Raw genomic sequence first — 57,460 nt, forward strand, 5'->3', positions numbered from 1 at the left:
CCCCAGCCGCTACACCGGCGAATACCGCCTGGCCGGCACCTTCAACCTCGTGAGCCCGCTCAGGATTGGCGACCAGCTCACGGCCAGCGTGCTGACCGCCGGCTCAGGCCTGAGTTTTGCGCGCCTGGCCTACCAACTGCCCGTGGGCAGCGACGGCCTCAAGGTGGGCGCGGCCTATTCCGACATCCACTACAAACTCGGCAAGGAGTTTGAAGCCCTGCAGGCCCACGGCACGGCCACCAGCAGCAGCGTGTTCGCGAGCTATCCCTTTATCCGCAGCCAGTTCAAGAACCTCAGCGGCACGGCCTCGTACGAAGACAAGAGCCTCAAGGACTACGTGGACGGCACCGTCACCTTCACGCCCAAAAAAGTCAGCGTCACCAGCCTGGGCCTGTCGGGCAGCCTGCAGGACGCGCTGGGCGGCGGCGGCATCACCAGCCTGGACCTCGGCATCGCCTTCGGCAATCTGAGCATCAACTCGCCCACGGCCCTGGCCATAGACGCGGCCTCGGCCCAGTCCAACGGAAGCTACACGCGCTTCAGCTACGGCGCGAATCGCCTGCAGCGTTTTACCGACAGCACTTTCCTGGCGCTCTCGGTGGCCGGCCAGACCGCCAGCAAGAACCTGGATTCGTCCGAAAAATTCTCGCTGGGCGGCATCAACGGCGTGCGCGCCTATCCGCAGGGCGAGGCCAGCGGCGACGAAGGCTACCGCGCCACCGTGGAGCTGCGCCACAACGTGATGCCCAATGTGCAGGCCACGCTCTTCTACGACGTGGGCAAGGTCACCATCAACCGCAATCCCTTCGGCGCGCCGGCCTCGAACAGCCGCAACCTGGCCGGTGTGGGTGTGGGCGTGAACGCCGCCTTGGGCCCGGTGCAACTGCGCTCATCGCTGGCCTGGCGCACCGACGGCGGGCTGCCGACGTCCATCCCTGCATCGGCGGCCAAGCGGCCTACCTTGTGGATGCAGGCGTCCGTCGCTTTCTGAAATAACTCCCTCTCCCGATTCAATTCCCTCCCCCGCTGGTGGAGGCGCGGCCTGTGCATGAAGCGGCGGAAGATGGATTCGCCGCTGGACCCTCACGCGTCATCGGCGCAAAAAAAATAACGCGCCGAAGTCTCCAGCACACGCCGCGCATTCACCGTCACATCGCCGCAAGGCCGAGGCGCCTGCACATAAAAAGGCCAGGGCGCCGCGGGCGCGCGGCCTGTTGTTGGCGGGCGGGCCGGCGGTGTGGCGGCCCGGGGCTGATAAGGGGGAGGGGAGAGCTGCATGTCTGTCCTTGGGGCCCTGGTGCGGGGCGGTTTTGTTGTTCTGCAAGAGCCGCCATCGTACTGTATGTACATACAGTTATCCACCCTGATTTACCCCTGGAAACAATGAGCCCCGGCCCCCTGCGGGCTGCGCCCTAGCGCGCCTTTTTTTAGCGCCATCCAGGCGCAATCCCAACAAGTCAGTTTTGTGAAAAATTCACAAAAAATCGTTACCTCTTTGTCCAGCAAAAGACAAAGCGGCTCCCTGATTTTTCCTCGCCTGCCTATCCTCGGCCGCATGTATGTAGCACTTAACAGCTACTGACAAATAAAACCTATCGGGTTTTATTAATGGAAAAGGTATCTCAATCTCGAATGTGTAGCACTTAAGGTTGAGATGCTCATCCGCAAGACCAAGAGGGGACGGGCATGAGTACTTTGATACCAGTCTTTCGGTGGGGCCGCAGCTTCCCCCCCCTCTCACCGGTGAAGGCCCGCAGGCCCTTCACCCTGAAGCCTGGCCGCCACGGCCGCCATAGCGCCTTTGCTTCCATCTCCGCCCCCACCCGCACACCTTCGTGAAGGAGACCTGCCATGACGACGCCCTCCAGCCCCAACTCCCCCGCTCTGGCCGACAAATTCACCATCCTGGGCAAGCTGGCCTGGCTGTGGATGAACTCACCGCTGCACCACTATTGGGAGGTCGATTTGCTGAGCCGCTTCGCGCTGCCGCCGATTGAGCTGGGCCAGTACCTGCTGCTCGAGCGCGAGGGCATGCCCGTCGCCTACTGCAGCTGGGCCCACCTGGACAGCCGGGCCGAGGCGGCCTACATGCTGGATGCCTCCCACATCGCGCTGCCCGACTGGAATTGCGGCGACCACCTGTGGTTTGTCGACTGGGTCGCGCCCTTCGGCAAGGCCGATTCGCTGGAACTGAAAAACCGCCTGGCCGACAAATTCCCGACCTCGGTCGCGCGTGCGATACGCGTCAAGCGCGGCAGCCGCACGGGGCGGGTCATGGAGTTCCGGGGCCGTGATACCGACAGGCAGGCCGCGCGCGAACTGCTGTCCGGCTACTACCGCGATTTTCTGGCAAGCATTGACGCGCAGAAAACCCATCAGGTGCGCATGAAGAAAAAAAACGGACATGCCGATGCAGAGGTCAAGACGGCGCTGTAGCACAGGCCGCAGTCCGTTTCATTTGATTAAAGGAGACAAATAGCCATGGCCACACTCAACGACGCACTCGCCCTAGTCAAGCAAACCTCCCAAATGGCTTTGTACAAAAGGCTGCTGGAGCCAGTCAACCCCTATTCGGCCTACAACAACACCGACAGGATGCTGAATCTGGTGTACCGGTATTACACCGCGGCTTACGCCACGCCCGGACTGGAGAAACTCTACACGTCCAAGTCCGTGGATATGGCCGCGCACAAAGATCAGCTGGAGTATCTGTATGAGGCACAGACGAACCAGATGTCTCAATATTACTGGGCGTCGGCGGCGATAAAAGGCGTGGGCTATAGCATCAACCGGACCCAATTCGGTTTGGAAGATGCCGGTGACCGGGCGCTCGCGGGCCTTATGTTGGTTCGTTCCATCATCAATGCCGTGGACGAGACGATGCTTGCGATTGCCAATGACGTGCGGTGGTCGCCGCGGCGGTTTGGGCGGGTGCCTTACGTCCCTGCAGGTGGTTTGGCTCATTTCGATCCAGGCCCTGTTCTAGCTCCCTCTTCACCTGCTTCATCTGGGCCTTCTGATTCCGTATTTGGGCGGGTTCAAGTTTTCCGGCAATTTGTACCGAATGTTCCACTTTACGCTGGCGGGCTCCTACCTCCTGCCCAGTTCAATAATGATGGAGAAATTATTGGGCCTGATGCGCGTGGCGCGATGGTCAACTACGGCCGTCCGGGTCAAACCTACCGGGATCCGGTTACTGGGCGGTATTGCGCGTTATTAAGTAACCAAATGACGGTGGACTACGGGTTCTCTCAACCCGATGTCAACGGGACCGTGGTCGGAGGCGCGCCGCGGCCCGTACAAATAATCAGTGGGAGCGCTGCAAGCACTGTGTCTAGCCCGCCGCCCGGCACGGCCCCGCCCATAGCCCCACCCGGGGGCGGGAGCGCGCCCGAGGCTCCGCCCGTAGGGTCAAGGGCCGCGCCCTCAGTCGCAGGTTCATACACTAAACTGGATCCCGTTGAGGCGCCAAAGCGTAACGCCGTCAAAAATTACCGCAATTGGGGCGGTACCGTCGGCAGCGCTACTTTTACGTTCAATGCGGTTCTTGCGGTGGGGGTGTCGATCTGGCAGATCAGGAACGCTGCCGCGAAAAAAGACGGCCAAAGGAGTGGCGCGGAGGTGGCGTCGGCGGTTATTGGGTTGACAGGTGCGCTGGCCAATATCGGCGCCAACGGCTTCAAGGCGCTGGACAGTTTTGGCAAGGTATTGGTCAACAAATATCCTCACGATTTCATAGGCCCCCATGCGGTGGGTGGCCCTAAAGCCACCGGTGAGGCCCGTGGTACCAGATTCAGGCCAAAAACAAGCAAAATCTTTGGCCTGCTGGGCACCTATGGAGGCGGGCTTGCCAACGGGGCGGCGGGCTTGTTTGTGCTGGCGCCCTACTGGGGCAGTGACAAGCTCACCAGCGAACAAAAAGGGGTTGTTGCGGCCGAGTCTGTTATCCAGTTTGCGTCGGCCGGTCTCCAGATAGGAGGGAATGCCTGGCTGGCGCAAGTGGTGGGCAGGGGGATCGCGTATCCCTTGGTGCCGGATGCTGCTTCTTTCAGCGGCGCTACACGTCTCGTGCGCCACAGGTCTTTGATGGGGCCCATGGGGCTGACTTTTACGGCCGGCGCGATGTTGGCGTTAAGCCCGCTGGAGATTTACGCCCTGGCCAAACAAAGCGAGTACGCCACTGATCTCGACAAATTGGCATCCGGCGGCTACGCCGGCCACGGTCTGCTCGCGGATTTTTACCGTGAAAAAAATGGCGTGCAAGCCGGCATCTTCGCGACAAGCGCGATCCTTGACATCGTTAGTTCACTGGCCGTGGCTGCCTGCGTGGTCAGCGGTGTCGGCGCTCCGATTGCCATTCCCCTGGGACTCGTGGTGACGGGGATCTCCGCGGTATTCAGGGCCGCGGAGTATGCTTTCATCGAAAAAATGGCGGAAAAGGCTGTCCAGAAAATCTACGCGTACGTTGACCCCAAGGACTCTTCGCGAAAAGGTCCCCAAGCTTATTTCGAGAACAGCCTGAACGCGCAGAACAAGTCGCTTTCCGACTCAGCGATGCTGACCGACTATCTGGCGAAATTACAGGGCAACTACGGGAGTGTGGTGTGGGTGGACACACAGACGATGTCGCCGCAAGCCATGGAATTGGCGGCATTGATCCGCAACACCACGGACCTGGTGACCGCAAAGGCCTATATCGAGCGGTTTAGCAACGGTATTTCGAGGCCCACCGCGTCTTTAAGAATCGATGCGGAAACGGGCGAGCTGAACCTGGATAACGATGGCACGGCCAAGCTTGGCAGCACGCAACTGCTGACCTTCCTCAACCCTTTGCTGGCGCCGGGCAAAGAAACGCGTAAAAAGGGGCATGTGGGCGGAAAGACCTCCTCGACCTCCCTGACGCTTACCGACGCGAACGGCACGGCCTATACCATCGGCAAGGGTTGGACCATCAATGACGGCAATGCGTCAAGCACCATGGATTTGACGAACGTGGTGACCAAGGTCATAAACAAGAACATGACGGATAAGCTGGAATTGCCGATAACCGTCAATGGCGGGGGCGGCGATGACAAAGTGATCGCCAATGCTTCGGCGATGCGATTTGACGGAGGGGACGGCTTCGATGTCGTTGACTACCAGCATTTGGCAAACGATGGAGGTATTGCCGCTATCACGAGTAAGCGGCAAGACGGAAACCGTGTCGTGACAAAGGTGATGGCTAACGTCGATACCTACCATGAAGTGACCGGCCAATATAGCTATGCGCCGACTGGCAAGAGAGTCGAGAACGTAGAGAGCCGGGAATTCGAGCTGACCAAGATCGACACGGACACCAAGACGGATACCCTGGTCAATGTGGAACGAATCATTGGCTCGGACGGCAATGACGTTATCGATGAGAGCGATGCCACCCCCACCCCCACCCCCACCCCCACCTTGGGCACTATCCATAAGAGGCAAATGAATCCCGGCGCCTTGATCGACGGAAGTGGCGGTAATGACATCATCACAGGCGGCAACAGCGACGAGAGCTTGGTGGGCGGAACGGGCTGTGACCTTGTCTGCGGCAACGCGGGCAACGACTTGGTTTACCAAGATATCGAATTGGTCAATGACACGATCGACGGCGGGGACGACACCGACACGGCGAGCTACAACCTCACGAAGCTGAGCGGAAAGGCCGCGGCCCAGACGGTCGTCAGCGTCGGGAAGCTTGATGTCGGGGCTGCAAGATACATCCGCATTTACCACATCGAGACCGAGCCCCGGGACTCCACAAAACCGAGGAACCAGGACATCCTGTCGCTGGCGGACCTGAAAGTTTATTCCGGCGGGCGTGACGTGGCTCAGGGTAAGGCCGTCGTCACGGCCGGCGCCGATCTGACGGGTGATCTGGGCTTCTATAACCTGACTATAAGGAGTCTCAGTGCCCTGACCGACGGCGTGCAGGGCGACGGCGCACCGGTGGCCACCGTGGGCCCGGCTGTTGATGCCGGTAATGCGCCGCGGGGCCGCATGATGTATTTCGACGTGGACCTTGGGGCCGGGTACGTCATTGACTCGATCGCGCTGTGGGGGAACGCGGGCAAGACCGAGGAGAGCAACAACCTGCGGGTCTATGTATCGAACACGCCGTTTTCCCAAATGACGGTGCCAAGCAGTTTGTCTCCTTCTACGTCTCTGCCTGCCAAGTATTTCGACTTTGCCGACTTGGCCGCCAAGGGGCAGATGAAACAGATTGACGTGGCAAAAGTGCAAACGGCCGGAAACACGCTGTCGCTGGACAACCTGGGCTCCACAGGAATTGCGGCTGACCTTGGCAAGGGCACGGTGATCAAGACCTTGCCCGGCACAAACGTTGTCCTCAATACCGTGGGCCGGTATATCCGCATTTACCACATTCAAGACAGCGCAACGACAAAGGCCGCCAAATCGGCCACCGTGTCGCTAGCCGAATTGAAGGTCTATTCCGACGGAATGGAGGTGGCCCATGAAAAAACAAGCGGGGTCGATGCCGACATTTACAGGAGCGGCATGTTCGGAGATCCCCTGGACCGCGGGGAGAATTCCGACAAAGCCCTGACCGATGGGCGTGTGGGTAGCGGCGTTCCACTGGCCTCGGCAAAGTCAGATACGTCGCTTGTGGATATTTTGACGCAAGGCCGCGAATTTGATGCCGAGCGCCTCTATATCGATATAGATCTTAAAGACCAGTACTCCATTGATTCCATCTCGCTGTGGGGTAACGCGGGCAAGCCCGAGGAGAGCAACAACCTGCGGATCTATGTGTCGGACAAGCCGTTTCCTTCGTCAAGCGGTGAGGCTTACTTCGGCTACTTCGGTTCTAGGTCCAACCCCTCCGTGAAGTCGTTTGATGTGGCGACGGTGACAAGCTCCCAGTCGACCGCCACCGACACCTTGACAGGGATCGAAAACCTGATCGGCACGGAGCTGGCCGACAGCCTGACGGGCACCGAGAAGAACGACGCCATCACGGGCGATGCCAATGCCAACAGTTTGAGCGGCCGGGGCGGGAATGACGCCATCTCTGGCGGCGCGGGCAATGACATGCTGTGGGGCGATCAGGGTAACGATGTGCTGAGGGGTGGAGACGACAATGACAAGCTGTATGGCGGCCTGGACAATGACACGCTGTCGGCTGGCGCGGGCGATGACTTCCTGTATGGCGATGAGGGATCCGACGTCCTGTTTGCCGGGGCCGGCAACGACTGGCTGGAAGGCGGGGATGCCGGCGGAACGGACACGGCGGACTACAGCGACATCTACCTGGGCGGCGGCATCAAGGCCTCCTTGGTCACGGGCATGGTGTCCAAGTATGAGACGGCCGGCAAGCCCGCGAAAACTGACACCTTGAGGGGCATCGAGAACCTGGTGGGGACGGCGGCGGGCGATTGGCTGGAGGGCAATGAACTCGACAACAGGTTGTTCGGTCGCGCGGGCAACGACACGCTGTCAGCCGGCGCGGGCAATGACTTCCTGTATGGCGATGAGGGAGCCGACTGGCTGTATGCCGGAGCCGGCAACGACTGGCTGGAAGGCGGGGCCGCCGGAGGTGCGGACACGGCGGACTACAGCACCAGCGGCGTGGCCGAGGGTATAGACCTGCGCGGGCACCGTGCAGAACGCGCGGCCATCGTAGGCGCTGGCCGTCACCGTGCTGTCGGTGCTCATGGCAAGGGAGCCGGCCCCCAGGCTGGCCGCGGGAACGGTGACGCTGACATTGTTGATGGTGGCGTTGTTGCCGGGCGTGCCGCCGGAACTGAAATTGCCCCCGGTCATGGTTCCTGCGCCCACTTGCAGAAACAGTGAGCGGGTACCGGGCGTGATGCTGACGGAAAAGGCCTGGGCGCCGGTGCACAGCAGCGTGCTGCATAGATATATGAGTCCAATCCAGAGGGACTGGCTGGCGCTGCCAGGGGAATGTGCAAAGGCAAGTAAGGCTCGCATGCGCATCGCTTTACGCCGGTCAGCAAGCCGGCAAAAGAATGGCCTCGTGAATGGAGGCCATTGGAAGAAGTGGCGAAAACTCAGAGCTGGGTCGCGGTGTAGGTCACGCGGCCGTTTTTGGCGACCGTGCCGCCATAGGTGCCGGCGGCGGGAATGCCTGTGTTGAGGTAGCTGTAAGTCCACTTGCCCTCGACACGGACCAGGCGGTTGGTGGCGGTCAGGGTGGAGGCCGTGCCGTTGCCGCCGGAGGCGCCGGTATTGAAGGCCGGATGGGTGATGGCTGCATTGGTAAAACCCGAGGTGGTGGCGGCCAGCGCCGCACCCGTGACGCTGATCTGGCTCCAGGGAATGGTCTCGCCGGCGGTGCCGGTGGTCAGCGGGCCGGTGGTCGCTGAATTGAGGCTGATGTTGCCGCCGTTGCCGTATACCCGCACTGTCACCGCGCCGGCGGTCAGGTCGCCGCCGACTCCGGCAATGGCGCTGGCGTCGCCCAGATTGGCTGCCGGCACCGTGAAGGTGGGGGTGTCTATGGTGGCTGTGGTGGAGGTGTTGCCGGCGCTGGTGCCGACGCGCAGAAACAGGACTTGCGGGATGACGATGCTGAAATCCAGGCGTGCCGTCGCGGTCGAGCCGGTGGTTGCGGGGCTGGTAAAGGTGGATTCAGCCTGGGCCGGAAGGGACGCGAGGCCGGCGAGGCCCAGGCTGCTGAGGGCAATGATTTTTTTCATGAAAATTCCTCGGGCGGGATGGAAGGAAAACGGGGATGCGTAACTGAAAAAAAACGCTGAATTGAGATTAGCGACATTTGTTGTGAAGTTGTAAGCAATGGTCCGTGGAAAGACAATCCTTGCTTTTTTGGTACGCAGGTTTTGCGGCTCGGAGAACCCGGCCGCATGGATGGCGGGCGCCTAGAATCGACTGGAAACTTCCGGCAAATGCCACAAGACCTTCCAGATGCACCGCTTCAAACGCCTCGTCGCCGTGCTGGCCTTTCTGGGCCTGCTGCTGGCGGTGTTCCAGCTCTCGGGCCTGCGGGACAACTTCAGCCTGGCGTTTTTGCACCAGAAGTTTCTGGACAACGAGGCCAGCGGGCTGCTGATTTTTATCGTGCTGTTCGCGTTGGGGAACCTGGTCCAGATCCCGGGCTGGATATTCCTGGCGGCCGCGGTGCTGGCGCTGGGCGAGGCCTGGGGTGGCGTGGCGACCTATCTCGCGGCGGTGGTGTCATGCGCTTTCACCTTCTGGCTGATACGCCTGCTGGGCGGCGATGCCTTGCGGCAGATCAGGGGGAAATGGGCGCAGCGGATGCTCGCGCAACTCGACGCGCGGCCCGTGGCCGGGGTTGTGTTGCTGCGCACCTTGCTGCAGACCGCACCGGCACTGAACTATGCGCTGGCAATGTCGGGCGTGAAGTTTCGCGACTATTTATTGGGGACCTTGCTGGGCCTGCCGCTGCCTATCGCGCTGTACTGCGTGTTTTTTGATTACCTGGCGCGGGTGCTCAAGGTGCCGGGGTATTGAGAGGCTTGCGAGGTGCACGCCGGCGGAAGAAACGAAGCAGAACTGCCAGCGCAAGGGCCAGCAAAATCCCGGCCAGGATGAACTTCCCCACGGCTGCGGCGACAGCCGCCGTGGTGACAAACCCGAAGCCCACCGCCATCTCGAGCAACAGCAAGCTGCTTTCCAGGAGTTTGCCTCGCCAGGTTTTGGACCAGAACATGGTATTTGCGCGTTGCGGCAAGCTCAAGCCGCCGCATCCGCAAGCAGTCGTTCATAGACCGCAAGGTCTTGCGCCGAGAAGCAGCAGAACACCACCTCGCTGATGGAGGAGGGCTGTTGCAAGGCCTGGCGCACGCTGGCGATTGCAACCTCGGCGGCCAGTTCAAGGGGATAGCTGTAAATGCCGGTGCTGATGCTGGGGAAGGCCAGCGAGGCTATGTCCTTGGCGGCCGCGATTTCCATCGAACGCCTGTAGCAGGAGGCCAGCAATTCCGGCTCGCCATTGCCGCCGCCGCGCCATACCGGGCCTACCGTGTGGATGATGAATTTGGCGGGGAGGCGATAGCCTTTCGTGAGCTTGGCCTCGCCGGTTTTGCAGCCGCCCAGCAGCCGGCATTCATGGACCAGTTCGGGGCCGGCGGCGCGGTGTATCGCGCCGTCGACACCGCCGCCGCCCAGCAGCGAGGAATTGGCGGCGTTGACGATGGCGTCAAGCTGCAGCCTGGTGATGTCGACCTGGACGGCCCTGAGGGTGGCGGGCATCGCGCGTCTTCCGGCTGTTTTGTCTGAAGAGGCGCGCGAGCCGCCCGGTTTACAAGACCTTGCTCAAAAAGCGCCGGGTGCGCTCTTCCCTGGGGTTGTCGAAGATTTCGGCCGGCGAGCCTTCCTCGATCACCAGGCCTTCGTCGATGAACATCACGCGGTCGGCCACCTGGCGGGCAAAGCCCATTTCGTGGGTGACGACCACCATGGTCATGCCTTCTTCGGCCAGGGCTTGCATGACGGCCAGCACCTCGCCGACCATTTCGGGGTCCAGCGCGGAAGTGGGCTCGTCGAACAGCATGATGCGCGGCTGCATGGCCAGCGCGCGGGCGATCGCCACGCGCTGCTGCTGCCCTCCGGAGAGCTGGTTGGGGTAGGCGTCGATCTTGTCGAGCAGCCCGACCTTGACCAGCAGCTCGCTGGCGCGGTTGCGCGCTTCCAGGGCCGTGAGTTTGCGCACCTTGGTGGGGGCCAGCGTGATATTTTCCAGCACGGTCTTGTGCGGGAACAGGTTAAAGCGCTGGAACACCATGCCGATTTCGGAGCGCAGGGCGTCGACGTCGGTCTTGGGCTCGTGCACCGAGACGCCGTGCACCAGCACTTCGCCGCCGCTGGCCTCTTCGAGGCCGTTGAGGCAGCGCAAGAAAGTGCTTTTGCCCGAGCCGGACGGTCCTATGACGCAGACGACTTCGGTGGCTTTGATGGCGCAGTCGATGCCGCGCAGCACCGGGGTGTGACCAAACTGCTTGGTCAGCCGGTTAACGCGAATCACCTCGTCCATAACGAGCCTCCAGTTTCTTGACAAGGTAAGCCAGGCCCAGCGTCAGCACCCAGTACATGACGGAGATGGTGAGGTAGGGTTCCCAGTAGCGTGAGTAGGCGCCGGCGACGGTGCGCGCGGCGTAGGCGAGTTCAGCGAGACCAATCGCCGAGATCAGCGACGAGTCTTTCAGCAGCGAGATCGCGTTGTTGCCCAGGGGCGGCAGCATGCGGCGAAAGGCCTGCGGCAGCACCACGTGGTACATGGTGCGCGGGAAGGACATGCCCAGCGAACGCGAGGCTTCGACCTGTCCCTTGTCGATGGACTGTATGCCGGCGCGGAAAATCTCGGAGATGTAGGCGCCGGCATTGAGCGTGAGGGCCACGATGCCGGAGAGGAAGGCACCGTAGTTCTGCTTGATGTTGCGCGCGGCTTCACCCGAGATGACCAGGCCGTCGGCCGGGTTGATGAACAGCGGCAGCACGGCGAAGTGGATCAGCAGGATCTGCACGAACAGCGGGGTGCCGCGGAAAAAACTGACGTAGACGGTGGCCGGCCAGCGCAGCGCGTATTTGCAGATCGCGCGCGCGGGCGAATGGCGGGATTCCGCAACGCGCGCCATGCCGATGGCCAGGCCCAGCAGCGTGCCCTGCACGATGCAGATCAGCGTGACCATGATGGTCATCTGCAGGCCGCGCCAGAACAGCACGCCGTATTCCGCGATGATGTCGGCCCGGAACCAGCCGAACCAGAGGACTTGCTCCATAGCGGGGAAGTCTCAGCGGTTTATTGCGCGGGCAACGCGGGTGCGTCGGCCTGGAACCATTTTTTGTAGATGGCGGCGTAGCTGCCGTCGGCCTTGACGGCGGCCAGGCCCGCGTTAAGCTTGGCCAGCAAGTCCTTGTTGCCCTGCTTCACGACGATGCCGAAGTATTCCTTGGGAAAGCTCGCGTCGCTGACGGTCTTGAGCTGCTTGTGTTCCTGGGTGCGGAAGGCGATCACGCCGTTGTCGCCGATGGCGGCGTCCAGGCCGTTGTTGGCCAGCTCGGAGATCACCACGGGGGTGCTTTCAAAGCGGCGGATGTCGGGGTTGGTCTTGCCGAATTCGCGGGAAGCCATGTCGTCGCCGGTGCTGCCGGTGACCACGCCGATTTTTTTGCCGGCCAGGTCCTTCAGGCCCTTGGCGGTGCTGTTGCTGTGCACGGCGATCAGCTGGCGCGCTTCGAAGTAGGGGGTGGTGAAGTCGTAGGACTGCTTGCGCTTGTCGTTGATGGTGACGCCGGAGATGACCAGGTCCACGTCGCCGTTGTTCAGAGCCGCGAAGATGCCGGTCCAGGGGGTGTTGACGATCTTGATCTGCAGGCCGGCCTTCTGGGCGATGGCCTTGATCATGTCCACGTCGTAACCGACGATTTCTTTGGTCGGGCTCTCATAGGCAAAGGGTCGGTAGGTGGCGCTGGAGCCGACGACCAGCTCCTTGTTCTGTGCCTGGGCGGTGCCGCAGGCGAGGATGAGCAGGCCGGCGGTGGCGGCGATCTTATGCAGGAAATTCATAGTCAGTGTCCAGAAAAGGAAGGGGAAAGTGCTTGTCGGCCCGTGTGGGGAGGCGAAAAGCGAAAGTAGCCAATGGTAACGCCTGCAAAAGCCGTGCCCGGCGGCCGGTGGGCAGGGTTTTCGCGAAGAGGGGATAGGCGGCGGGGAAAAAGCGCCCAAAGGAGGGCCCGAAGCCGGGCACCTGCGGTCAGGCCCTGAGTTGCCGGTTGAAAAACGCTATGGTGCGCTCCCAGGCCAGCTTGGCGGCGGCCGCGTCGTAGCGCGGCGTGGTGTCGTTGTTGAAGCCGTGCTGGGTGCCGGGGTACTGGTAGGCGGTGTAGCTGGCGCCGGCCGCCTTCAGGGCCGCTTCGTAGGTCGGCCAGGAGGCGTTGATGCGCTCGTCGACCGCCGCGAAATGGATCAGCAGCGGGGTTTTGACCTTGGCGGCGTCTTCCGCCGGGGGCTGGTTGCCGTAAAAAGGCACGGCGGCGCTGAGTTCGGGCAGGCGGGTGGTCAGGGTATGCGTCATGCCGCCGCCGTAGCAGAAGCCGACCACGCCCAGCCTGCTGCTGCAATCGTCACGGCCTTTCAGGTAGGTGACGGCGGCCACGAAGTCCTCCACGCACTTGCGTTGGTCGAGCTTGGCGAACAGCTCGCGTGCCTTGTCCTCGTCGCCGGGATAGCCGCCCAGCGGCGTGAGGGCGTCGGGCGCGAAGGCGATGAAGTTGTCCAGCGCCAGGCGGCGCGTGATGTCTTCTATATGAGGGTTGAGGCCGCGGTTCTCGTGGATGACCAGCACGGCGGGCAGCTTGCCGCCGGCATTGGCTGGTTTCGCGAGGTAGCCCTTGACGGTGCCGGTTCCGGCGGAAGAGGGGTAGCTGAGGGTTTCGGTCTTGATGCGCCGGTCGTCCTTGGCGACCTGCTGTCCCGCGGCAAAGTTCGGGCTCAGGGCGGCCAGCAGGGCCGTCGCCGTCATGCCGGCGGTGGCGAATTTCTGGGCGCGCTCCAGGAAGCCGCGCCGGTCCAGGTTGCCGTGCACATAGGCGTCAAACAGAATCAGCAGTTCCTGGTCAAAGTCCTGGGCGGTTTTCATCGGCATGGCAGCTCCCGCAAAAAGTCCAGCATAGCCATTCAGGCGCCGCCTGGCAAAGGGTGCTGCGCGCGCGACACGGCGGCGGTGCCGGCCACGGGCCGGCTTGCTATGAAACAGATAGCTGCCGGTGCCCGTGCCGGCTGGGCCGGAGAGCGCTGTTATGCGTCCAGACGGTGGAAAGCCGGGAAAAACCTGCTTTAATAGCGGCTTGGGCCGCCGCGGCTTCAATTGACACGGCGGGCTTTATATGACTCACTGGGCCCAGCGGGGCCATCCAGCCGCGGCTGCCTTCAGGCTGCTGCGCCCCCCAATCATGAGGAGAACCGCATCTTGAACCTGATTTCATGGCTGATGGCATTGTTGGGCTTGGCCGTGGGCGCGCTGGCCGGCATCCTCCTGTACGCCCGCTGGTTGCGGCAACAGGCGAGTGAACGGTTGCGTATTCCCAAAAAATGGCCGCTGGCCGCGCGCGGGGTCGTGACCGACGACGAATACGAGGTCTGGAAATGGCTGCGCAGCGCTTTCCCCGAGCATGCGGTCATGCTGAAGTTGCCGGTGCTGCGCTTCACCATTCCGACTGAAAAAGACAAGGACAAGGAAAAAAACAAGGAGAAGAAGGAGCGCCTGCTTGAATTGCTCAACGGCGTCTACACCAGCTTCACCATCTGCACGCTGGACGGCACGGTGGTGGGCTGTGTCGACCTGCGCGGCAAGCGCGATGTAAGCCGCGCCAGCCGGGAGCTCAAGGAGACCCTGCTGTCCGATTGCGGCATCGCCTACACCACGGTGAAGGCCGGCCGCCCGCCCACCGTGAGCGCCATGCGCGCGGCTTTCCTGGGCGAAATCCCCGAGGAATTGATGGAGGAGCACCAGGAAACGCGCGGCGGCGACAGCAGCTTCCATGCCGACCTGGAGTCTTTCACCCGCGAGCGCAAGAGGGCCGCCAAGGACGCTGCGCTCAAGGAGCTCAACAAGGAAACCAAGCAGGAGGCCGCCCAGGCGGCCGCCAATCGCGACATCGGTTTCAACCCGGACGGCACGGGCGGCCTTCGCATCGACAAGAAGAACCGTTTTTCGGCCCAATGGGAAGACTCTTTCATCGAGCCTGCGGACGCGCGGCCGGCCAAGCTCGAATAGGCAGGGAGTCTATGAGCGCGAGCCCCCGCAGGCGTTTGCCCCGGCACGCCTTGAGCCTCCCGATCTTGGCACTGTCGCGATGAAAAAACCGTCGTGAGCAGGCTGGGCCATACCCGGGACAAGATCTACAAGACCGTGGCGCGGCAGTTGCACGGCGTGGTGCCCTGCTGGGTCTGTGGCGAACATGTGACGCCCCAGGCCGCGACGCTGGAGCATATCCAGCCTTTGAGCGAGGGCGGCAACAGCCATATGGAAAACCTCGCCATCAGCCATGAAGTCTGCAACGGCCAGCGGCACGCCACCGGTGTGGTGCCGGCTTCGGCGGCCGCGCCGGGGCGGGTGCTCAGGCGCGCTGACCCTGGCGTTTGCGCATGAGGCGGGCCTGGTTGCGGGCTGCGTGGCTGCTGCTGGCCGTGCTGCTGGCCAGCCTGGTATTTCCGGCCGCCGCGCAGAAGCCGAAAACGCCGGTAACGGCAACAGCGAAGGCGCAAGCGCCCGCCGCCGCCGCGGCGCAGGCCGACACCCCTGCCGATACCAGCCTTGAAGTCGCCATAGGCCGTGAAGGCCGCTATGTGCTGTCGCGTTCTTTCTCCTACCTGGAAGATGCCGGCGGCGAACTGGTGCTGGCTGACCTGCTCAAACCCGAGGCCCAGGCGCGCTTCCAGCCGGTGCCGCAAACCGGCCCGGCCACCAATTTCGGCCTGACCCGCTCGGCCATCTGGCTGCGCGTGACGCTGCGTCCCGAGCGCGACGCCCCGGCCGACTGGATGCTGGAACTGGCCTACCCGCCGCTGGACCGGCTGGAGCTGTATGCGCCTGACGGCAAGGGCGGCTTCAGCCGGCAGGTGGGAGGCGACCTGTCGCCCTTCGCCGAGCGCGCCGTGGTGCACCGTAACCACGTGATGCCGCTGCGCCTGAAACCCGGCGCCGCCAGCACGCTATACCTGCGCGTGAGTTCGGGTGGCACGGTGTCGGCGCCGGTGAACCTGTGGCAACCGGCGGCGCTGTGGCGGCACGACCAGGCGGAGTACGCCACCATCAGCTTGTACTTCGGCCTGCTGATAGGCCTGCTGCTGTACAACCTGCTGCTGTTCTTCTCGGTGCGCGACCAGGCCTATCTGATCTACGTCGCCTTTGTGGCCTGCATGGCCGTCGCGCAGGCGGCGCTGACCGGTTTCGGCGCGCAGTTCCTGTGGCCGGGCCAGCTCTGGTGGAACAGTGTGTCACCGCCGACGGGCATGGCGGCAACGGCGATCTTCGGCGTGCTGTTCGCGCGCAGCTTTCTGTCCAGTGCGCTCAGGATGCCGCGCCTGGACAGATTGATGCAGGCATTGGTGGCGGGCTGGCTGCTGACTTTGCTGGCGGCGCTGACGCTGCCCTATGTGGTGTCGTCCTTGATGGTGACGGTGCTGGCGGTCTTCAGCGTCATTACCCTGGTGGTGGTGGGTGTGCTGAGCGTGCGTTCCGGCCACCCGGGCGCCAAATACTTCCTGGCGGCCTGGGCCCTGCTGCTGGTGGGTGTAGTGACCCTGGCGCTGCACAACACCGGCGCGCTGCCGTCCCACGCGCTGACGGCCAACTCCCTGCTGATAGGTTCGGCGCTGGAGATGGTGGTGCTGTCTTTCGCGCTGGCCGACCGCATCAACGTCACGCGCCGCGAGAAGGAGCAGGCGCAGGCGCGCATCATGGCCGAGCACGCCATGGTCGAAGCCCTGAGCGCCTCGCAGGAAAATTTCCGCACGCAGCTCAAGGAGCGCGAGATGATCCTGGAAAACTCCATCGTCGGGATCGCCTTCCTGACGCCGGACGGGCGTTTTCGCTGGGCCAACCAGGCCATGCTGGAGGTCTTCGGTGTGGGCAGCGATCAGCTGACCTCGATGGAACCCTTTTACCTGTCGCGCGAGGAATACCTGCGGGTGGGCGGCGAGGTGGCCGCCTGCGTCGCCCGCGGCGAGAACTACGAGGCCGAGATCCAGGTCAAACAGTACGACGGCACGCTGATCTGGGTGTCGCTGTCGGGCAAGGCGGTGAGCGAGCGCGACCTGGGCCAGGGCACGGTCTGGGTCATCATCAACATCACGCGGCGCAAGGAGCTGGAGGCGCAGCTGGTGCGCACCTCGTCGGAGCGCGAAGCCATCCTCAACAGCGCGCTGGTGGGCATCGTGCTGTCGGTGAATCGCCGCCACGAATGGGTCAACGAGAAATTCGCGCAGATGATGGGCAGCCCGCGCGAAGCGCTCATGGGCCAGCCCTCGAGCTACATCCATCCCGACCTGGCCACCTGGGAGCAGTTCGGCAAGGAAGCGCGCGAGGCGCTGATCGCCACCGGCAGCTACATCAGCGAGCGCCAGTTGAAGCGCCGCGACGGCCAGCTCTTCTGGGTGCAGATGGCCGGCAGCTGCGTGCAGGCCAGGGAGCCCGAATCGGGCGTGATCTGGGCCTTCCTGGACATCACCGAACGCAAGCAGTCGGAAGAGGACACGCGCGAGGCGCTGGAGCAGCAGCGCGCGCTCAACGAGCTGCGCACCCGCTTCGTGGCCATGACCAGCCATGAGTTCCGCACGCCGCTGTCGGGCATCCTGTCGGCCGAGGAGTTGCTGCGGCATTACGGCAGCCGGCTGCCCGAATCCGAGAAGCTGGAAATCCTCGACAGCATCGCCGCGGGCGTCAAGCGCATGACGCGCATGCTGGACCGCGTGCTGATGCTGGGCAAGGCCGATGCGCAGATGCTGGAGTTCGAGCCGCATCCGCTGGACCTGCAGGCGCTGTGCCAGCAACTGGTCGAGGAGGCGCGCATGCAGCAGCCCGGCAGCCTGTGCGAGCTGCGCCTGGACTACACGGCCGGAACGGGCCAAGGGCTTTACGACGAGAAGCTGCTGCGCCACATCTTCAGCAACCTGCTGTCCAACGCGGTCAAGTATTCGCCGCTGGGCGGCCTGGTGCTGTTCCGCGTGCGGACCGAGGAGGACATGGTGGTACTGGAAGTCGAGGACGAGGGCATAGGCATTCCCGAAGACGAACTGCCGCACCTGTTCGAGTCTTTCCACCGCGCCAGCAACGTGGGCACCATCCAGGGCACGGGCCTGGGCCTGGCGATCGTGCGCAACGCGGTCGACATCCACGGCGGCACCATAGACGTGCGCAGCAGCGCCGGTTCCGGAACCACCTTCACGGTGCGCCTGCCGGCCAGGCACTGAAGGCCGCGCGCATGAACACGCCGCTCGTGATCCAGAGGCGCCGGCTGCTGCAGTCGCTGGCGGCGGCGGGCGCCGGCTTGTACCTGCCGGGCAGGGCGGCCGCGCAGACGCGGCTGGCCGGCGACCCCTTCACGCTGGGCGTGGCCAGCGGCTCGCCCACCCACGACTCGGTCGTTCTCTGGACGCGGCTGGTGCTGGACGGCGATGAGGCCTTGCGCCTGCAATCCGGCCCGGTGGCTGTGCGCTGGGAAGTCGCGCATGACGAGGGCTTTACCCGCATTGCGCAGACGGGCCAGGCGCAGGCCGTGGCCGGGCTGGCGCATTCGGTGCACGTGGAGGTGCAGGGCCTGGAGCCCGACCGCTGGTATTTCTACCGCTTCGCCGTGGGCGATGCCCTGAGCGCCATCGGCCGCACGCGCACCTTTCCCGCGCCCGGCGCCGCGGTGGCGCGATTGCGGCTGGCCTACGCCTCCTGCCAGCGCTGGGAGCACGGCTATTACAGCGCCTACCGGCACATGCGGGCCGAGGACCTGGACCTGGTGATGTTCCTGGGCGACTACATCTATGAATACCCCAATGCCGGCCAGGCCGTGCGCAAACCCACCGGCGGCTGGGTGCAGACGCTGGACGACTACCGTGCGCGCTATGCCCTGCACAAAAGCGATGCCGACCTGCGGGCCATGCACGCGGCCTGCCCCTGGCTGGTGACCTGGGACGACCATGAAGTGCAGAACGACTATGCGGGTGTGTCGCCCGGCTACAGCGGGCCGCCGGTGGCTGATTTTTCCGCCCGGCGCGCCGCAGCCTACCAGGCGTTTTACGAGCACATGCCGCTGCGTGCCTCGGTGCTGACTCGCGCCATGGCGGGCCTCGCTGCCGGCGCCGAGATGCGCATCTACCAGCGCCTGCCCTACGGCCGGTTGGCCTCACTCTACATGCTGGACGCGCGGCAGTACAAGGACGCGCAGGCCTGCACGCGCGAAGGACGGGCCGGCTCCAGCACGCTGAACCCGGCCCATTGCCCCGCCTGGAAGGACCCGGCGCGCAGCATGCTGGGCGCGCAGCAGGAAAGCTGGCTGGATGCCGAATGGGGCGGCGCCGCGGCCAAGGCGGGCGACTGGAACCTGGTGGGCCAGCAGTCGCTTTTCGGCCAGCGCGATTTTCGCCCCGGGCCGGGCCAGGTGCTGTGGAACGACGGCTGGGACGGCTATGCGGCGGCACGCACGCGTTTCACCGATTCGCTGCGCAGGCATGCCGTGGCGAACCCGGTGCTGCTGGGCGGCGATGTGCACGAAAACTGGGTCGGCCACATCAAGGCCGACTATGCAGACCCGGCCAGCGCGGCGCTGGGCACCGAGTTCTGCGGCACCAGCATCAGCTCGCGTTCGACGGACAAGGCCAGAACCCCCGAGGTCCTGGCCGAGAACCCGCACTTCGTGTTTGCCGACTCGGAGCGCAGGGGCTACGGCGTGGTGGAACTGACGCCGGGGATGCTGACGGCCACGCTGCGTGTCGTCGACGACGTCACGCGCGCCGACAGCGGGGTGCAGACCCTGGCGAAGTTCGCGGTGCAGGCCGGGCGGCCGGTGGTTGAAAAGGCCTAGGCCTTGTAAGTCGCCGAAAGGCCTTTGTCCAGGAAAGCATTGTTGGCCTCGCGCACCTTCGCGGCCTCGTCGTCGTAGAGAAAAGGCAGGAAGGCATAACGCCGTCCGCGTGTCACCGTGGATACGGCATGCAGCAGGGAGCAGGAAAACACCACGGCGCCGCCCGGCGGGGGCTTGAAGGACCTGGGGCCGTATTCCGGGAAGCTGACCTCGCCGCCCTCGAAATCATCGTTGAGGTTGATGGACACGGCAAAGCGCCTGTGGGCCGTCCCGCGGGTGGTGTTGTCGCGGTGGGGGCTGAAATGCGCCTGCTGGTCGGCGCGGTAGCAGCCGATGATGTAGCGCTCCATGCGCGTGGCCTTGAATTGGTGCACCTTGGCGATCTCGGGAACGATGCGGCGCTGTATCCAGGCGCGCGCCGCCTTCACGACGGCAAGGTCGGTGATGTCGTAGTCCTCGCGGCGCTTGTGGCCGTGGTCGTGGGCCAGGACGGTTTTGCCGTTTTCCTCGCGCATAAAACCGGACTCCTTGCCCCCATGGGTTTCGTAAAGGCTGATGAGTTCCCGGCAGAAGCCCGGCGGGAAAACGTTCGGCAGCATGAGGATGGGGGCCTGCAATTCCATGCCCGCGAAGCGCGAGGGCGGCGGCAGGCCGGCGAGGCAGGACAGCAGCGCCTGCATATCGCCGGCATCAGCCAAGGGCAGCACTTTCAGTATCCTCAGGGTCGGGTCCAGGACAAAACACAGGCGGCGGATACCGGCCCGCTTTTGCGCCATGTCGGCGTCGTGCGGCACCACGCCATAAAGCTCGCTCACCTGTGCATCAAAATCCCAGAGGAAGCGGTAGCCGGGATAGCGGTCGGCGACGCGTTTTTCGCTTTCATCGCCCGGATCCAGGCTGACGCCGAAAAAAGAGCAATGCGCGTCGTTGAAGATGTCCTGCCGTTGCAGGGCCATTTCTATGGCCGCCCTGCCCAGGGGCTCGGCGGCGCTGGCGAAAAAACACAGCGCGATATACCGCCCGGCTGCGGCATGTATCGCATAGCGCGGATTCGCGAAGGATCTTTGCCGGAACCAGGGCGCCGGATCGCCCGCGAGGAGATTGAAGTATTTGCCCATATGTTGATGGGGGAAAGGCTGCTAGGGGCTTCCAGCTTCCAGCAGCGCGTTGATGGCGTTCAGGTCCGCTTCGCTCAGCGTGGCGTTCGCGGCCTTCAGGCGCAGGCCCTGAAGCAGGGTCTCGGCGCGCGCCTTGTGCCAGTCGCGCTGGGCCGCGAACAGCTGCTGCTCGGCGTTGAGCACGTCCATGTTGATGCGGGTGCCGACGAGGTAGCCCACCTTGTTGGCGTCCAGCGAACTTTTGCTGGAGGTGATGGCTGAGGCCAGTGCCTGGGTTTGCGCCGCCCCGTTGACGACGCCCGCAAAAGCCTGGCGCGCCTGGGCCACCGCCTGCCGGCGCGCCGCTTCCAGGTCTTCCGCGGCCTTGCCTTTCAATGCCACGGCTTCGCGCACGCGCGCCTGCACGCCGCCACCAGCATAGAGCGGGATGGTCAGGCTCATGCCGACCTGCGTGGAGCGCGAGCGCACTGAAATATCGCTCGGGGAGGTGATGCTGCCCGAGGTGAAGTTGTTGCCGTAGGCCGCCGTCAGGTCCAGCGTGGGCGAATGCGCCGCCTGGCTTTTGGCGATCTCGCGATCGGCCACCTCCAGCGTCGCCTGGGCGATGCGCACCTGGATGGATTGCTCGCGGGCGCTGTCCAGCCAGGGCTGCAGGCCCGCCGGCTCCATTCGCGGCGGGGAGCCGTCCGTGCGCAAACCCGCCAGGCGGGCATGGGAAATCCCCAGGATGCGCGTCAGCTCGGCCAGCTTGTTCTGCAGCTCGTTGCCGGCCACCACCGCCTGGGCGCGCGAGAGGTCCAGCCGCGACTGGGCCTCATGCACATCGGTCACGGTGCCGGTGCCGCCCTCGAAGGTGCGGCGGGCCAGGGCGCGTTGCTGCTCCATGGCGCCCGTCTGCAGGTGGGCCACACGCTCGGCCTCCTGGGCAACCAGTATGTCGAGGTAGGCCTGCGCGGTGCGCAGGATCAGTTCCTGTTCGGCCTGCCGGAACTGCGCCTCGGCCAGCAATTCCTGCTGCCCGGCCTGGTCCAGAGCCGCCGATGCGGTGGCGCGCCACAGGGCTTGGCTTAATTGCAGGTTCCAGCTGCGGGTATGCACGTCGCGCGCCACGGCAGGCAATTCATTGAAGGAGGCTTGCCCGGATTGCCGGCTGGCGGCGCCGACCAGGTTGACCGCGGGCAGCAGCGCGGCGCGCGCCTGCGGAACCCGTTCGCGCGCCGCCTGCAGGGTGTAGACGGCGCCGCGGTAAACGGGGTCGCGTGCCTGTGCCTGACGGTAGACCTCGAGCAGGTCGGCGGCCGGCGCGCTGAAGGAGGCCAGCAGCAGCAGGCTGGCCAGCCAGCGCCGGCTGCCCGCGGCATTCGGCGTGCGCCGTGGTTTTGATGTTTGAAGCGTGACGCGCGGCGTATGCACCGGCTTTGGTTCGGGGTCCTGCACCTCGACCTCCCTGCTGTAGTGTTCAAATTTGAACCATACGGGAGGCGATGGGTGCTTCTGCGGTCAATTGTCCGTAGACGGACTTTTATTGCGGTAAATACCCGGGCCGAACATGCCGGTGTGCCGCGGTTCAGGCGGCGAGTTCGGCTTCTTCTTCGAGGTTGTCGCTCAGGAAGCCGCCGCTCTGGTGGGCCCAGAGGCGCGCGTAGAGGCCGCCGTTAGCCAGCAAGGTGCGGTGGTCGCCCTCCTCGACGATGCGGCCCTGGTCCAGCACGATGAGGCGGTCCATGGCGGCGATGGTGGACAGGCGGTGCGCGATGGCAATCACCGTCTTGCCCTGCATCAGGGTGTTGAGGCTGCCCTGGATGGCGACTTCAACCTCGGAGTCCAGCGCGCTGGTGGCTTCGTCCAGCAGCAGGATGGGCGCGTCCTTGAGCATCACACGCGCGATCGCGATGCGCTGGCGCTGCCCGCCGGACAGCTTCACGCCGCGCTCGCCGACGTGCGCGTCATAACCCTTGCGGCCGTGCGGGTCGCTGAGGTATTCGATAAAACCGTCGGCCTCGGCGCGGCGGGCCGCGACGCGCATCTGCTCCTCGGTGGCCGAGGGCCGGCTGTAGGTGATGTTGTCGCGCACCGAGCGGTGCAGCAGCGAGGTGTCCTGCGTCACCATGCCGATGTGGCTGCGCAGGCTGTCCTGCGTGACCGTGGAAATGTCCTGGCCGTCGATCAGGATGCGGCCGGCGTCCAGGTCGTGAAAGCGCAGCAGCAGGTTGACCAGCGTGGACTTGCCAGCGCCGGAGCGGCCTATCAGGCCTATCTTCTCGCCGGGCTTCACGGTCAGCGTGAGGCCGTCTATCACCCTGAGGCCCTTGCCGTAGCTGAAGCCGATGTTGTCGAAGCGCACTTCGCCGCGCGGCACTTCGAGCGTGGCGGCATCGGGTTTGTCTTCGATCACGCGCGGGCGCGACAGGGTGTTGATGCCGTCCTGCACGGTGCCCACGCTTTCAAACAGGCTGGTCATCTCCCACATGATCCAGTGCGACATGCCCTGCAGCCGCAGCGCCATGGCGGTGGCGGCGGCCACCGCGCCGGCGCCGACCTGGCCCAGGCTCCACAGCCACAGCGAGGTGCCGGCCATGCCCAGGATCAGGCCCATGCTGAGCGCATGGTTGACGATCTCGAACGCGCTGACCAGCCGCATCTGGCTGTAGCCGGTCTTCATGAACTCCTGCATGGCCGAGCGGGCGAAGGCGGCCTCGCGCTGGGTGTGCGAGAACAGCTTGACGGTGGTAATGTTGGTGTAGGCGTCGGTGATGCGGCCTGTCATCAGCGAGCGGGCGTCGGCCTGCTGCTTGCCGATGCGGCCCAGCCGCGGCACAAAGAAAAACAGCGCGGCGATGTAAAGCCCCAGCCAGATCAGGAAGGGCGCGATCAGCTTCATGTCGAAGGCGGCGGCCAGCACCGTCATGGTGGCCACATAGACCGCCATGGCGACCAGCACGTCGGCCAGCACGAACAGGGTGTCGCGCACGGCCAGCGCGGTCTGCATGACCTTGGTGGTCAGGCGGCCGGCGAACTCGTCCTGGTAGAAGGCCATGCTCTGGCCCAGCATCAGGCGGTGAAAATTCCAGCGCAGGCGCATGGGGAAATTGATGGCGATGGTCTGGTGCTTGACGATGGTCTGCAACGCCACCACCAGGATGCTGGCGACGACAATCCAGGCCAGCACGGTGAGCGTGCCGCCGTGGACCGTCCACAGCTGCGCAGGTTCGGCCTTGCCCAGCCAGTCGACGATGCGGCCCAGCATGGCGAACATCAGGGCTTCGAAGGCCGACATCGCGGCGGACAGCAAGGCCAGCGCCAGGATGTAGCCGCGCGCGCCGCGGCTGCAAGCCCAGATGAAGGCGATAAAACCCTTGGGAGGCAGGCTGGGCTCACCCTCGGGGTAGGGGTGCAGCAGTTTCTCGAATTTGCTGAACAACATCGGTGCGGTGGGTGCTTTCTTTTGGTGTGCGCTGCCTGTTTACTTCACCAGTTCCAGCAGGCGGTCCAGGCCGCCTTCGTTGATGGCCACCATGGCCTGCTCGCGCACGCGCGGCTTGGCGTGGTAGGCCACGGACAGGCCGGCCACGCCCATCATGGGCAGGTCGTTGGCGCCGTCGCCCATGGCGATGGCCTGTAGCGGGTTGATGCCCAGCTTGCCGCAGGTCTCGAGCAGCATTTTTTTCTTTTCCGCGCCGTCGCAGATGTCGCCCCAGGGCTGGTCCACCATGCGGCCGGTGAGAAAGCCGTCTTCCACCTCCAGTACGTTGGAGCGTGTGTAGTCGATGCCGAGCTCGTCGCGCACGCGGTCGGTGAAGAAGGTGAAGCCGCCGCTGACCAGCAGCACCTTCATGCCGGCCTGCTTGCAGGCCTTCACCAGTTCCGCCGCGCCGGGGTTGAGCTGGAGGCGCTCGCGATAGACCTGCTCCATGCTGGCAACACTGACGCCCTTGAGCAGGGCCACGCGCTGGCGCAGGCTTTCCTTGTAGTCGCTGATCTCGCCGCGCATGGCCGCTTCGGTGATGGCCGCCACCTCGGCCTTGCGGCCGGCCGCGTCGGCGATTTCATCGACACATTCGATGTTGATGAGCGTGGAGTCCATGTCGAAGGCGATCAGCTTGAAGTCGCCGAGCTTGAGGTCGGGCGTGGCGACGTTGACGACGAGGCCGTGGGAGATTTCTGCGGGGGTCATGCGGGAGTGGCTTCCTTGGTGGGTTGTCCGAGTGAACGCAGGACGTCGCGCACCAGCTGGGCGCGGTCCTTGGGATTTTCGAGCTCGCGCTCTATGCGCAGCTTGTCGTTGCCGGCCAGCCGGATGTGCCGGTTTTTCTGGATCAGCTGCATGATGGCCATCGAATCGATGGGCGGGTCCTTCTTGAAGGTGATGCTGATGGCGCCGGGCGCGGCATCGACCTTGACCACGCCGTAAGGCCTGGCGATCACGCGCAGGCGGTGCACGTCGATCAGCGTTTGCGCCTGCGCCGGCAGCTTGCCGAAGCGGTCGACGATTTCCTCGAGCAGTGCGTCGATCTGGTCGGTATTCTTGGCCGTGGCCAGCTTCTTGTAGAAAGACAGGCGCAGGTGCACGTCGCCGCAGTAGTCATTGGGCAGCAGGGCAGGCGCGTGCAGGTTGATTTCGGTGGTGACGCTCAGCGGCGACAGCAAATCGGGTTCGCGCCCGGCCTTGAGCGATGCCACGGCCTCGCTGAGCATCTCGTTGTAGAGCTGGAAACCGACTTCCAGCATGTTGCCGCTCTGGTTTTCTCCCAGCACTTCGCCGGTGCCGCGGATTTCCAGGTCGTGCATGGCCAGGTAAAAGCCCGAGCCGAGTTCCTCCATCTGCTGGATGGCTTCCAGCCGCTGGCTGGCCTGCTTGGTCAGGCCCTCGATGTCGGGCACCATCAAATAGGCATAGGCTTGGTGGTGGCTGCGGCCCACGCGGCCGCGCAGCTGGTGCAGCTGCGCCAAGCCGAAGCGGTCGGCGCGGCTCATGACGATGGTGTTGGCGCTCGGCACGTCGATGCCGGTTTCGATGATGGTGGAGCACAGCAGCAGGTTGTGGCGCTGGGCGATGAAGTCCTTCATCACGCGCTCCAGCTCGCGCTCGGGCATCTGGCCGTGGGCCACGGCGATGCGGGCCTCGGGCAGGATTTCTTCGAGTTTTTCGCGCCGGTTCTGTATGGTTTCGACCTCGTTGTGCAGGAAGTAGACCTGGCCGCCGCGCTTCAGTTCGCGCAGCACGGCCTCCCGGATCACGCCGTTGTTTTCGCTGCGCACAAAGGTCTTGATGGCCAGGCGGCGCTGCGGCGCGGTGGCGATCACGCTGAGGTCGCGCAGGCCCTCGAGCGCCATGCCCAGCGTGCGCGGGATCGGCGTGGCGGTCAGCGTCAGCACGTCGACCTCGGCGCGCATGGCCTTCATGGCCTCCTTGTGGCGCACGCCGAAACGATGCTCTTCGTCGATGATGAGCAGGCCCAGGCGTTCGAACTTCACGTCCTGGCTCAGCAGCTTGTGTGTGCCGACCACGATGTCGACCGTGCCGTCGCCCAGGCCCTTGATGGCGGCGCTGATTTCCTTGCCCGAGCGGAAGCGGCTCATCTCGGCGATCTTGACCGGCCATTTGGCGAAACGGTCCACCAGCGTCTGGTAGTGCTGCTCTGCCAGCAAGGTGGTGGGCGCCAGCAGGGCCACCTGCTTGCCGCCGGTGACGGCGATGAAGGCGGCGCGCAGCGCGACCTCGGTCTTGCCGAAGCCCACGTCGCCGCAGACCAGGCGGTCCATGGGGCGCGGGCTGATCATGTCCTGGATCACCGCGTGGATGGCGGCACGCTGGTCGGCGGTTTCCTCGAAGCCGAAGTCGTTGGCAAAGGTCTCGTAGTCGCCCGGTGAGTAGCGGAAGGCATGGCCTTCGCGCGCGGCGCGGCGCGCGTAGATGTTGAGCAGCTCGGCAGCCGAGTCGCGTATCTGTTCGGCGGCCTTGCGCTTGGCTTTTTCCCACTGGCCGCTGCCCAGCTTGTGCAGCGGGGCTTCCTCGGCACTGACGCCGGTGTAGCGGCTGATCAGGTGCAGCTGGCTGACCGGTACGTAGAGCGTGGCCTTGTCGGCGTATTCGAGGTGCAAAAACTCCTGCAGCAGCGGCGTGCCGTCGGCATTCGTGCCCTGGCCCAGGTCCATATTGATGAGGCCGCGATAGCGGCCTATGCCGTGGGCGCTGTGCACCACCGGGTCGCCGACGTTGAGTTCCGAGAGGTCCTTGATCAGCGCCTCGACGTCGCTGACCTGTTCCTGCTTCTTGTTGCGGCGGCGCACGGTGGCGCCGGCGGCAAACAGCTCGGTCTCGGTGATGAGATCTATGCGTTCTTCCAGCCAGCTGAAGCCGGTGTGGAGGGCCGCGGTGGCGATGCCGAGCTTTTCGTCGCTGGCCTGGAAGTCGGCCAGCGAGTCAAAGGCCGGCGGGCTGACGCTGCTGGCACGCAGGAAGTCCAGCAGGCTTTCGCGCCGGCCCTCGCTCTCGGCCAGCACCAGCACGCGGTGGGCGGTGTTGCGCACATGGCCCTTGAACTTGGCCAACGGGTCTTCAGCGCCGCGCACCACGGCCATTTCACCGAGTTTCTGGAACTGGGCGTTGTCGGCCACGTCTTCCACCGTGGCGCGTATCGCCAGTTGGGCGTAGTCGTTGGCGCGCGCGTAGAACTGCTCGGTGCCCAGGAACAGCGACTCGGGCGGCAGCGCCGGTCGGTCGGGTGCATCGCGCACCAGCCGGTAGCGGTCCTTGGTGTCCTGCCAGAAGCGCTGGAAGGCCGGCTCCAGGTCACCGTGCAGCACCACGGTGGCGTCATGACCCAGGTAGTCGAACACCGTGGCGGTTTCTTCAAAGAACAGCGGCAGGTAGTACTCGATGCCGGCGGTGGCCACACCGTTGCCCATGTCCTTGTAGATGCGGCTCTTGGTCGGGTCGCCGTCCAGCAGCTCGCGCCAGCGGCTGCGGAATTTGGCGCGCGCATCGTCGTCCATGGGAAATTCGCGCCCGGGCAGCAAGCGCACTTCAGGCACGGGGTAGAGGCTGCGCTGGCTGTCGGGGTCGAAGGTGCGGATGCTGTCGATCTCGTCGTCGAACAGGTCGACGCGGTAAGGCACGGGGCTGCCCATGGGGAACAAATCGATCAGCCCGCCGCGCACCGCGTACTCGCCGGGGCTGACCACCTGCGTGACGTGGCTGTAGCCGGCCAGCGTGAGCTGGGCTTTCAGGCGCGTTTCGTCGAGCTTTTGCTTGACCTTGAAGTGGAAGGTGTAGCCGGCCAGGAAGCTGGGCGGCGCCAGGCGGTACAGCGCCGTGGTGGCCGGCACGATGACCACGTCGGCGCCGGTTTCCTTGTCGCGCTGCTGGATGCGCCACAGCGTGGCCAGGCGCTCGCTGATCAGGTCCTGGTGTGGCGAGAAGGTGTCATAGGGCAGGGTTTCCCAGTCGGGGAATAGCGCGCAGCGCAGGTCGGGCGCGAAGAAGGCGAGCTCGTCCATCAGGCGCTGGGCCGTGGTGGCGTCGGAGGTGACGATGGCGGTGAGCTTGCCGGCGGCCTTTTCGCGCGTGCCCAGGCGTGCCAGCAGCAGGGCATCGGCGGAACCGGCGGGCTGGGGCAGGGTGTAGCGTTTGCCGGAGGCGAGTGGGGGTAGCTGCATGAATCGGTGCGATGGTGAGGCTGGCCAGGTGGGTTCGGTCAATCAGGAATGAGAGAAATGATTCGGCAAAAGCCAGGCACCCCAAACCATCCGGAGTGGGGTGCCTGCGTATTCGATATGTGATTTTAGAATCTATGATGAAGTTATGACGACAAGCCCTGCCAATACCCGTCCTGAACCCCGTTTTTTTGTGCTGATCCCTTGTGCAGGGCAGGGAAGCCGGGCCGGAACGGCCAAAGCCAAGCAATACCAGCTGATTGACGGGCTGCCCATGGTGAGGCACACCGTGCAAGCTTTCCGGGCGTTACCGGACACTTTTGCAGCCGTCTGGGTGGTGATTTCGCCGTCTGACGACGATTTTCTCGAGGTGTTTCCGGACTTCAACCAGGGCAATGAAGTCCTGCTGGTGGGCGGGGGCGCCACACGCGCGGCGACAGTGCTCAACGGCCTCAAAGCCATGGTGGAGCAGCCCGGCGGCGCGGCCCTGAGCGACTGGGTGCTGGTGCATGATGCCGCGCGTTGCCTGGTGACGCCTGAGCAGATCAAGGCCCTGATCAGGGAATGCCGCAACGATGCGGTGGGCGGCCTGCTGGCGCAAAAGCTGCCCGATACGCTGAAAACCGAGCGCGATGGCCGCGTGGCCTCCACCCTGGACCGCAGCGACAAATGGCTGGCGCAAACACCGCAGATGTTTCGCATCGGGGCTTTGATCGACGCCTTGCAGAAGGCCGGGGATGCCGTCACCGACGAATCCAGCGCCATGGAGGCGGCAGGCCTTTCACCCCGGCTGGTGAGCGGCAGCGCCCAGAACTTCAAGGTCACCTATCCGGAAGACTTCGCGCTGGCTGAAGCCATTTTTGAGCGGCGCAGGAAATAGCAGGTGAAATAGCCATGGCCGACCGCTCAACCCAACTCAACCCAAGCAAGGCTCCACGATGACCGCCATGAATTTTCGAATCGGTGAAGGCTGGGACACGCACGCCCTGGTGCCCGGGCGCAAGCTCATCATCGGCGGGGTTGATATTCCCCACGCGGTGGGCCTGCTCGGCCATTCGGATGCCGATGTGCTGCTGCACGCGATCACCGATGCGTTGCTGGGCGCTGCGGCGCTGGGCGATATCGGCTCGCATTTTCCGGATACCGATGCGCGCTTCAAGGGCGCGGATTCGTCGGTGCTGCTCGCCGAAGTGGGCCGTTTGCTGAAAGAGCGCGGCCACAGCATCGCCAACATCGACAGCACGGTGATTGCCCAGGCGCCCAAGCTGGCCCCCTACATCGCGGCCATGCGGGCCAACATCTCCAAGACCCTGGGGCTGGACGTGGGGCAAGTGAACGTGAAGGCCAAGACGGCGGAAAAGCTGGGCCCGGTCGGCCAGGGCCTCAGCATGGAAGCCCACGCCGTGGTGCTGCTTTACTGAGAGCCTAGCTCCGGCGCAGCTTGATGTGCGCGGCCAGGCCGCCCGAACCGGTGTTGGCCAGGCCGAACACGCCGCCCATGCGGTGAATGGTTTTTTCCACGATCGCCAGGCCCAGGCCGGCGCCGGTGGCGGCCGTGCGGGCGGCATCGCCGCGGAAGAACGGCCGCGTGAGTTTTGAGAGGGTCTCGGGCGCCACGCCCATGCCGTGGTCGCGCACCTTGATCAGCACCCACTGGTCGCGGGCCTTGGCGGCGATGTCGACCAGTGCAATGCCGGTTTCCGGTGTCTTGCCGTAGCGCCTGGCGTTTTCCAGCAGGTTGGCGATCACGCGGGACAGCTCGACCTCGTCGGCCAGCACCGCCATGTCGTCCGGAATGGCGACGGTCACGCGCATGTCCTCGTAGTCGGCCACGGCATAGACCGCGGCATCGACCACTGCATTGAGCGACACGCGCTCCAACCGCGGCGGCTCGGGCCGGGCGTAATCGAGGAATTTGTCGATGATGGCGTCCAGCTGGGTGATATCGGCCGCCATGTGTTCGCGTGCGTCGGCATCGGTGACGCTCATCTCGGTTTCCAGGCGCAGGCGCGCCAGCGGCGTGCGCAGGTCGTGCGAAATGCCGGCCAGCATGATGACCCGGTCCTGCTCGATCTTGGAGAGCTGCTCGGCCATGCGGTTAAAGCCGATGTTGACTTCGCGGATTTCGCTGGTGGCGACTTTCTCGTCGAGCAGGCTGGCGTCGAAATCGCCGTCGCGCATGCGGCTGGCCGCGAAGGACAGCTGCTTGAGCGGCCGGTTGATCAGCCGGGCGATAAAGGCCGCTCCCGCCAGCGACAGCACGGCCGCCGTGATCAGCCAGATGACCCAGGTGCTGTTGCGCGACGGGCCTATCTTGGACGGGTCGGTGAGCAGCCAGTAGGAATCGCCGTCGATGGCAAAGCCCACCCACAGGCCCTTCTGGCCGTTCACGCTGCTGGCCACGACGGTGCCGTTGCCCAGCCGGGCCCTGAGCTCTTCGGCGGTGCGCTCGCCGAGCTCGTCGCTCTCGAACAGCTCGAACTTGTCCTTGGGTTCGCGCGGCGTGATGCGCACACGCTCCTCGTCGGCCAGGGTCTTGATCAGCGAGACGCGGGCGATGGCGTCGGAATAGCGCAGCGCGGCCCGGCTCAGGTTGACGAGGGAGGCCAGCTGCTGCGCGCTCTGGATGGCGCGCGGCTCGGATTCAAGCGCACGGAAGGTCTGCAGCCAGGCCACGATGGAGCCGAACAGCAGCAGGGACAAAAAGAAAAATGTCCGCCAGAACAGGCTGAAGCCGCGCCGCGGGCGCATCTCCAGCGGTGCCGGGGCGGTTTCAAGGGGGGCCGGGTTGGTGGCGTCCATAGGAGTCTGGTATGTGCCTGGAGATCGGGCGTGCAATGGACGTTAGCACGATACGCGGGCCGGGCGGCAACAGGGCTGTTGCAGCCTGTTTGTGCCCGCTGGAATTATTCTTCAATCCAGCATGAGCCGCGGAACTGGCTTTGCCAGGCCGCAGGCGGGCGGCCCCCTCGGGGGGCAGGAAGCTACACGAAGTGAGCGACCGTGGGGGCTAGTTAGTGCCGTCCGGCACGAACACGTAGCCTATGCCCCAGACCGTCTGGATGTAGCGGGGCACCGCCGCATCGACCTCGATCAGCTTGCGCAGGCGCGAGACCTGCACGTCCAGGCTGCGGTCAAAAGGCTCGAACTCGCGGCCGCGCGCCAGCTGTGCCAGTTTTTCACGGGACAGCGGCTGGCGCGGATGCCGCACCAGGGTTTTGAGCATGGCGAACTCGCCGGTGGTCAGCGGCAGTTCCTCGCCGTTCTTGTGCAGGGTCCGCAGGCCCATGTCGAAGGAGAAGGGGCCGAAGGTGATGACCTCCTGGTCGCTGGATGGCGCGCCGGGCACTTCGGCGGTGGGACGGCGGCGCAGCACGGCGTGGATTCGGGCCAGCAGCTCACGGGGATTGAAGGGCTTGGCAAGGTAGTCGTCGGCACCGACTTCCAGGCCGACGATGCGGTCCACGTCTTCGCCCTTGGCGGTCAGCATGATGATGGGGGTGCGGTCGTTGGCGGCGCGCAACCGGCGGCAGATGGACAGGCCGTCTTCGCCGGGCATCATCAGGTCCAGGACGATCAGGTCGACGGCGTCCCGCAGCATGATGCGGTTCAGGGCCTTGCTGTCTTCGGCCAGGATGACTTCGAAACCCTCCTGGGCGAGGTAGCGGCGCAACAGGTCGCGGATGCGGGCATCGTCGTCAAGGATCAGGATTTTGTCGGCACGGGCGTTAGGTTGGGCTTGGGTCATAGTCGTCTGGTAATTTGTAACAGAGCCATTTTGAAGGCTGAAAACACGAGATGTCTCGTTTTTCAGTCGCTTTGACACACTGTTACAAAAGTTGCGGCGATGTGCAACTGTGAGCGTGAGCGCAGGCCTTGTTGTGGCAATGCTCCTACAGGGATCGTCAAAATCACATGCAAAAATGGGCGGCCGCTTCTGCGCACCTGTTGCTGCAGTGCGTTACCTGCCGTAAACAGAAACCGGCCGGGCCCGAAACGGGCATCGGCCGCCGTCACCTTGGGGTCTGAATGACTTGCAAAAGCCACAAAAAGCGCGCCAACCCTGACGAATGTTTATGGCTTCTTTTTCTCTTTTTTCGGCCCGGCGCCGAGAACACCCCCGAAAGGCTTTTCCGATGCGAACTCCCACCCTGATCGCCGCGTGCGCCCTGTTTGCCGGCGCCGCGCTGGCCTCCAGCGCCATGGCCCAGACCATGCCGCATGAAACCCTGCAGAACGTGGCCCAGCTGTCGGCCAGCGGTTCCGTCGAGGTGCAGCAGGACCTGCTGTCGATTTCCCTGAGCACCACGCGCGACGGCAGCGACGCCGGCGTCGTGCAGACCCAGCTCAAGCAGGCCCTGGACACTGCGCTCACGCAGGCCAAGCAGGCGGCCGCGCCGGGCCAGATGGATGTGCGCACCGGCAACTTCAGCCTCTACCCGCGCTACGGCAAGGACGGCAAGATCAACGGCTGGCAGGGTTCGACCGAACTGGTGCTCGAAGGCAAGGACTTTCCACGCATCACCGGAACGGCAGGCAAGATCCAGACCCTCACCATGAGCAATGTGAGTTTTGCCCTGAGCCGCGAGCAGCGCGCCAGGGTCGAGGGCGAAGCCCAGGCCCAGGCGATAGAGCGCTTCAAGGCCAAGGCCGGCGAAATCGCGCGCAGCTTCGGGTTTTCCAGCTACAGCCTGCGCGAGGTCTCCATCAACGCCAACGACCAGGGCAGCCCGCCGCGTCCGCGCATGCTGGCGATGGCCAAGTCGGAAATGGCCGATGCATCCATCCCCGTGGAGGCTGGCAAAAGCACGGTGCTGGTCAATGTGTCGGGTTCTGTACAGATGAAGTGATGAAGCGGGGCGGGCTGCCCCGGCCCGCTCAGGCCGCCGAGGCGCAGGCTTGCTGCTTGCGGCGGCGATGGCGGGCGACAACCTTGGCGCGCAGGTAGTCGTAAGCCCAGTTGAAGCAGAAGGTGTAGGGCAGGAAGAACAGCACGATGGCGATGTCGAGCACAAAGGCTTCCCAGAGGCCTATGTCCAGCCACCAGGCGGCCAGCGGCACCACCGCGATGATCAAGCCGATTTCAAACAGCACGGCATGCACGGCACGCGCCGCCAGGGTGCGTTCAAAGCCCATGCGGCGTTGCGCCCGGTCGAACAGGGCGTTGAACAGCATATTCCAGCTCATGGCCATCAGCGAAACCATCAGGGTCAGCAGGCCCATGTGCGCCAGCGAATAGCCGAGCAGCCAGGCGCCCAGGGGCGCGCAGAGGGCGATGGCCAGGACTTCAAACCCGAGGGCGTGGAAAAAACGTTCTTTGAGGGATTTCTGCAGGCTCACGATGCACTTCACTTTCTGACGGTTTCGGGGCCCCTCGGCATGGATGCTGGGTGCCATGAGGGTATTTTTATCGTTATTTCGAATAGATTAAAATCAATAACTATCGTAAAAATAGATAAAAGGCCGCCCTATGCGCCACTCCCCGGAAGCCCTGACCGCTTTTGCCGAGGCCGCCACGCTGGGCTCGTTTTCGGCCGCGGCGCGCAAGCTGGGCAAAAGCCAATCGACGGTCAGCAGCGCCATCGCCAACCTGGAAATCGACCTCGGCATCACGCTGTTTGACCGCAGCAGCCGCAAGCCGGCCCTGACGGAGAACGGCAGGGTCATGCTGGGCAAGGTGCAGGAGATCCTGGCGGCCAGCGACCGGCTGGACCGCGCCGCCGGCCAGTTGGGCGGCGGCATGGAGCCCAAGCTCAGCGTGGTCTGGTCCGACACCTACCAGTCCGACCGGTTCGAGGAAATGCTGCTGGCGTTTGAGCAGCGCTTTCCGGACCTGGAGTTCGAATGCCTGATTGCCGAACACGGCGACCTGGTATCGCTGGTGCAGACCGGCCGGGCGCACATAGGCGTGGTGGCCGCGCAAAACGCCTACCCGCCGGACATCGGCTCGGCCACCATTGCCGAGCAGTCTGAAATCACGCTGTTTGTGGCCACGGCTCACCCGCTGGCCGGCATGAAGGACATCACGCCCGAATTGTTGGCCGGCTTCAGGGAGCTGCGGCTGGATACTTATATAGAGGGAGAGCAGGGCGCCCAGGGCCTGCCCCAGTCACGCCGCGCCTGGTCGGCGCCGAGCTACCTCATGCTGATGGAAATGGCGGTGCTGGGTTTTGGCTGGGCGGCGATTCCGCGCTGGATGGTGACGCGTTTTGCCACCGGCAAATTGAGCGAGCTCGATGCGCGCGGCTGGCCGCGGCGCGTGCCGGTGGATGCCGTGTGGTCGCGCCAGCGTTCCCTGGGCCGCGCCGGCACCTGGTTGCTGCAGGAAATGCTGGCGCCTGCCGGGCCCGGAAATCCGTCGGCGATCCCGGGCGGAATGTGAAAAAACCCGCAGCCGGGTCGGGCATGCGGGCGGTGGCGACGGGCGCAGCAAGCGCGCCCGCATCGGGGACGGTCAGAAGCGGTAGCGCAGGCCCAGGCTGGTGGTGCTGACGCGCTCCTTGCCGGTGCCGACGAACTTCAGGTCATGCTCGTCCCATGCCAGCACGGCCGACAGGGCCGGGGTAAAAGCCCATTCGGCGCCTATGCCGTAAGACACCCCCCAGTTGCTCTCGCTGCCGGAGGCCAGGCCGGAAGCCGGCGAGGCGGACACGCGGGTGTGCCCGTAGGTCGTTCCCAGCTTGCCCAGCAGGTTGAAGGAGTTGCTCAGCGGCAGGCGCCCGACCAGGCTCAGGTTGATGCCTTGCGCTTCCGTCTGTCCGCCGCCGCGGTTGGCCTTGCCGAAATCGGTGTAGCCCAGTTCCAGGCCGAAGTTGTTGTTGAAGTAGCTGCCGCCGTAGATGTTGTACGAGGTGTCCTTGTTGTCCGACGGGAAGGCGCCGGCGCCGCTGGGCAGTGAGAAGTCCGACTGGCCCACGTTCAGGCCGAAGTAGCGCGAGCCCGGTGCATAAAAGGAATAGTTGCTGCTGCTCGACATGCCCGTGCTGGAGCTCGAACTGCTCTGGGCTTGCGCGCCGGTGGCGGCCGCCAGCGCGGCCGCGGCGAGTAGGGAGGCGGAAAAGATACGAGTCATTGATGGCATGGTGTTTCCTTCAGGGATAAATGGGCGGCGTCACGCTTGTGGCAAAACGGCCGCATGTTGTTGATTTCCGTCGTGAAATTTAAGGTGCGCTCCGGTGCACTTTTGTGGGTGCAAAAGTTAAATCCCTGTAGGACAAGCGGAAGTTTGCCCGCTGGGTTTGCGCACGGCGGGACGCGGTGGCGCGGCGCCGCGCGAGGCTGCTGGGCCGATTTTTGCGGTGCTAAAGTCAGGGCATGCCGCTCATTACCTACCTGCCCGGAAGCACAGCGCTGGTCCTGGATTCTCCTCACAGCGGAACGGTCTATCCGGCGGATTTCCGGCATGCCTGCGAACTCGCCGTGCTGCGCAGCGCCGAAGATACCCATGTCGAAAAACTCTACGACTTTGCCCCCGCCCTGGGCGTGCATTGGGTTGAGGCGCACTTTCCACGCAGCTACCTCGACGCCAACCGCAACACCACCGAAATGGACGTGAGCCTGCTGGACGGGCCCTGGCCCGGGCCTGTGGAGACCGATCCCCAAATACTGTCCAAGGTGCGCTTGGGCAAAGGCCTGATCTGGCGCACCACGGACGAAGGTGTGCCGCTGTACGACCGCAAGCTGGGTGTGGCGGAAATCCAGGCACGCATAGAGCAGTGCTGGAAGCCCTACCACGCGGCTGTTGCGCGCGCGATTGACGCTGCCCACGAGGCGCACGGCTACAGCATCCACATCAACTGCCATTCCATGCCCGCGGTGGCCTCCAGCAGCGCGACGGATTTTCCGGGCGAAGCGCATGCCGACTTCGTGGTGGGCGACCGCGAAGGCACGACCGCCAGCAAGGCCTTGTCCAGGCTGGTGTGCGAACACCTGAAGGCGCGCGGTTACAGCGTGGCCTACAACCACCCCTACAAGGGTGTGGAGCTGGTTCGCCGCTACAGCCGGCCCGCCGAACACCGGCACAGCATTCAACTCGAAATCAACCGCAAGCTGTACATGGACGAAAGCAGCTTCGCGCTGACACCCGGCGCCGAATCGCTCAAGGCCAGCTTGCGCTCGCTGGTCGAGCGGTTGCTCCAAACCGACCCCCGCGCCACGTGAAGCCCGCGGGCTGCCGCCTTTTTTTTTGCCCAACCCCCCGCCACCATGCTTACCTTTTTCAGCGACAGCCACCACGCCCATGCCCCGCAGTACGAATTTTTTCGCGGCGAGCGCGTGCCCTGTTTTGAAACACCGGCCCGCGCTGAATATGTCAAGGCCCGTTTGAGCGAACGCGGCCATGTGCTGCAGACACCGGATGCCGACAGCCGCGCGGTGCTGGCCAAGGTGCACAGCGCCCGCTACCTGGCGTTTCTGGAGCATGCCTGGCGCGACTGGGTGCAACTGGAGGCCGGCAACGAAGAGCGCCAGCCTTTTCCCTCGGTATGGCCGGTGCGCACGCTGCGCAGCGACGTGGAGCCGCTCAACTTCACCGCGCGGCTGGGCTTGTATTCGATGGACAACGGCTCGCCGCTGTCGGCCGGCACCTGGCAGGCCGCCAAGGCCGGCGCGGATGCCGCCGCCAGCGCCGCGGCCCTGCTCACGGCTGGCGAGCGCGCCGTGTTTTGCTGCAGCCGGCCGCCCGGGCACCACGCGGGGCCCGACTTCATGGGGGGCTATTGCTTTCTGAACAACGCCGCGGTGGCCGCCCAGGCGCTGCGGGATGGCGGCGCGGCGCGCGTGGCGGTGCTCGACGTCGACTACCACCACGGCAACGGCACGCAAAGTATTTTTTACGACCGCTCGGACGTGCTGTTTGTGAGCCTGCATGGCGACCCCATGACCGAGTACCCGTTTTACCTGGGCCACGCTGATGAGACCGGCACGGGCAAGGGCGCGGGCTTCAACCTGAACCTGCCGCTGCCGGCGGGCTGCACGGTGGTGCGCTGGTTCGAGGCGCTGGAAGCGGCCTGCCTGCGCATCGCCAGCTTCAAGGCGGACGCGTTGGTGGTGTCGCTGGGGCTGGACACCTTTGCCGGGGACCCGATCTCCAAATTCGCGCTGCAGCCGGACGACTTCATCCGCCTCGGCGAGCGCCTGGGCAAGCTGGGCCTGCCCACGGTGTTTGTGCTCGAAGGCGGCTATGCGGCCGCCGAACTGGGTACCAATGCCGTCAACGTCATTGAAGGTTTTGAAGGCCTCTGATGGACAAAGTCGATTGTGTGGTGATAGGCGCGGGCGTGGTGGGCCTGGCCGTGGCGCGCGCGTTGGCGCTGCGGGGCAGGGAGGTCATGGTGCTGGAGGCCGCCGATGCGATAGGTACGGGCACCAGCTCGCGCAACAGCGAGGTGATACACGCCGGCATCTACTACCCGCAAGGCTCGCTCAAGGCCAGGCTGTGCGTGGAGGGCAAGGAACTGCTGTATGCCTACTGCGCCGAACGCGGCATAAGCCACAGGCGCTGCGGCAAGCTGATTGTGGCGACCAGCCAGGCACAGGTCGCGCAGCTGCAAGGCATACGCGACAAGGCGGCCGCCAACGGCGTGAACGACCTGGCCCTGCTGACACGCGAGCAAGCCCGCGCGATGGAGCCGAAGCTCGAATGCGTGGCCGCGTTGCATTCGCCCAGCACCGGCATTGTCGACAGCCACGGCCTGATGCTGGCACTGCAGGGCGACCTCGAGAACGCGGGCGGCCTGGTTGCGCTCAATTCGCCGCTGGCGCGCGCTGAATGCTCTGCATCGGCGATTTACCTGGCGGCGCAAGACGGTACCGAGCTCGAAGCCACAAGCGTCGTCAACGCCGCGGGCCTGCAAGCCCAGCAACTGGCCAGGCGTTTTGCCGGCCTGCCCGCCAAGCATGTGCCGCCCAGCCATTACGCCAAGGGCAACTACTTCACGCTGCCGGGACGCTCGCCTTTCAGCCGCCTGATCTATCCCGTGCCCGAGGCGGCCGGCCTGGGTGTGCACCTGACCGTGGACATGGGCGGCCAGGCCAAATTCGGCCCCGACGTGCAATGGGTGGATTCGCCCGACGACCTGGTGGTGGACCCGGCACGGGGTGAGGCTTTTTATGCCGAGGTGCGCAAATACTGGCCGGCGCTGGCCGACGGTGCGCTGGCGCCGGGCTATGCCGGCATACGCCCCAAGATCCAGGCGCCCCATGAGGCCGCCAAGGACTTTCTCATCCAGGGTCCCCGCGATCACGGCGTGGCGGGCCTGGTCAATCTCTTCGGCATTGAATCGCCGGGACTGACGAGTTCGCTGGCGATTGGCGACTACGTGAGCCGGATGCTGTAGGGCCGCTTACTGCGCCGCCCAGCCGCCGTCCATGTTCCAGGCCACGCCGCGCACATTGTTGCCGGCCGGCGAGCAGAAAAACACCGCCAGCGCGCCCAGTTCTTCGGGCGTGGTGAACTGCATCGAGGGTTCTTTTTCGCCCAGCAGCTGCCTGGTCGCCGCCTCATTGCTGATGTTGCCGGCGGCGGCCTTGGCGTCCACCTGTTTTTGCACCAGGGGCGTGAGCACCCAGCCAGGGCAGATGGCGTTGCAGGTGACACCCGTGGTGGCGTTCTCGAGCGCGGTGACCTTGGTCAGGCCGACGATGCCGTGCTTGGCGGCGACGTAGGCGGATTTTTCAGCCGAACCGACCAGGCCATGGACCGAGGCCACGTTGATGATGCGGCCCCAGCCCTTGCCACCGTTGGCCGCCAGCATGGCGGGCAGGGCCAGGCGGGTGGCGTGGAAGGCGCTGCTCAGGTTGATGGCGATCACGGCGTCCCAGCGTTCGACCGGGAAGTTCTCGACGCGCGCCACGTGCTGGATGCCGGCGTTGTTGACGAGAATGTCGACCTGGCCGAACTGCGCGGCGGCATAACGCATCATGTCCTCGATGTCGGCGACCTTGCTCATGTCGGCGCCGTGGTAGGCCACGCGCGCGCCCAGCGCTTCCACCTCGGCCTTGGGGCCGTCCACGTCGCCGAAGCCGTTGATCACGATGTTGGCGCCCTGCGCCGCCAGCGCCTTGGCGATGCCCAGGCCTATCCCGCTGGTCGAGCCGGTGACGAGGGCTGTTTTACCTTTGAGCATGGTGTTTCTCCGGATGATTTACGATGGTTGAACTGGGAACCCGAACCTCGCGCCGTGCATCTGGCGCCGGGTTGATTTCTCAAGCAATTATCAAGCCTTTGAATTGAACCGCCGCACCATGACCCAACCTACGCTGAACTACGTAAATTGCCCCGATGCCGGCGGTGGCCACCGCATGGCGTACTGGCAGTGGGGCAGGGCGGACAGTTCGCACGTCATCGTTTGTGTGCACGGCTTGTCGCGCCAGGGACGCGATTTTGACGTGCTGGCGCGGGCACTGTCCGAGCGGGCCGATGTGCGCGTGGTCTGCCCCGATGTGGTGGGCCGCGGCGAAAGCGACTGGCTCAAGGATCCCATGGGCTACCAGCTGCGCACTTATGCGGGCGACATGCTGGCGATGCTGGGCCAGTTGCACGCCCAGGCGCCGGTGGCCTCCCTGGACTGGGTGGGCACCAGCATGGGCGGGCTGATCGGCGTGGCGGTGTGTGGAACGCCCAACCTGCCTTTGCCGGTGCCTGTGCGACGGCTGGTGCTCAATGACGTGGGGCCGGCCATCCAGTGGCAGGCGATTGTGCGCATAGGCGCCTACCTGGGCCAAGCCGGCCACTTCGGCTCGGTGCAGGAAGCGGCCGATGCGATGTGGGCGATCTCCCAGAGCTTCGGTCCGCACACGCCCGAGCAGTGGCTGGCGTTGTCGCGCCCCATGCTCAGGCGCGTCTCCGAGGCCGCCGATGCCAAGTGGCGCCTGCATTACGACCCGGCCATCGCCGTGCCTTTCAAGCAGGAAACCGAGGAATCCGCGCGCCAGGGGGAGACCATGCTCTGGCAACTCTACGACAATATCAAGGCCGAAACCCTTGTGATACGCGGCCGGCAATCCGACTTGCTGAGCCCGCAGACGGCCCAGGCCATGACGCAGCGCGGGCCGCGCGCCCGCGTGGTGGAATTCGAAGGCGTGGGACATGCGCCCACGCTGATCGCGCCCGACCAGCTCGCCGCCGTGACGGGCTTTTTGCTGGGCTGAGGCCGCGCAACCATTTGACTGAAGTTTCATGAAAAGCAACGTGGTCGGGCCCGGTGGCCCGACAGCCTCCCAGGGGGCGAATGCCTCCATCGTGACCGCTACGGCCGACAGCCTGCCGGACCAGCCGCATGCGCTGGCCCGCGCCCGCGCGTTCGCCGAGCCCCTGATCGCCAGCGAAACGCATGACACGGGTGAAAACATCCTCGCCCATGCCGACGCGGTGGCGGCCATCCTGAAGACCATAGGCGGCTCCGAGGCCATGCAGGCGGCGACCTACCTGGTCTATGCCTGCCAGCACTTGACCAAACCGCAGGAAGTGATCACCAAGGCCTTCGGCGCCAACTACGCCGCGTTGGCCATGGAGACCACCAAGCTGGTCCAGGTGCAGCGCCAGGCACGTTCGGCGAATGCGAAAGCCCAGCTGCTGGACGACCCGGCCGCGCAGACCGAAAACGTGCGCAAGATGCTGCTGGCGTTTTCGCGCGACTTGCGCGTGGTGATGCTGCGGCTGGCGTCCCGCCTGCAGACCTTGCGCCACTACGCCGCAACGCGGCAGACCGCGCCGCTGCCGCTGGCCTACGAGTCGCTGCATGTTTTTGCGCCGCTGGCCAACCGCCTGGGTATCTGGCAGATCAAATGGGAGATGGAGGACCTGGCCTTTCGCTTCCTGGAGCCAGAGACCTACAAGCAGACGGCCCGCCTGCTTGACGAGAAGCGGGTGGAGCGTGAAGGTTTCATGGAAACCCTGCGTGCGCAGCTGGAGCGCGAACTCAACCAGAACGGCATTGCCGCGCTGGTGCAGGGCCGGCCCAAGCACATCTACAGCATCGTGAAAAAAATGCGCGGCAAGTCGCTGGACTTCGAGCAGGTTTTTGACATCCGCGCGCTGCGGGTGATCGCCGCCGACGTGAAGGGCTGCTATGCGGCGCTCGGCTACGTGCATTCGCGCTTCACGCCGGTGGACGGCGAGTTCGACGACTACATCGCCAAGCCCAAGAGCAACGGCTACCAGTCGCTGCACACCGTGGTGCGCGACGAGGCGGGCAGGGCGGTGGAAATTCAGGTGCGTACCCAGGCCATGCACGACCATGCCGAGCACGGCGTGGCCGCGCACTGGGCCTACAAGGAGGCCGGCACCAAGGGCTACGGCGGTGTATCGGCCAGCAGCGAATACGACGCCAAGATCGCCGTGCTGCGCCAGTTGCTGGCCTGGGAGCGAGATCTTTCGGGACCGGCGGCCCAGCGCGCGCGTGACGCCAAGCAAGGCCTGTTCGAGGACCGCATCTACGTGCTGACGCCGGACGCCGCCATCGTGGAGCTGCCGCAGGGCGCGACCACGGTGGACTTCGCCTACAGCGTGCACACCAGCCTGGGCCACCGCTGCCGCGGCGCGCGCATTGACGGTGTCATGGTGCCGCTCAACACACCGCTGCAGAACGGCCAGACGGTGGAGGTCATCACCGTGAAGGAGGGCGGGCCTTCGCGCGACTGGCTCAACCCTGAACTCGGTTTTCTGAGCAGCCATCGCGCGAAATCCAAAGTGCGAGCCTGGTTCAACGCGTTGGCGATGGAGCAGACCGTGGCCCGGGGCCGCGAGGCCGTGGAAAAACTGCTGCAGCGCGAAGGCAAGACGGCGATGAAGCTGGACGACTTGGCGGTGCAGCTCGGCTTCAAGGCGGCGGATGATTTGTTTGAGGTGGTCGGCAAGGACGAGTTGTCCCTGCGCACAATAGAGAACATGCTCAGGCCGCCCGAACCGGCCCTGAGCCAGGACGATTACGTGCTGGCAAAAAAAGCCCGTTCGCCCAATTCGAATGCCAAGAAGGCGGCGGGTGGTGTGCTGGTTGTCGGCATGGGATCTTTGCTCACGCAACTGGCCAAGTGCTGCAAGCCCGCGCCGCCCGATGAGATCCTCGGCTTTGTCACCAAGGGCAAAGGCGTCAGCATTCACCGCAGCGACTGCAGCAACTTCCGCAACATGGCCAGCGGTAGCCCGGACCGCCTGATCGAGGTGCAATGGAATTCGCCCAAGACGCCCGACGGCGCGGTCTACCCGGTGGACGTCGCGGTCGAGGCGGCCGATCGGCAGGGCCTGCTGCGCGATATTTCCGAGGTCTTCGCCAAGGAAAAAATGAACGTGATCGGCGTGCAGACGCAGTCGGTGAAAGACAACCGCGGCGGCACGGCCTGGATGACTTTTACCGTGGAAGTGGCGCAATCGGGCCGCCTCAACCAGGTGCTGGCCATCGTGGCCGAGGTGCCGGGCGTGCGCTCCGCGCGCCGGCGCTAAGTGCGACTTGCATTGATCGCAGCGAAAGAATGAGGGGGCTGTACTCCACGCCAGCAGGGGGCGCGGAACCGGCTTGGCCGGGCCGCAGGCGCAGCGCCCCCTCGGGGGACAGAGAGTCACACGCAGCGAGCGAACGTGGGGGCTCAAATTGCGTGCTATACTGCTAGCTTCGAACAGTCCTTAGGCGCGTAGCTCAGCTGGTTAGAGCACCACCTTGACATGGTGGGGGTCGTTGGTTCGAGTCCAATCGCGCCTACCAATTCCCTCGAAACGGTTCCTGTCCAGGCTTTCGCATCCATAATGCGGGCCCATCACACAGGGTAAACCAAGGGGATTGTGTACATCAGAATTCCTAGAATGTATTGAACCCCGGCGCTCAGGTGCTGGCCGTCATTCAGAGGAGAAATCAGTGCCAAAAAGCAAATCCACCAGCCCGGCATCCGGCCTTCCGCCTTCACAGGGCGATGCGGCTGCCGACGGTAATTCCGGCGCCAAAAGCGGCCGGGCTGCCGGCAAGGCTGCGGCGTCCCGCGTGATCAAGAAGTACCCGAACCGGCGGCTCTACGACACCGAGACCTCGACCTACATCACGCTCACCGAGGTGCGGCAGCTGGTGATGGAGAGCGCCGACTTTGTGGTGCGCGATGCCAAGACCAACGAAGACCTGACGCGCAGCATCCTGCTGCAAATCATTCTTGAGGAAGAAACCGGCGGCGCGCCCATGTTCACCGAAGCCGTGCTGGCCAACATCATCCGTTTTTACGGCAATGCGATGCAGGGCTTCATGGGCGCTTACCTGGAGAAAAATGTCCAGAGCTTCATGGACCTGCAGGTCAAGATGGCCGAGCAGTCCAAGGGGCTGACACCTGAAATGTGGGCGCAGTTCATGAATGCGCAGTCGCCCATGATGCAAGGAATGATGGGCACCTATGTGGAGCAATCCAAGAACGTTTTCACGCAGATGCAAGAGCAGATGCAAAAGCAGAGCGAGCAGATGCTGCAGGCTTTCGGCCTCAAGAAGTGAACTGAACGCCGGGCCTTGTGTCCGCGCGAGTACTGGCCGTTGAAGGCCATCCGGGGTTCACGGTTCGCCCTGACGCTTACCCTGAGACAATAGACCCCATGAGCGACGTAATTTCCCCATCCGCCCCTGCCACCGTCAAGGCCGCGCCCCGCGTCGGCTTTGTGAGCCTGGGCTGCCCCAAAGCCCTGACAGACTCCGAACTGATCCTCACGCAGCTGAGTGCCGAGGGCTACCAGACTTCCAAGACCTTTGAGGGCGCGGACCTGGTCATCGTCAACACCTGCGGTTTCATCGACGACGCGGTCAAGGAAAGCCTGGACACCATTGGCGAAGCCTTGGCCGAAAACGGCCGGGTTATCGTCACGGGTTGCCTGGGTGCCAAGGCCGGCGAGGACGGCGGCAACCTGGTGCGCCAGATGCATCCCAGCGTGCTGGCCGTGACCGGCCCGCATGCCACGCAGGAAGTCATGGATGCGGTGCACCTGAATTTGCCCAAACCGCACGATCCTTTTGTGGACCTGGTTCCCAATGCTTTCGGCGTTGCGGGCATCAAGCTCACGCCCAGGCACTACGCCTACCTGAAAATCAGCGAAGGCTGCAACCACCGCTGCACCTTCTGCATCATCCCTTCGATGCGCGGTGACCTGGTGTCGCGGCCCATAGGCGACGTGCTCAACGAGGCGCGTGCACTGTTTGAGGGCGGCGTCAAGGAGTTGCTGGTGATCAGCCAGGACACCTCGGCCTACGGCGTGGACGTGAAGTACCGCACCGGCTTCTGGGACGGTAAGCCCGTCAAGACGCGCATGCTGGAGCTGGTGCAGGCGCTGGGCGAGATCGCCGAGCCCTATGGCGCCTGGGTGCGCTTGCACTACGTCTATCCATACCCCAGTGTGGATGAAGTGCTGCCGCTGATGGCCACCGGCAAGGTTCTGCCTTACCTGGACGTTCCGCTGCAGCACAGCCACCCCGACGTGCTCAAGCGCATGAAGCGGCCGGCCAGCGGGGAGAAAAACCTCGAGCGCATTGCGCGCTGGCGCGAAATCTGCCCCGAGATCGTGATTCGCAGCACTTTTATTGCCGGCTTTCCCGGCGAGACCGAGGCCGAGTTCGAGCACCTGCTCGATTTCATGCGCGAAGCCAGGATCGACCGCGCGGGCTGCTTTGCCTACAGCGCGGTGGAGGGCGCCACCGCCAACGACATTCCCGGCATGCTGCCGATGGAATTGCGTGAAGAGCGGCGCGCCCGTTTCATGGCCGTGGCGGAGGCGGTTTCCAGCCAGAAGCTGCAGCAGCGCATAGGCGCGACCATGCAGGTGCTGGTGGATTCGGCACCCGCGCTGGGCAGAAAGGGCGGTGTCGGGCGTTCTTATGCCGATGCGCCCGAGATCGACGGCGTGGTCAAGCTGCTGCCGCCCGAGAAAATCAGCAAGACGCTGAAAGTCGGCGAGTTCACCCGGGCCCGCATCGTCGGAACCCAGGGCCACGACCTGGTGGCCGTGCCCGTTTGATCAAGCCGGCGCACGAGAAACCGGGCTGCAAGGCGGGGCCCGGAAACAAAAAAAGCCACTGGGTCACAGTGGCTTTAATCTTGCTTTCTTCCAGAGCTCGTTTCAGAGTCTGGCAAAGCTGTTTGGTGTATCTGGTGCCCGGGAGAGAACTCGAATCTCCACATCTTGCGATACACGGACCTGAACCGTGCGCGTCTACCAATTCCGCCACCCGGGCACAGCTAGCAGTGTACCATTACTTGAACGTATTCTGAGGCCCCGGCCTGCAAATTTTCCTGAAATATTTCGGCTGCATACTCAAAACCAGCAGCCCCCAACAAAAAGAGACTTTTTATCAAAACAACTCATTCCCATACGGGCGGATCGTCCGCCCATTCCTCCGGTCTGCTCGCTGAATTCGAGGGCACCGTTTCCGGCCACCGCGACGGCCATGGTTTCGTATTGCGGGACGACGGCGAGGCCGATATTTACCTGCCGCCCAATGAAATGCGCGCGGTGCTGCACAAGGACCGCGTCAAGGCGCGCATCGTGCGGCACGACCGCAAAAACCGGCCCGAAGGCCGCGTGACCGAGATCATCGAGCGCTCCTCCAACCCCATCATCGGCCGCCTGTTGCAGGAAAGCGGCGTCTGGCTGGTCGCGCCCGAAGACAAGCGCTACGGCCAGGACGTGCTGATCCCCAAGGGCGCCACGGGTACGGCCAAGTCCGGCCAGGTGGTGGTGGTGCAGCTCACCGAGCCGCCGGCGCTGTTCGGCCAGCCCGTGGGCCGCGTCAAGGAAGTGCTGGGCGAGATCGACGACCCCGGTATGGAAATCGAAATCGCGGTGCGCAAATACGGCGTGCCGCATGAGTTCAGCGACGAGGCGCTGGCCCTGGCCCGCGCCTTGCCGGACGCCGTGCGGCCGGCCGACAAAAAGCACCGCATCGACCTGACCGATGTGCCGCTGGTCACCATTGACGGCGAAGATGCCCGCGACTTTGACGATGCTGTGTATTGCGAGCCGGCCAAGGTCGGCCGCGGCAAGGGCTGGCGCCTGCTGGTGGCGATTGCCGACGTGAGCCACTATGTGGAAACCGGCAGCGCCATCGACATCGACGCCTACGACCGCGCCACCAGCGTGTACTTCCCGCGTCGTGTGATCCCCATGCTTCCGGAGAAACTCTCCAACGGCCTGTGCTCGCTCAACCCCAACGTTGAGCGCCTGTGCATGGTCTGCGACATGCTGGTCAATGCCAAGGGCGAGGTCCATGCCTACCAGTTTTACCCGGCGGTGATGTTCAGCCAGGCGCGCTTCACCTACACCGAAGTCGCCGCCATCCTGGCCAACACGCGGGGCCCGGAAGCCGCGCAGCGCAAGGCGCTGGTGCCGCACTTGCTGGACCTGCACGACGTTTACCAGGCCTTGCTCAAGGAGCGCGGCACGCGCGGGGCGGTGGACTTCGAAACCACCGAAACGCAAATCGTCTGCGATGAAGCGGGGCGCATTGAAAAAATCGTGCCCCGTACCCGCAACGTGGCCCACCGTCTGATCGAGGAGGCCATGCTGGCCGCCAACGTCTGCTCGGCCGACTTCATCTCGCAGAGCAAGCACGTGGGCCTGTACCGTGTGCACGAGGGGCCGACGCCCGAGAAGAAGGAGATGCTGCGCAACTACCTGAAAGCGGCCGGCATCGGCATGACCATCAGCGACGACCCGGAGCCCGGCGAGTTCCAGCGCATCGCGCTGGCCACCAAGGACAGGCCGGACGCGCAGCAAATCCACTCCATGCTGCTGCGTTCCATGCAGCAGGCCATCTACACGCCCATGAACAGCGGCCACTTCGGCCTGGCTTACGAGGCTTACACGCACTTCACCAGTCCGATCCGGCGCTACCCCGATTTGCTGGTGCACCGTGTCATCAAGGCGGTGCTGAACAAGGCCAAATACCAGTTGCCGACCCTGCCCACGCCGGGCGAGGCCGAGGCCAAGCTGTCCAAGCGGCTGGCCTCACGCGTCAAGGAGCCTACGCAGAAACCCAAAAAAGCCAGCGCCGACGAACTTGCCTGGCAGGCCGCCGGCCTGCATTGCAGTGCCAACGAACGCCGCGCCGACGAAGCCAGCCGCGACGTCGAAGCCTGGCTCAAGTGCAAGTACATGCGCGAACACCTGGGCGAGGAGTTCGGCGGCGTCGTCACCGCGGCCACCGGTTTCGGCATCTTCGTCACGCTGGACGCGATGTATGTCGAGGGCCTCGTGCACATCACCGAGCTGGGCGGCGAATACTTCCGTTTCGATGAAGCCCGCCAGGAACTGCGCGGCGAGCGCACCGGCATCCGCTACGCCATTGGCACGCGGGTCAGGGTGCAGGTCAGCCGGGTGGACCTGGACGGCCGCAAGATCGACTTCCGGCTGGTGAACGAAGGCCAGGACCTGGTCGGCCGCGCCATGAAAGACAAGACCGGCGGCCATGCCACGGAGTTGCCGGCCCAAGAGCGCGGCGCCGCGCGCCATGCCGCGGAACCCCGGACCGGCAAAGCCGGCAAAAAGACGGCCGGCAAGCACACGGAAACCCGCTCCGGCAGCCGCGGCGGCAGTTCGGGCCGCAGCGCCGGCAGCGAGCGCACGCCCAAGTCACCCATCCAGGCACTGAAGGCCGCCGTCAAGAAGGCCGCCGGCAGCGCCGGGCGCAAACAGGGCAAGAAGCCCCGCCGCTAGGAACCCAGGAAAGAGCCATGGACTGTTTTCTTCATCTTTTCTCTCCCGGGGCGCGCCGCGCATGCTGATCCGCATCCTGTCGTTTCTACTTGAAACCATTTTCTTCCTGCTGATTGCCGCAGCGCTGCTGCGCGCCTGGATGAACTGGGTCCGGGTCAACATGAGCGCCCAGCCGGGCAGCTTTGTCATGGCCCTGACCGACTGGCTGGTCAAGCCGCTGCGCCGGGCATTGCCCAGGTCGCTGGCGCAGTCGCGGGTGGACTGGGCCAGTGTGATCGCCGCCGCCGTGCTGGCGCTGGCCTATGCCTTGTTGTGGGCCCTGCTGTTTGGCCTGCTGCTGGGCGCGCTCCAATTGGCGCCCCTGGTCATGCTGACGCTGCTGTCCTTCGCGCTGAAGATGCTGGTGCGTGTGGCGCTGCAAACCCTGTTCGTCCTGGTGCTGGGTTTTGCCATCCTTTCCTGGATACAGCCCGGCTCGCCGGCCTACGTTTTGCTGGGCCGCCTGACCGAGCCGGTGCTGGCGCCGCTGCGCCGGGTGATCCCTGCCATAGGTGGGGTCGACATCTCGGCGCTGGTGCTGATCGTGCTGCTGCAGATCGCCTTGATGGTCCTGGTCTAGTGGTCTAGCGATCTAGGCGTTGGCCAGCGCCGACGCCGTCAGCACCTGCCCGTCGGTGGGCCATTCGTCGGCGAGATGCCCGTGCTCAAACACGGCACCGCACGCCGCTTCAAAAGCCTCCAATCCTCCGGCCATGCGGGCCCCCAGCATGCCGGCCAGCACGTCGCCCGTGCCCGCCGTGGCCAGCAGGGCATTGCCGCTGCTGTTGATGGCGCTGGACTGTCCAGGCGCGGCGATGACAGTTCCCGAACCCTTGAGCACCACGACGCACTGAAAGCGTTCTGCCAACTGGCGGGCGTAAACCAGTCGGTCGGCCTGCACCTCTTTGGCGCGGGTCCCGGCCAGCCGGGCGGCTTCGAGCGGATGGGGCGTGAGCACCGTCGCGTAGCCGCGATGGCTTCGGGCCGCGAGCTGGGTCTGCAGCTGTGTGTCCCCGGCGATGGCATTGAGCGCGTCCGCGTCCAGCACCAGCCGGGGCGCCGCCGATAGCACCTTGGGCAGCACGGCGCGCACGGCATCACCGCCGCCGCAGCCGCACACCACCACCTGCCGTGCCAGATCCAGGGCTTCAGGTGCGCGGAACATCAATTCGGGCTGTTGGGGGTCCGTGCCGAGCACCGGGCTGCCGAGCAGCGCCACATACACCCGGCCCGCGCCCGCATGCAGCGCGGTCCGTGCGGCCAGCAGCGCGGCGCCCGCCATATGGCTGCGGCTGGTGGATTCCCCGCCCAGTATCGCTACGTCGCCAAAGCTGCCCTTGTGGCTGGCATGCGGATTGGCATGCCTGGGCACGCGCGAAGCCCGGTCGGCGCCCAGCAGCCAGGCATCGGGCGCTGGCGCGCCGGCGGTTGCCGTGCCAAGGTCGTCAAACCACACCTGGCCCGCGCAGTCGCGGCCGCTCGCGGTGAAGAGGCCCGGTTTCAGGGTTAGGAGGCTGAGGGTAAAAACCTCCGGGGCTGCGGCAAACCCAGTGGTGAAGGCGCCGGTGTCGGCGTCCAGGCCGGTCGGCATGTCCACTGCGAGCCGCGGCGCGGCGCTGGCCTGCATGCGCGCCAGCCACTCCAGCATCAGGGCCGTGCCCGGCCGGGCCGGGTCCAGCGTGCCGCCTATGCCCAGTAGCGCGTCTATGCAGAAATCGAAGTCCTCGGGTGGCTGCGCGGCCATGGGCACGCCGGCGGCCAAAGCCCGTTCGCGCGAGGCTTGGGCGTCGGGCGGCTGGCCGGTTTTTCCGGGCGGCAGGCCGGTCCAGGTCAGGGTCACGTTTTTGCCCCAGCGGTGCAGGTGCATGGCGGCCTCGAAGCCGTCGCCGCCGTTGTTGCCGGGGCCACAGGCGATCCAGATGCGCCGCGCGTGCGGCGCCAGGGCCAGCGCCAGGCGTGCGACCGCCAGGCCGGCCCGCTGCATCAGCGTGTGCGGCGGCAAGCCGGCGGCGGCGAGGCGTTCAAGTTCGCGGGTGGCCGCCACGCCGTGAAGCGGCTCGCTATGGGCGCTGGAAATTTTTCGCATGGCCCGATTGTGCGGCCGCGGGCGAAAAAAAGCCCGGCGGACCGGGCTTTGGGAAGTCGCAAAGGACCGGGCTCAAGCCAGGCGTGCGACGCCCAGGCCTTCCATGTCGATGTCGGTGTTTTTGCCGGCCATGAGATCGGCCAGCGCCCGCGCGCTGCCGCAGCTGAGCGCCCAGCCGCTGGAGCCATGGCCCAGGTTGAGCCAGAGCCCGGGGATGCCGCTGTCGCCGATGATGGGCGGCCCGTCGGGCAGCATAGGCCTGGCGCCTTTCCATTCCTGCACGCTGGAGCCGGTGTTGGAGAGCTGGGCCGCGCCGGGAAACCAGTCGTGCAGAACCTTGTAAAGGGTTTGCAGCGAGGCGGCGCGCTTGTTGTCCAGTGAGCCGCCGATTTCGGCGCTGCCGGCCACGCGCACGCGGTTGCCCATGCGCGAAATCGCGACCTTGTAGCGTTCATCCATGAGCGCGCTGCGCGGCGCGTTCAGGGGTTCGCGAATCGGCGCGCTGATGGAGTAGCCGTAGACCGCGGCCATCGGGATCTTCAGGCCCAACGGCCGCAAGAGCTGCACCGAGGTCAGACCCGCGCACATGACCACCCGGTCGAAGCCGCGCGGCGTGCTTTCACCGGCGATGACCAGGCTGGCGGGCTGCGCCTGCTCCAGCCGCGCGACCGTGGTGTTGAATTCAAAATTCACGCCCAGGCGCTGGGCCTCGTTTTTCAACAGCAGCGCGAACTGCCGGCAGTTGGCCACCTCGTCGTTGGGCAGGTGCACGGCACCCAGGAAGGGCGTGTCGGGGTTCAGCGCCGGCTCGATCTTGAGGACTTCCTCGGGGCTGATTTCCTTGAAGGTTACGCCCGCGTCGCGCAGCACCGCCAGGCCGGGCTGCACCAGCTTGCTGTCTTTTTCGGAACGCAGCAACACCATGTAGCCGGGGCTGCCGTCGTATTCGAGCTGCAGCTCGGCCGTCAGGTGGTGCAGCCTTTCGCGGCTGTAAAAAGCCAGCCGCTGCATACGCGCGCGGTTGGCCAGGTAGGTGTCCAGCTTGCAGGCGCGAAACCACTGCCACATCCATGCGAGTTCGCCGGCCGACAGCGGCAAGCCGAGCTTGACCGGGGCGTGGCGGCTGAACAGGTGGCTGAGGACCTTGCGCGGCATGCCGGGCGCGGCCCAGGGTGTGACGTAGCCGGGAGCGACCAGGCCGGCGTTGGCAAAGCTGGTTTCCTCGGCCGCCGCGCCGCGGCGTTCGAACACCGTGACCTCGTGGCCGTCCAGTGCCAGTTCGTAGGCGGTGGTGATGCCGATGATGCCGGCGCCAATGACGGCGATCCTCATGCGAAAACTCCGCGGCGGCGTGGCGTGGATGCGGGGCGTTTGGGACGGGAAATTTTGTGGTGCATTGTTTTTTTTATGGATGAGCAGGCCGCGAGCCCGGTGGGAAGAGGGGTTTGCGGCGGTTATTGTTGTAGCGACTGTGCCAGAGCGGCTTCCACTTGCAGGGCCAGGTCCAGCATCGTGTCGTCATGCAGGGCCGCGTGCCACAACATCAGGCCCACGGGCAACTGGCCGGGCGCGTGGCAGGGTAGGGAAATCGCGCAACCGTCGAGCATGTTAACCACCGAGGTGTTGCGCAGCAAAAGGCCGTTGACCCTGAAAAACTCGGTGTCGTCATTGAGCAAACCGGCGATGGGCGGCGCGACCAGGGGCACGGTGGGCGACAGCACGGCGTCAAAGCCGTCCAGGCGCGCTTCCATGCGGGCTATCCAGTCCTTGCGCGCCGCCAGCAGGTCGATGTAGTCGGCCGCGCTCATGCCGGCGCCGCGCAGTATGCGCAGCGCGACACGCGGGTCGTAGCCGGCCTGGCGCTCGGCGATCAGCTTGCGGTGCCAGGCGTAGCTTTCGGCCGCCGACAGGCCGCCGGTGGCGTTGATGGCCGTCAGCTCGGTGATTTCCCCGAGCGGGATCTCCACGATCTTCGCGCCGGCCTCGCGCAAGACCTGCAGGCTGCGTTCAAAGGCCTGGGCCACCGTGCGGCTCAAGGCGTCCTGCATCAGCGTGCCGGCCACGGCCAGGCGGTATCCGGACAGGGGTTTGCCGGTCAGCTCGACCCGGCGTGCCGCCAGTACCTCGTGCACGGTGACGGCATCGCGCACCGAGCGCGTCAGGGCGCTCACGGTGTCCAGGCTGGTCGACAGCGGCAGGGCGCCTGCGGTCGGCACCAGGCGCGCCGTGCTTTTGAAGCCGACGATGCCGCACAGTGCCGCGGGAATGCGGATGGAGCCGCCCGTGTCCGAGCCCAGGCCCACCAAGGCCGCGCCTGTGGCCACCGACACCGCCGCACCTGAGGACGAACCGCCCGGGATACGCGCCGTGGCCGGGTCGGCCGGGTTGGCGGGTGTTCCGTAATGCGGGTTGATGCCTACCCCCGAAAAGGCGAATTCGACCATATTGGTGCGGCCCACCAGCGCCGCGCCGGCGGCCCTGAGCCTGGCCACCGCGGGGCAGTCGGCCTGGGCCGGGGCGGCCTGCGCCAGCACTTTGGAGCCGGCGGCGGTGACCTGGCCGGCTACGTCGAACAAATCCTTGACGGATACCGGAATCCCGGCAAGTGCCAGCCCGATATCACCGGACGGGGCGTTTTTCAGCGTTTCAGCCGGGTTTGCCGGCGAACCTGGCATGAAAACATGGCGGCAGGCCTCGCTTTGCGCGGCCAGGGCGGCTTGCGCCAGGATGTCCGGGGCTTGCACATGGCCCGCCTGGAGTGCCTGGCGGACGGCATGGAGGTCGCCGGAAAAGGGGGGCTGACTCATGGGGTGGGAGGGGGCTCAGGAGAGGAGGGCGGGAGGATGTTATACTCGACAGGCTTTGCAAATGACGATTTTGTTGTTTGCAATGCAAATCGCAAATCAGCCACCCAAGGTGTTGTCCCGACAAGGGCGATAAGCGCTGATTTTAGACACAACCTTTTGGAGTATTTTTATGTCGACCACTATGCGCGAAATGCTGGAAGCAGGCGTTCATTTCGGACACCAGACCCGCTTCTGGGACCCCAAGATGGCCCCTTACATCTTCGGCCATCGCAACCGTATTCACATCATCAACCTGGAAAAATCGCTGCCGATGTACCAGGAGGCGATGAAGTTCGCCAAGCAGCTGTCCGCCAACCGCGGCACCATCCTGATGGTGGGCACCAAGCGCCAGGCCCGCGAAATCGTCGCCACGGAGGCCAAGCGCGCCGGCGTTCCCTACGTTGACCAGCGCTGGCTGGGCGGCATGCTGACCAACTTCAAGACGGTCAAGACCTCGATCAAGCGCCTGAAAGAGATGAAGGCCCAGCAGGAAGCCGGCCTCGACTCCATCAGCAAAAAAGAACAGCTGACCTTCAAGCGCGAGATCGAAAAGCTTGAGAAGGACATCGGCGGCATCCAGGACATGAACGCCCTGCCGGACGCCATCTTCGTGATCGACGTGGGCTTCCACAAAATCGCGATCCTGGAAGCCAAGAAGCTCGGCATCCCCCTGATCGGCGTGGTTGACTCCAACCACTCGCCCATCGGCATCGATTACGTGATCCCCGGCAACGATGACTCCTCCAAGGCCGTGGCGCTGTATGCACGTGGCATCGCCGACGCGATCCTGGAAGGCCGCGCCAACGCCGTGAACGACGTTGTCAAGGCAGTTTCCGCCGAGAGCTCGGATGAGTTCGTGGAAGTGGACAACGCAGCCGCCTGATAGTTTTCGGCGCTGCGCCAGACGCGAAAAAGGGGCTCGCGTAGCCCCTTTTTCACAACTCAAGCATCAAGAAGGGGCGGGCCCTGTCGGCCCACCTCTGTGAACACGACAAAACGGAGAATCAAAATGGCAATTACTGCAAGCATGGTCGCTGAACTGCGCGCCAAGACCGACGCCCCAATGATGGAGTGCAAGAAGGCACTGACCGAGGCCGAAGGCAATTTCGAAAAAGCCGAAGAAATCCTGCGCGTCAAGCTCGGCAGCAAGGCCGGCAAGGCCGCTTCCCGCGTCACCGCCGAAGGTGTGGTGGCTGCGCACCGCGAAGGCGATGTGGGCGCGCTGGTTGAAGTCAATTGCGAAACCGACTTCGTGACCAAGAACGACAGCTTCCTGGCATTCACCAAAGGTGTCGTCGAAGGCATCGTCAAGAACAACCCGGCCGACGTGGAAGCCGTGGGCGCCATGCCCCTGTCGCTGGACGGTTTCGGTCCCACGGTCGAAGACGTGCGCAAGGGCCTGATCGGCAAGATCGGCGAAAACATGAGCGTGCGCCGTTTCAAGCGTTTTACCGGCAGCAAGCTGGCTTCTTACCTGCACGGCACGCGCATCGGCGTGGTGGTGGAGTTTGAAGGCGACGAAGCCGCCGCCAAGGACGTTGCCATGCACGTGGCCGCGATGAAGCCCGTGTCGCTGTCCAGCGCCGAAGTTCCCGCCGAACTGGTCGCCAAAGAGCGCTCGGTGGCCGCTGCCAAGGCCGCTGAAGATGCCGCCAAGGCCCAGGCCGAAGGCAAGCCCGTGCAGTCCGCTGAAATTGTTGCAAAGCGTATCGAAGGCGGCGTGCAAAAGTACCTGAAGGAAGTCAGCCTGTACAACCAGACTTTCGTCAAGAACGACAAGCAGACCGTCGAGCAGATGCTCAAGGAAAAAGCGACCACGATCAAGTCCTTCACGCTGTACGTGGTGGGCGAAGGCATCGAGAAGAAGGTCGACGATTTCGCCGCCGAAGTCGCCGCCCAGGTTGCAGCCGCCAAGGCCGCCTAAGCACTCAGCCTAGCCGGAAGGCCGCTAAACTCCCCTTCACTTCAACCACAGAAAGCCCCTCACATGCCAGCCTACAAGCGAATCTTGTTAAAACTGTCAGGTGAGGCCTTGATGGGGGACGATGCCTTCGGCATCAACCGCGCCACCATTGTGCGCATGGTGGAGGAGATCGCCGAGGTCACCCGCATGGGTGTCGAGGTGGCGGTGGTGATTGGCGGCGGCAATATTTTCCGCGGCGTGGCGGGCGGCTCGGTCGGCATGGACCGCGCCACCGCCGACTACATGGGCATGCTGGCTACCGTGATGAATGCCCTCGCTTTGGGTGACACCATGGACAAGGCCGGCCTCATCGCCCGCGTGATGTCGGCCATCGGCATTGAGCGTGTGGTCGAACCCTATGTCCGCCCCAAGGCCTTGCAGTACCTCGAAGAGGGCAAGGTCGTTATTTTCGCGGCCGGCACCGGCAATCCTTTTTTCACCACCGACACGGCGGCAGCGCTGCGAGGCGCCGAGATAGGCGCCGAGATCGTGCTCAAGGCCACCAAGGTCGATGGTGTGTACACTGCGGACCCCAAGAAAGACCCGAAGGCCACGCGCTACACCAACATCACGTTTGATGAAGCCATGGGAAAAAACCTCGAGGTCATGGATGCCACCGCCTTCGCGCTGTGCCGCGACCAGAAGCTGCCCATCAAGGTGTTCAGCATCTTCAAGCACGGTGCGCTCAAGCGCGTGGTACAGGGAGAAGACGAAGGAACACTGGTTCACGTCTGAGCTTTCAGGGCTTGCTTTTTTTCGCCATAAAAATCCGGAGATCCGACCATGAGCATTGCTGACGTCAAGCAGCTGGCAGAGCAAAAAATGCTGCAGTCCATCGACTCGTTCAAGAACGGCCTGACCAAGATCCGCACCGGCCGCGCCAACCCCGGCCTGCTCGACACCGTGCATGTCGACTACTACGGCTCCATGGTGCCGATCAGCCAGGTTGCCAACGTGTCGCTGCTCGACGCGCGCACCATCAGCGTCTCGCCCTGGGAAAAGGGCATGGGTGCCAAGATTGAAAAAGCCATCCGCGATTCCGACCTTGGGCTCAACCCGGCGGCGCAGGGCGACCTGATCCGTGTCCCCATGCCGCCGATGACCGAAGAGCGCCGCAAGGAGCTCACCAAGGTCGTGCGTTCCGAGGGCGAGCACGCCAAGGTCGCGATTCGCAACCTGCGCCGCGACGCCAACGACGGCATCAAGAAACTGGTCAAGGAAAAGCTCGCGTCCGAGGACGACGAGCGCCGCGCCCAGGACGACATCCAGAAGTTCACTGACCGTTTCATTGCCGAAGTCGACAAACTGGTCGCCGGCAAGGAACAAGACATCATGGCGGTTTGACGCTTCAGCGTCTGGCCTGAATTGTCCATGGCCACCACCTCCCATCCGGTCCCGCGCCACATTGCCATCGTCATGGACGGCAATGGCCGTTGGGCGACCAAGCGGTTTCTGCCCCGCATCGCGGGCCACAAGCAGGGCGTTGACTCGCTGAGCCGCTGCGTGCGCGCCTGCCTGGAGCGCGGCATCGGCGTGCTGACGGTGTTCGCGTTTTCATCGGAAAACTGGAACCGGCCCTCCGAAGAGGTGTCGGGCCTGATGGAGCTGCTGGCCCTGTCACTGGCCAAGGAAGTGCCCAGCCTCAATGAAAACGGCGTGCAGTTGCACTTCATCGGGGACCGTGAGCGGCTCTCCGAGAAGGTCAGGGCCGGCCTGGCAAAGGCCGAACTGGACACTTCGGCCAACAGCCGGCTGGTTTTGAATGTCTGCTTCAACTACGGCGGCCGCTGGGACATCGCGCAGGCCGCGCAGAAGCTGGCCAGCCGCGGCGAGGCCATCACCGAGCTGTCGCTGGACCGGGCGATGGCGATGGCGCACGTGCCCGACCCGGACTTGTTGATACGCACGGGCGGCGAGCTGCGCATCAGCAACTTCCTGCTGTGGCAGGCGGCCTATTCGGAGCTGCATTTTTCCGACAAGCTCTGGCCCGAGTTCGACGAGGCGGCGCTCGATGAGGCAATTGCCGTTTTTCGCACCCGCGAACGGCGCTTTGGCCAGACCTCCGCGCAGGTCAGTGGCCAGGGCGACAACCACAATGCAAAGGCGGCTTGATGCTTAAACAGCGTGTCATCACGGCGATCGTCCTGCTGGCCATCCTGTTGCCCGCACTTTTTTACTCGACCCCCCAGCCTTTTTGCGCCGTGGCGCTGTTGCTGATCGCGGCGGGTGCCTGGGAGTGGGGCCGGCTTAACGGCTATGGGCAGGGCGTTTCGCTGGGGCTGGGGCTTGTGAGCGTGGTGGCCTGCGCGCTGTCCTGGTATGCCGGCCTGCTGGATCAATCCCTGCCCATGCTCTGGGCCGCCGCCGGCGCGGTGTGGGTGCTGGCCGGTGGCTGGCTGCTGCGCAATGGCGTGGCCGGCTGGCCGCGCATTCCCAAGGGGCTGCGTCTGGCGGCAGGGCTGGCTGCGCTGTGGCTGGCCTGGCTGGCCGTCGCCCAGGCGCGTGTCGCCGGCATCAATTTCCTGC

The 57,460-nt window shown here is 64.6% G+C and carries 47 protein-coding genes and 2 tRNA genes (1 of these 49 cut by a window edge); 28 read left to right on the forward strand and 21 right to left on the reverse strand.

What is annotated here, in order from left to right; genetic code table 11:
• The 3 genes from PMI15_RS07765 to PMI15_RS07775 all read left to right on the forward strand — a co-directional run.
• Positions 1-991: ShlB/FhaC/HecB family hemolysin secretion/activation protein (locus tag PMI15_RS07765; protein WP_007866279.1), on the forward strand; the 991-nt coding region annotated here is incomplete at its 5' end.
• Positions 992-1,851: 860 nt separating this feature from the next.
• Positions 1,852-2,436 (forward strand): toxin-activating lysine-acyltransferase, encoded by a 585-nt coding sequence (locus PMI15_RS07770; RefSeq protein WP_007866281.1) that lies wholly within the window; start codon positions 1,852-1,854, stop codon positions 2,434-2,436.
• A 45-nt stretch (positions 2,437-2,481) separates the two neighbouring features.
• Positions 2,482-7,833, forward strand: coding sequence for a calcium-binding protein (locus PMI15_RS07775; RefSeq protein ID WP_007866283.1), 5,352 nt, complete (start codon positions 2,482-2,484; stop codon positions 7,831-7,833).
• Positions 7,834-8,051: 218 nt separating this feature from the next.
• On the opposite strand, the gene PMI15_RS25420 is transcribed toward PMI15_RS07775, so the two are convergent.
• Positions 8,052-8,699: a hypothetical protein gene (locus tag PMI15_RS25420; RefSeq protein ID WP_007866285.1), complete on the reverse strand. Its 648-nt coding sequence runs from the start codon at positions 8,697-8,699 to the stop codon at positions 8,052-8,054.
• Positions 8,700-8,925: 226 nt separating this feature from the next.
• Between PMI15_RS25420 and PMI15_RS07785 the strand changes: the two genes are divergently transcribed.
• Positions 8,926-9,492, forward strand: a complete 567-nt coding sequence (locus tag PMI15_RS07785; protein WP_007866287.1) for a VTT domain-containing protein — start codon at positions 8,926-8,928, stop codon at positions 9,490-9,492.
• On the opposite strand, the gene PMI15_RS07790 is transcribed toward PMI15_RS07785, so the two are convergent.
• From PMI15_RS07790 to PMI15_RS07815, 6 genes are all read right to left on the reverse strand, one after another.
• Complete coding sequence (locus PMI15_RS07790) at positions 9,473-9,691, reverse strand: hypothetical protein (RefSeq protein ID WP_036837996.1); 219 nt, start codon at positions 9,689-9,691, stop codon at positions 9,473-9,475. The two genes, PMI15_RS07785 and PMI15_RS07790, sit on opposite strands and share 20 nt — an antisense overlap.
• A gap of 23 nt (positions 9,692-9,714) precedes the next feature.
• Positions 9,715-10,233, reverse strand: a complete 519-nt coding sequence (locus PMI15_RS07795; protein ID WP_007866288.1) for an O-acetyl-ADP-ribose deacetylase — start codon at positions 10,231-10,233, stop codon at positions 9,715-9,717.
• 49 nt (positions 10,234-10,282) lie between these two features.
• Positions 10,283-11,005: an amino acid ABC transporter ATP-binding protein gene (locus tag PMI15_RS07800; protein WP_036838022.1), complete on the reverse strand. Its 723-nt coding sequence runs from the start codon at positions 11,003-11,005 to the stop codon at positions 10,283-10,285.
• Complete coding sequence (locus PMI15_RS07805) at positions 10,992-11,759, reverse strand: amino acid ABC transporter permease (RefSeq protein WP_007866290.1); 768 nt, start codon at positions 11,757-11,759, stop codon at positions 10,992-10,994. Before PMI15_RS07805 ends, PMI15_RS07800 begins: the two co-directional genes overlap by 14 nt.
• 20 nt (positions 11,760-11,779) lie before the next feature.
• Positions 11,780-12,547, reverse strand: coding sequence for a basic amino acid ABC transporter substrate-binding protein (locus tag PMI15_RS07810; protein WP_007866291.1), 768 nt, complete (start codon positions 12,545-12,547; stop codon positions 11,780-11,782).
• Positions 12,548-12,734: 187 nt separating this feature from the next.
• A complete protein-coding gene (locus tag PMI15_RS07815; protein ID WP_007866292.1) occupies positions 12,735-13,625 on the reverse strand; it encodes a dienelactone hydrolase family protein in 891 nt (296 codons plus the stop codon).
• A gap of 324 nt (positions 13,626-13,949) precedes the next feature.
• Between PMI15_RS07815 and PMI15_RS07820 the strand changes: the two genes are divergently transcribed.
• The 4 genes from PMI15_RS07820 (at position 13,950) to PMI15_RS07840 (ending at position 19,557) form a co-directional block, all read left to right on the forward strand.
• Positions 13,950-14,756 (forward strand): DUF2726 domain-containing protein, encoded by an 807-nt coding sequence (locus PMI15_RS07820; RefSeq protein ID WP_007866296.1) that lies wholly within the window; start codon positions 13,950-13,952, stop codon positions 14,754-14,756.
• 93 nt (positions 14,757-14,849) lie between these two features.
• Positions 14,850-15,131: an HNH endonuclease gene (locus PMI15_RS07825; RefSeq protein ID WP_007866298.1), complete on the forward strand. Its 282-nt coding sequence runs from the start codon at positions 14,850-14,852 to the stop codon at positions 15,129-15,131.
• Positions 15,128-17,953, forward strand: coding sequence for a 7TM diverse intracellular signaling domain-containing protein (locus PMI15_RS23980; RefSeq protein ID WP_007866299.1), 2,826 nt, complete (start codon positions 15,128-15,130; stop codon positions 17,951-17,953). The genes PMI15_RS07825 and PMI15_RS23980 overlap by 4 nt, the downstream gene beginning before the upstream one ends.
• 11 nt (positions 17,954-17,964) lie before the next feature.
• Complete coding sequence (locus PMI15_RS07840; RefSeq protein ID WP_007866301.1) at positions 17,965-19,557, forward strand: alkaline phosphatase; 1,593 nt, start codon at positions 17,965-17,967, stop codon at positions 19,555-19,557.
• Here the strand turns inward: PMI15_RS07840 and PMI15_RS07845 are convergent.
• From PMI15_RS07845 to mfd, 5 genes are all read right to left on the reverse strand, one after another.
• Entirely contained in the window at positions 19,554-20,675 is a 1,122-nt protein-coding gene (locus PMI15_RS07845) for a 2OG-Fe(II) oxygenase (protein WP_007866303.1), read from the reverse strand. The two genes, PMI15_RS07840 and PMI15_RS07845, sit on opposite strands and share 4 nt — an antisense overlap.
• A 21-nt stretch (positions 20,676-20,696) precedes the next feature.
• The gene (locus tag PMI15_RS07850; RefSeq protein WP_007866305.1) at positions 20,697-22,112 is read right to left on the reverse strand and encodes a TolC family outer membrane protein; all 1,416 of its coding nucleotides are present in this window, start codon (positions 22,110-22,112) and stop codon (positions 20,697-20,699) included.
• A gap of 130 nt (positions 22,113-22,242) precedes the next feature.
• Positions 22,243-24,099, reverse strand: a complete 1,857-nt coding sequence (locus PMI15_RS07855) for an ABC transporter ATP-binding protein (RefSeq protein WP_007866307.1) — start codon at positions 24,097-24,099, stop codon at positions 22,243-22,245.
• Between the two features lie 39 nt (positions 24,100-24,138).
• Positions 24,139-24,849, reverse strand: a complete 711-nt coding sequence (gene serB, locus PMI15_RS07860) for a phosphoserine phosphatase SerB (protein ID WP_007866309.1) — start codon at positions 24,847-24,849, stop codon at positions 24,139-24,141.
• Positions 24,846-28,334: a transcription-repair coupling factor gene (mfd, locus tag PMI15_RS07865; RefSeq protein ID WP_007866311.1), complete on the reverse strand. Its 3,489-nt coding sequence runs from the start codon at positions 28,332-28,334 to the stop codon at positions 24,846-24,848. The genes serB and mfd overlap by 4 nt, the downstream gene beginning before the upstream one ends.
• A gap of 145 nt (positions 28,335-28,479) precedes the next feature.
• Between mfd and ispD the strand changes: the two genes are divergently transcribed.
• Positions 28,480-29,211 (forward strand): 2-C-methyl-D-erythritol 4-phosphate cytidylyltransferase, encoded by a 732-nt coding sequence (ispD, locus tag PMI15_RS07870; protein ID WP_007866312.1) that lies wholly within the window; start codon positions 28,480-28,482, stop codon positions 29,209-29,211.
• Positions 29,212-29,269: 58 nt separating this feature from the next.
• Positions 29,270-29,752, forward strand: coding sequence for a 2-C-methyl-D-erythritol 2,4-cyclodiphosphate synthase (gene ispF, locus PMI15_RS07875; RefSeq protein WP_007866315.1), 483 nt, complete (start codon positions 29,270-29,272; stop codon positions 29,750-29,752).
• Between the two features lie 4 nt (positions 29,753-29,756).
• On the opposite strand, the gene PMI15_RS07880 is transcribed toward ispF, so the two are convergent.
• Entirely contained in the window at positions 29,757-31,133 is a 1,377-nt protein-coding gene (locus tag PMI15_RS07880; protein ID WP_007866317.1) for a sensor histidine kinase, read from the reverse strand.
• Between the two features lie 208 nt (positions 31,134-31,341).
• On the reverse strand, positions 31,342-32,079 hold the full coding sequence (ompR, locus tag PMI15_RS07885; RefSeq protein ID WP_007866319.1) for a two-component system response regulator OmpR: 738 nt from the start codon (positions 32,077-32,079) through the stop codon (positions 31,342-31,344).
• 388 nt (positions 32,080-32,467) lie between these two features.
• On the opposite strand from ompR, the gene PMI15_RS07890 reads away from it, so the two are divergent.
• Entirely contained in the window at positions 32,468-33,181 is a 714-nt protein-coding gene (locus tag PMI15_RS07890; protein WP_007866322.1) for an SIMPL domain-containing protein, read from the forward strand.
• Between the two features lie 28 nt (positions 33,182-33,209).
• Here PMI15_RS07890 and PMI15_RS07895 read toward each other — a convergent pair whose 3' ends face one another.
• The gene (locus PMI15_RS07895) at positions 33,210-33,728 is read right to left on the reverse strand and encodes a multidrug/biocide efflux PACE transporter (protein ID WP_007866348.1); all 519 of its coding nucleotides are present in this window, start codon (positions 33,726-33,728) and stop codon (positions 33,210-33,212) included.
• A 73-nt stretch (positions 33,729-33,801) separates the two neighbouring features.
• Between PMI15_RS07895 and PMI15_RS07900 the strand changes: the two genes are divergently transcribed.
• Positions 33,802-34,713 (forward strand): LysR family transcriptional regulator, encoded by a 912-nt coding sequence (locus tag PMI15_RS07900; protein WP_007866351.1) that lies wholly within the window; start codon positions 33,802-33,804, stop codon positions 34,711-34,713.
• Positions 34,714-34,785: 72 nt separating this feature from the next.
• On the opposite strand, the gene PMI15_RS07905 is transcribed toward PMI15_RS07900, so the two are convergent.
• Positions 34,786-35,412, reverse strand: coding sequence for an outer membrane beta-barrel protein (locus tag PMI15_RS07905; RefSeq protein ID WP_007866352.1), 627 nt, complete (start codon positions 35,410-35,412; stop codon positions 34,786-34,788).
• Positions 35,413-35,645: 233 nt separating this feature from the next.
• Between PMI15_RS07905 and PMI15_RS07910 the strand changes: the two genes are divergently transcribed.
• Genes PMI15_RS07910 through PMI15_RS07920 form a run of 3 tightly spaced genes read left to right on the forward strand, consistent with a single transcriptional unit; the run spans position 35,646 to position 38,668 of the window.
• Positions 35,646-36,491, forward strand: a complete 846-nt coding sequence (locus tag PMI15_RS07910; RefSeq protein WP_007866353.1) for an N-formylglutamate amidohydrolase — start codon at positions 35,646-35,648, stop codon at positions 36,489-36,491.
• Between the two features lie 45 nt (positions 36,492-36,536).
• The gene (locus PMI15_RS07915) at positions 36,537-37,574 is read left to right on the forward strand and encodes a histone deacetylase family protein (protein WP_007866356.1); all 1,038 of its coding nucleotides are present in this window, start codon (positions 36,537-36,539) and stop codon (positions 37,572-37,574) included.
• On the forward strand, positions 37,574-38,668 hold the full coding sequence (locus tag PMI15_RS07920) for an NAD(P)/FAD-dependent oxidoreductase (RefSeq protein ID WP_007866358.1): 1,095 nt from the start codon (positions 37,574-37,576) through the stop codon (positions 38,666-38,668). The genes PMI15_RS07915 and PMI15_RS07920 overlap by 1 nt, the downstream gene beginning before the upstream one ends.
• Positions 38,669-38,674: 6 nt before the next feature.
• Here the strand turns inward: PMI15_RS07920 and PMI15_RS07925 are convergent, their stop codons facing one another.
• Positions 38,675-39,457 (reverse strand): 3-hydroxybutyrate dehydrogenase, encoded by a 783-nt coding sequence (locus tag PMI15_RS07925; RefSeq protein WP_007866359.1) that lies wholly within the window; start codon positions 39,455-39,457, stop codon positions 38,675-38,677.
• 118 nt (positions 39,458-39,575) lie between these two features.
• Between PMI15_RS07925 and PMI15_RS07930 the strand changes: the two genes are divergently transcribed.
• From PMI15_RS07930 to rimO, 5 genes are all read left to right on the forward strand, one after another.
• Positions 39,576-40,481, forward strand: a complete 906-nt coding sequence (locus PMI15_RS07930) for an alpha/beta fold hydrolase (RefSeq protein ID WP_007866362.1) — start codon at positions 39,576-39,578, stop codon at positions 40,479-40,481.
• Between the two features lie 28 nt (positions 40,482-40,509).
• Entirely contained in the window at positions 40,510-42,771 is a 2,262-nt protein-coding gene (locus tag PMI15_RS07935; protein WP_007866364.1) for a bifunctional (p)ppGpp synthetase/guanosine-3',5'-bis(diphosphate) 3'-pyrophosphohydrolase, read from the forward strand.
• A 182-nt stretch (positions 42,772-42,953) separates the two neighbouring features.
• Positions 42,954-43,030, forward strand: a tRNA-Val gene (locus PMI15_RS07940).
• 273 nt (positions 43,031-43,303) lie between these two features.
• Positions 43,304-43,795: a polyhydroxyalkanoate synthesis repressor PhaR gene (gene phaR, locus PMI15_RS07945; protein WP_051001938.1), complete on the forward strand. Its 492-nt coding sequence runs from the start codon at positions 43,304-43,306 to the stop codon at positions 43,793-43,795.
• Positions 43,796-43,893: 98 nt separating this feature from the next.
• Positions 43,894-45,303 (forward strand): 30S ribosomal protein S12 methylthiotransferase RimO, encoded by a 1,410-nt coding sequence (gene rimO / locus PMI15_RS07950; RefSeq protein ID WP_007866368.1) that lies wholly within the window; start codon positions 43,894-43,896, stop codon positions 45,301-45,303.
• A 132-nt stretch (positions 45,304-45,435) separates the two neighbouring features.
• Here the strand turns inward: rimO and PMI15_RS07955 are convergent.
• A tRNA-Leu gene (locus PMI15_RS07955) sits at positions 45,436-45,520 on the reverse strand.
• A 167-nt stretch (positions 45,521-45,687) separates the two neighbouring features.
• Here PMI15_RS07955 and rnr point away from each other — a divergent pair.
• Both rnr and PMI15_RS07965 read left to right on the forward strand, forming a co-directional pair.
• Positions 45,688-48,000 (forward strand): ribonuclease R, encoded by a 2,313-nt coding sequence (gene rnr, locus PMI15_RS07960; RefSeq protein WP_086003824.1) that lies wholly within the window; start codon positions 45,688-45,690, stop codon positions 47,998-48,000.
• 61 nt (positions 48,001-48,061) lie between these two features.
• Entirely contained in the window at positions 48,062-48,619 is a 558-nt protein-coding gene (locus PMI15_RS07965; protein WP_007866371.1) for a YggT family protein, read from the forward strand.
• Positions 48,620-48,631: 12 nt separating this feature from the next.
• On the opposite strand, the gene PMI15_RS07970 is transcribed toward PMI15_RS07965, so the two are convergent.
• The 3 genes from PMI15_RS07970 to PMI15_RS07980 all read right to left on the reverse strand — a co-directional run bounded on the left by PMI15_RS07970 (position 48,632) and on the right by PMI15_RS07980 (position 52,932).
• Positions 48,632-50,125, reverse strand: a complete 1,494-nt coding sequence (locus tag PMI15_RS07970; RefSeq protein WP_007866372.1) for a bifunctional ADP-dependent NAD(P)H-hydrate dehydratase/NAD(P)H-hydrate epimerase — start codon at positions 50,123-50,125, stop codon at positions 48,632-48,634.
• Positions 50,126-50,197: 72 nt separating this feature from the next.
• Complete coding sequence (locus PMI15_RS07975) at positions 50,198-51,457, reverse strand: D-amino acid dehydrogenase (RefSeq protein ID WP_007866380.1); 1,260 nt, start codon at positions 51,455-51,457, stop codon at positions 50,198-50,200.
• 122 nt (positions 51,458-51,579) lie between these two features.
• Positions 51,580-52,932, reverse strand: a complete 1,353-nt coding sequence (locus tag PMI15_RS07980) for an amidase (protein ID WP_007866393.1) — start codon at positions 52,930-52,932, stop codon at positions 51,580-51,582.
• A 169-nt stretch (positions 52,933-53,101) separates the two neighbouring features.
• Here PMI15_RS07980 and rpsB point away from each other — a divergent pair, with 169 nt between their 5' ends.
• The 6 genes from rpsB to PMI15_RS08010 form a co-directional block, all read left to right on the forward strand.
• Positions 53,102-53,854 carry a 30S ribosomal protein S2 gene (gene rpsB, locus PMI15_RS07985; protein WP_007866397.1) on the forward strand — a complete coding sequence of 251 codons (753 nt, stop codon included), beginning with the start codon at positions 53,102-53,104 and terminating at the stop codon, positions 53,852-53,854.
• 126 nt (positions 53,855-53,980) lie between these two features.
• Complete coding sequence (gene tsf, locus PMI15_RS07990; protein ID WP_007866399.1) at positions 53,981-54,895, forward strand: translation elongation factor Ts; 915 nt, start codon at positions 53,981-53,983, stop codon at positions 54,893-54,895.
• A 63-nt stretch (positions 54,896-54,958) separates the two neighbouring features.
• Positions 54,959-55,669, forward strand: coding sequence for a UMP kinase (gene pyrH, locus PMI15_RS07995; RefSeq protein WP_036838012.1), 711 nt, complete (start codon positions 54,959-54,961; stop codon positions 55,667-55,669).
• 48 nt (positions 55,670-55,717) lie between these two features.
• The gene (frr, locus tag PMI15_RS08000; RefSeq protein ID WP_007866405.1) at positions 55,718-56,278 is read left to right on the forward strand and encodes a ribosome recycling factor; all 561 of its coding nucleotides are present in this window, start codon (positions 55,718-55,720) and stop codon (positions 56,276-56,278) included.
• Positions 56,279-56,305: 27 nt separating this feature from the next.
• Positions 56,306-57,046, forward strand: coding sequence for a polyprenyl diphosphate synthase (gene uppS / locus PMI15_RS08005; protein ID WP_007866408.1), 741 nt, complete (start codon positions 56,306-56,308; stop codon positions 57,044-57,046).
• Positions 57,046-57,460, forward strand: the 5' portion of a protein-coding gene (locus PMI15_RS08010) for a phosphatidate cytidylyltransferase (protein ID WP_007866411.1). Its footprint extends 446 nt past the window's final position; 415 of the gene's 861 nt are visible here — the first part of the coding sequence; the start codon lies at positions 57,046-57,048; the stop codon falls past the right edge of the window. Before uppS ends, PMI15_RS08010 begins: the two co-directional genes overlap by 1 nt.

Origin of the sequence: Polaromonas sp. CF318 (genome assembly GCF_000282655.1) — a bacterium.
Classification (GTDB): Bacteria; Pseudomonadota; Gammaproteobacteria; order Burkholderiales; family Burkholderiaceae_C; genus Polaromonas.

Bases quoted from the DNA above. Each gene is read 5' to 3' on its own strand.
- PMI15_RS07775 (WP_007866283.1), top strand. From the start codon at position 2,482: ATGGCCACACTCAACGACGCACTCGCCCTAGTCAAGCAAACCTCCCAA.
- rpsB (WP_007866397.1), top strand. From the start codon at position 53,102: ATGTCGACCACTATGCGCGAAATGCTGGAAGCAGGCGTTCATTTCGGA.
- PMI15_RS07935 (WP_007866364.1), top strand. From the start codon at position 40,510: ATGAAAAGCAACGTGGTCGGGCCCGGTGGCCCGACAGCCTCCCAGGGG.
- frr (WP_007866405.1), top strand. From the start codon at position 55,718: ATGAGCATTGCTGACGTCAAGCAGCTGGCAGAGCAAAAAATGCTGCAG.
- ispD (WP_007866312.1), top strand. From the start codon at position 28,480: ATGACGACAAGCCCTGCCAATACCCGTCCTGAACCCCGTTTTTTTGTG.
- PMI15_RS07900 (WP_007866351.1), top strand. From the start codon at position 33,802: ATGCGCCACTCCCCGGAAGCCCTGACCGCTTTTGCCGAGGCCGCCACG.
- PMI15_RS07840 (WP_007866301.1), top strand. From the start codon at position 17,965: ATGAACACGCCGCTCGTGATCCAGAGGCGCCGGCTGCTGCAGTCGCTG.
- PMI15_RS07980 (WP_007866393.1), bottom strand. From the start codon at position 52,932: ATGAGTCAGCCCCCCTTTTCCGGCGACCTCCATGCCGTCCGCCAGGCA.
- mfd (WP_007866311.1), bottom strand. From the start codon at position 28,334: ATGCAGCTACCCCCACTCGCCTCCGGCAAACGCTACACCCTGCCCCAG.
- PMI15_RS07795 (WP_007866288.1), bottom strand. From the start codon at position 10,233: ATGCCCGCCACCCTCAGGGCCGTCCAGGTCGACATCACCAGGCTGCAG.
- tsf (WP_007866399.1), top strand. From the start codon at position 53,981: ATGGCAATTACTGCAAGCATGGTCGCTGAACTGCGCGCCAAGACCGAC.
- PMI15_RS23980 (WP_007866299.1), top strand. From the start codon at position 15,128: ATGAGGCGGGCCTGGTTGCGGGCTGCGTGGCTGCTGCTGGCCGTGCTG.
- rimO (WP_007866368.1), top strand. From the start codon at position 43,894: ATGAGCGACGTAATTTCCCCATCCGCCCCTGCCACCGTCAAGGCCGCG.
- PMI15_RS07975 (WP_007866380.1), bottom strand. From the start codon at position 51,457: ATGAGGATCGCCGTCATTGGCGCCGGCATCATCGGCATCACCACCGCC.
- PMI15_RS07805 (WP_007866290.1), bottom strand. From the start codon at position 11,759: ATGGAGCAAGTCCTCTGGTTCGGCTGGTTCCGGGCCGACATCATCGCG.
- pyrH (WP_036838012.1), top strand. From the start codon at position 54,959: ATGCCAGCCTACAAGCGAATCTTGTTAAAACTGTCAGGTGAGGCCTTG.
- PMI15_RS07845 (WP_007866303.1), bottom strand. From the start codon at position 20,675: ATGGGCAAATACTTCAATCTCCTCGCGGGCGATCCGGCGCCCTGGTTC.
- PMI15_RS07910 (WP_007866353.1), top strand. From the start codon at position 35,646: ATGCCGCTCATTACCTACCTGCCCGGAAGCACAGCGCTGGTCCTGGAT.
- PMI15_RS07810 (WP_007866291.1), bottom strand. From the start codon at position 12,547: ATGAATTTCCTGCATAAGATCGCCGCCACCGCCGGCCTGCTCATCCTC.
- ompR (WP_007866319.1), bottom strand. From the start codon at position 32,079: ATGACCCAAGCCCAACCTAACGCCCGTGCCGACAAAATCCTGATCCTT.
- PMI15_RS07815 (WP_007866292.1), bottom strand. From the start codon at position 13,625: ATGCCGATGAAAACCGCCCAGGACTTTGACCAGGAACTGCTGATTCTG.
- PMI15_RS07930 (WP_007866362.1), top strand. From the start codon at position 39,576: ATGACCCAACCTACGCTGAACTACGTAAATTGCCCCGATGCCGGCGGT.
- PMI15_RS07855 (WP_007866307.1), bottom strand. From the start codon at position 24,099: ATGTTGTTCAGCAAATTCGAGAAACTGCTGCACCCCTACCCCGAGGGT.
- PMI15_RS07970 (WP_007866372.1), bottom strand. From the start codon at position 50,125: ATGCGAAAAATTTCCAGCGCCCATAGCGAGCCGCTTCACGGCGTGGCG.
- ispF (WP_007866315.1), top strand. From the start codon at position 29,270: ATGACCGCCATGAATTTTCGAATCGGTGAAGGCTGGGACACGCACGCC.
- PMI15_RS07915 (WP_007866356.1), top strand. From the start codon at position 36,537: ATGCTTACCTTTTTCAGCGACAGCCACCACGCCCATGCCCCGCAGTAC.
- PMI15_RS07770 (WP_007866281.1), top strand. From the start codon at position 1,852: ATGACGACGCCCTCCAGCCCCAACTCCCCCGCTCTGGCCGACAAATTC.
- PMI15_RS07785 (WP_007866287.1), top strand. From the start codon at position 8,926: ATGCACCGCTTCAAACGCCTCGTCGCCGTGCTGGCCTTTCTGGGCCTG.
- PMI15_RS07880 (WP_007866317.1), bottom strand. From the start codon at position 31,133: ATGGACGCCACCAACCCGGCCCCCCTTGAAACCGCCCCGGCACCGCTG.
- PMI15_RS07890 (WP_007866322.1), top strand. From the start codon at position 32,468: ATGCGAACTCCCACCCTGATCGCCGCGTGCGCCCTGTTTGCCGGCGCC.
- serB (WP_007866309.1), bottom strand. From the start codon at position 24,849: ATGACCCCCGCAGAAATCTCCCACGGCCTCGTCGTCAACGTCGCCACG.
- PMI15_RS07920 (WP_007866358.1), top strand. From the start codon at position 37,574: ATGGACAAAGTCGATTGTGTGGTGATAGGCGCGGGCGTGGTGGGCCTG.
- PMI15_RS07925 (WP_007866359.1), bottom strand. From the start codon at position 39,457: ATGCTCAAAGGTAAAACAGCCCTCGTCACCGGCTCGACCAGCGGGATA.
- PMI15_RS07895 (WP_007866348.1), bottom strand. From the start codon at position 33,728: ATGGCACCCAGCATCCATGCCGAGGGGCCCCGAAACCGTCAGAAAGTG.
- PMI15_RS07905 (WP_007866352.1), bottom strand. From the start codon at position 35,412: ATGCCATCAATGACTCGTATCTTTTCCGCCTCCCTACTCGCCGCGGCC.
- uppS (WP_007866408.1), top strand. From the start codon at position 56,306: ATGGCCACCACCTCCCATCCGGTCCCGCGCCACATTGCCATCGTCATG.
- PMI15_RS25420 (WP_007866285.1), bottom strand. From the start codon at position 8,699: ATGAAAAAAATCATTGCCCTCAGCAGCCTGGGCCTCGCCGGCCTCGCG.
- PMI15_RS07965 (WP_007866371.1), top strand. From the start codon at position 48,062: ATGCTGATCCGCATCCTGTCGTTTCTACTTGAAACCATTTTCTTCCTG.
- PMI15_RS07790 (WP_036837996.1), bottom strand. From the start codon at position 9,691: ATGTTCTGGTCCAAAACCTGGCGAGGCAAACTCCTGGAAAGCAGCTTG.